The sequence below is a fragment of the Streptomyces sp. NPDC001920 genome, assembly GCF_053594495.1.
The window spans coordinates 1-57,423 of record NZ_JBSFEP010000035.1 but is presented as its reverse complement, the minus strand read 5'-3'; the positions used below and the strand labels follow the sequence as shown (position 1 = coordinate 57,423).

Below are 57,423 nucleotides of genomic sequence, written 5' to 3'. Positions count from 1 at the left end.
CTACGCCAACCCGTCCGCCTCACCACCGCCCTCACCACCCTCCACACCCACAACGTCACCACCTACCTCGAAATCGGACCCCACCCCACCCTCACCACCTTCGCCAACGCCCCCTGCCGGCCGACCCTGCACCGGGATCACCCCGAACCGGCCACCGTGCTCACCGCGCTCACCCACGCCCACACTCGAGGTCACACCGCCCGGCCCACCGGAGACCGCCCGCCCGCGCCCTGCGTCGACCTCCCCACCTATCCCTTCCAGCACCGCACCTACTGGCTCAACCCGCCTCAGCAGGAGGTACGGCAGGCTCCCGAGGCTGAGTTCTGGCAGGCGGTGGAGGACGGTGACCTGGACGCCCTGGCGGCGACGCTGCGGCTGTCGGCGGACCGGCGGGATGCGCTGGGTGCTGTCCTGCCCGCGCTGTCGACGTACAAGCGGGGGCAACGCTGGCACTACCGGCTGATGTGGGAGCCCGTCCCCGAGCCGACCGGTGCGGGTGCGCCCAGGACGTGGCTGATCGTCGGGCACGATCAGCAGCTCTCCACCCTGCTGACCGCGCGCGGCGACCGAGTCGTCGGCGGCGGGCCCGACGATGTGACGGCTGCCGTGGACGGAGTGTTGTGGCTACCCGGGCCGCAGGACACGCAGACGGCGGCGGCAGCCGCACTGGCGGGCCTGGACGCTGTGGCACCCGTGTGGGTCGTGACCCGCGCGGGAGCGGCCGTCGGAAGGGAGGACGCGCCGGCCGACCCGGGTGCGGCCGCGTTCTGGGGGCTCAGCCAGGCACTCGCGGACGGGTGTCCGGAGCGCCGGTTCGGGCTGATCGACCTGCCTCGGGAGGTCGACGGCGCGATCGCGGACCGTATGAGCCGGCTTCTCGGCGCGGGCGACGAACCGCGGGTGGCGCTGCGTACGACGGGCGCGTTCGCGCCCCGTCTGGTGCCCGTGGCGCCGGTCGCGGCGGCGGCGTCACGATGGGAACCGAAGGGCACGGTTGTCGTCACGGGTGCCGTGACGCCCCTGGGTGAGCGGCTGGTCCGGTGGGTGGCAGGGCATGCCGGGGCCCGCGTGCTGCTGCCGGTGGGCGTGGCGGACGGCGACCGCCCGGAGCTGTCACGGCTGGCGGCCGATCTCGGGGACCGGGTGACGGTCGTGCCCGGTGATCCGGCCGCCCAGGAAGATGTGGCCCGGCTGTGGGCGCGGGCACAGGAACCGATCACGGCGGTCCTCCATGTAGCCGTGGACGCCACCGAACGGCATGACCTGGAGGTGGCCGCACGCCTCGACGCCATGGCCCGCGAGTCGGGTGTGGAGACGTTCGTGCTCGTCACGTCGGCGGCGGCGGTGTTCACCGCTCCGGAGTCTCGGCAGGACACTGCCGCGTCGCTGCACGCGTCGCTCGACGCGCTTGCCGCCGGGCGCCGGGCCGCCGGGCATCCGGTGGTGGCCTTGGCCGTTGTTACGGAGTGGCCGGAGACCGAGCCGGGTGCCGCTGTTCCGCCCGGTGTGCGAGCGGTGCCGCCGGAGCATGTCGTGGCGCTCGTGGAGCAGGCGGTGCAGCTGGATGGCAAGTTCCTCGTCGTCGCCGACGTCGACTGGGACGAACTGCTCGGGCAGCCCCAAGGGCAGGTCCGACGGCGGCTCTTCCAAGGGGTGCCGCTGGCGCGCCGGGCGCTGCGGGCAGCCGGTGTGCCGGGCGACGGCGGCGCGGCCGGAACGTCGCCCACACGGCTCTCCGACGTTCCGGAAGGGGAGCGACTGGAGTTCTTGTTGGGGCTGATCCGCTCCGAGTCCGCAGCCGTGTTGGGCCACTCAGCGCCGGATGCCGTGGAGGTCGACGTCGACTTCCTGAGCCTCGGCTTCTCGTCGATCACCGCGCTGGAGCTGAGCAACCGGCTGGGAGCCGCCGGTCTGGACGTGGAGCTGGAACCGGCCGCCGTGTACGACCATCCGACGCCCGCTGCGCTGGCCCGGCATCTGCACGACCTGCTCGGTGGCCGTGCCGAGGTGGGGCCGGCCGCCACCCCTTCCGTCACGACCCCGTGACGACATCCGTTTCGAGCTGTTTCGAGCTGTTTCGAGGAGCGATTCATGAGCGATCCCGTTGTCATCGTCGGCGCCGGACCGGTCGGCCTGATGCTCGCCTGCGAGCTCGGTCTCGCCGGCGTGCAGACCGTCGTCCTGGAGCGGAAGGACGCGCCTGGCGAGCAGTCACGCGGTGGGGCCATCAACTCGGCCGTGGTGGAGCTGCTCACTCAGCGTGGCGTCATGGAGGCCCTGCAGAACGACGGCTTCCCCTTTCCTCAGGCGCACTTCGCGCACATCCCACTGGACTTTCCGCGGCTCGACGGCGGGCATCCGTTGTCGTTCGCGGTGCCGCACGCCCGGCTGGAGTTGCGGCTGGCGGAACGCGCTGTCGAGTTGGGCGTGCAGATCCGCTGGGGCGCCGAGGTCGTGGCCATCGCCCAGGACGCGTCCGGTGCGGAGGTGACGGTGCGGGAGTCGGCCGGCGGTGACACCGCGTCTCTGCGGGCGAGCCACGTCGTGGGATGCGACGGCGCGCACAGCACGGTGCGTGATCTCGCCGGGATCGATTTCCCGGGTGTGCGGCCCCGTTTCTACGGCATGCTGGGCGATCTGAAGGTGGAGCCGGGCGCGGCGCTCTTCGCGCGGATCGGCTCCAATCAGTACGAGCGCGGGCTGTGCACCGTCGTACCGACGGGCCCGGACACTCTGCGGGTGATCACCGGTGAGTTCGAGGCGGAACCGGCCGACCCTGAGGCGCCGGTGACGTTCGAGGAGTTCTCCGCGGCCGTGGTCCGGCTCGTGGGTGAAGAACCGGAGGGCGCGCCGGTGTGGTTGAGCCGTTGGGACGCGGACACGCGGCAGGCGGAGCGCTATCGGCTCGGGAGGATATTCCTGGCCGGGGACGCGGCGCACGTGCACTTCCCGCTGGGAGGGCAGGCGTTGAGTACGGGGATCGAGGACGCCGTCAACCTGGGGTGGAAACTGGCGGCCGAGGTGCGGGGCTGGGCTCCGGCGGAGCTGCTCGACACGTACCACGGGGAACGCCATCCGGTCGGCGCGCGGGCTTGTCTGACGACGCGTGCGCAGACGGCGCTGATGCACCGCATGGGCGAGGTGGGGCCGCTGCGGGAGATCATCGGCGAGCTGGTGGCGTTCGACGAGGTGAACGCGTACCTGGTGAAGATGGTGGGCGGCCTGGACGTCCGGTACCCGATGGAAGCGGACGGTGCAGCGGGGGCGCTGCTGGGTACGCGGCTCGCGGACGTCGCGCTGGCCACGCGGGACGGTGGCACATCGGTGGCGCGGCTGCTGGCGTCCGGCCGTGGGCTCGTCCTGGACTTCTCGGGTGCCGCCGAGGTCGGCGCTGAGCTGGCGGGCTGGGAGGACCGGGTCGACCTGGTCCGGGCCGAGCCGGTGGGTGCGATCGACGCCGCGGCGGTGCTGGTCCGCCCGGACGGCCGGGTGGCGTGGGCGGACGGTTCCGGTCCGCTGTCGGCGGCGCTGCGTACGTGGTTCGGAGCTCCTCGGGAGCATACGGCGGTGTCGTGACGCGGGGCGGTGCACGGCTCGGGGCCGGACCGTGTGGTCCGGCCCCGAGCGGCCTTCAGCACAGGACGAACGTCACACTGAAGTGAGGCGGCTTCTGGTGGGGGTCGCTCATCTCGAAGGCCATGTAGCCGGACTTGCCGAGGTAGACGCCTCCGGTGCCGACGACGCGGTGCAGCTGCGTCATCCGATGCATGAGAGCCGTGCAGTCGACGACTCCCGTGTGCTCGATGGTGCCGTCCTCGAATTCGGTGGTGCTCTTGTGGTACTGCCACATGTGCGGGGTCATGGCCAGGACGACGGCGTTTCCGGACATCGTGCCGACCCGTTCCCCGTCCTCGTCGAAAAAGGCGTCCACGTATTCAACGGTGGTGCCCACACCGGCGTTTTCGGGGTCATCGCTGACCGACAGTTTCTCCACCACTTCGGTGACGCTCCGGACGAGGCACTTGGCGAGTACGTCGTCCTCGTTGTCGCGGCCCGGGGCGTAGAGGCCGGCCGTCGCGGCCGCTGCCATGGCCAGGGCCTTGACGTCCAGCGGACCGGGGTCGACGATCTCCTCCGCGAGCGCTTCGGTGCCGACGTCGATCGCGCGCCGGTCTATCCCGTCGTCATCCGTCTTCTCATCGACATCCGTGGATTTGTTCCGGGCCACTGTCATTGTGAACTCCCAGCGGGACAGTTTCTTTACCGATACCGGGCCGCAGGCTAGGCCGTGATGCTAAAGACGCACTAACACCCGGACCGTCGCCGTGGAATCGGCCGGAGGACAAGGCTCGCTTTAGCCGGGTCTCCGACGATGACCACACGTGAAGGTGATCGGTGTCGGAGGAAGGTGCTCGTGAACGCGCGCAGAGATCGGCCCTCGAAGCCCAGCACGGTCAGGCAGGCCCCTGTTCCGCGCGAGCGGCGGCACACCTTGCTCTTCCTGGACGAGATGCGCGCCGTCAAGCCGGTGTTCCTCGACACGGACGTCGACATGACGCAGATCAGGGCGCATCAGTCGGCGGCCCGGGAACACGGCCGCCGGTATTCGACGGTGTCGTACGTGCTCCACGCTGCGGCCCGGGTCCTCAAGGCGCATCCGGCGGCCAACACCGCGCTGCGCGGGCATCTGCGGCCCAGGATGGCGTGGTACGACTCCGTCAACGGCAAGTTGACCCTGGACAAGACGCTGGGTGGGCAGCGGATCGTCGTCTCCACGGTGCTGCGCGATCTGCATCGGGCCGGTCTGGACGCGATCCAGCGGCAGGTGGACCACTTCAAGGACGGCGACCCGGCAACCATGCCCGAGTTCGGGCCGATGCGGACGCTGCAGCGCCTGCCGCAGCCGCTCGGCAGGCTCGCGTTCCGGCTGGGTGTACGGCCGCTGGCCGGCCGGGCAGAGAAGATGGGCACGTTCGCGGTCACCTCGCTGGGGCATCGGCCGGTCGACGGCTTCTACTCCGTCGGCGGGGCGACCGTCACCCTGGGCGTCGGCCGGACCGCCGATCGTCCTGTCGTGCGGGACGGGGCGGTGACCGTCGCACCGGTCATGCGGCTCAGCCTCACCTTCGACCACCGTGCCATCGACGGTGCGGAAGCGGCCGATGTGCTCGCTGATCTGAAGGACGGCCTTGAGGCCCGCCGGGAATCCGGGGAAGGAGAGCAGTGAACGACGTCGCCGAACTCAAGGGCTACATCGAGGCCCACGCACGGGGCCAGCGCATACGCGGATACCAGGACGTGCTCGTCCGCATCACCACCGACGACGGTGCCGAGCCGGGCTCATGGGTGGGCGAGTGGTCCCGGACCGGTCAGCAACTGGAGCGGGCGGGGCAGTACCTGGAGGCGTCCCGGCACTACGCCATGGCCCGCTTCCCCTACATCGACGGGCCCGCCCGGCAGGAGGCCCTGGACCGGTGCATCGCCGCGCTGGACCGCTGGCGGGCGTCGTACCCGCGGATCCAGCCGCTGGAGGTGAAGCTCGACGGGGGGCGGGTGCGCTGCTGGACGAGCGGGCTGTCCACGACCGACCGCAAGCCGCTGCTGATACTCATGGGCGGCAATGTGACCATCAAGGAACAGTGGGCGCCCATGCTGGTCCACGCGGAGCGGCTCGGGATGGCGGCCGTGGTCACCGAGATGCCGTCGACGGGCGAGAACACCCTGCCGTACGGCCCGGACGCATGGCGGATGCTGTCGGGATTGCTCGAAGACGTCGCCGACCGTGCCGACGTCCGCCACACCTACGCGACCGCGCTGAGTTTCAGCGGCCACATGGCGCTGCGCTGTGCCGTGGAGGACCCGAGGATCCGGGGTGTCGTCACCGTCGGGGCCCCGATCAGTGAGTTCTTCACGGACGCCGCGTGGCAGCGCAGGCTGCCGAGGATCACGTCCGACACCCTCGCTCACATGACGGGGCGGCCCGACGGTCTCGCCGGTGACGCCGGCTGGGCGTTGACGGCCGGTGAACTGGGGCGGCTGGCGGTCCCTGTCTCGTACGCCGCGAGCCTGCGCGACGAGATCATTCCGTACGGCGATGTGCGGCTGCTGAAGCGGCATGTGCGCCACCTCAGCCTCATCGAGCATGACGACGTGCACGCCTCCCCGAACCATGTGCTGGAGACGCAGCTGTGGACCACGAGGTCGCTGCTGCGGTCGCGGGGGCTGCGTACCCCGCAGACCGCCGTTCTGGGTCTCCTGCTGCGGCTGCTCCGCCTTCGGCGGCTGCTCCCCGAACGCCGCTGAAGCGGTGCGGGGCGGGTGGGGCGGGCCGTCGGCGAACGGCCCGCCCCGCGCGTCACAGGGTGGCGAAGACACGGAGCTGATCGTCCGAGGCCAGAATGGCCCGCTGCAGTTCCCTGAGCGCCTGGCCCGGTTCCAGTCCGAGCTCCTCGTTGAGGGTCCGGCGCGCGGCCTGGTACACCTTGAGCGCGTCGGCCTGGCGCTCGGAGCGGTACAGGGCGAGCATCAGCTGGCGGTAGAAGGCTTCGCACAGCGGGTTCTCGGCGACAAGGGCGTACAGCCGGCCGACGAGCTCGCGGTGGCGGCCGAGTTCGAGCTGTGCGTCGGCGAGCATCTCCAGGCATTCCAGCCGGGACTCCATCATGTGGGTGACGAAGCCGTCGACGATGGGCCCGCCGCGCAGATCGCCGAGGACGGTTCCGCGCCACAGCCCGAGAGCGGTGTCGAAACAGTCGGAGGCTTCCTCGTAGCACTCCTCCCTGAGCAGGGTGCGGCCCTGGTTGACCAGGCGCAGAAAGGCATGGAAGTCGATCTCATCGGTTCCCTTGCGCAGCAGGTAACCGGGTGGGCGGGTGACGATCTGGCTCTCCGAACGGCTGGGCCGGCGCAGGAACTTGCGGAGCTGGGAGATGTAGACGTGCAGGCCGGCGGTGGCCCTCAGGGGCAGCTTGTCGCCCCAGATCTCGCTCATCAGCTGGTCCGGGGTGACGATCTGGTCGGACCGGATCAGCAGGACAGAGAGTACGGTCTCGATCTTCCGGGCGCTGATGAAGGTGTAGCCCATGTCGTCCGCCACTCGGAGCGGACCCAGAATCTCGTATTTCACGGCGCGGGCTCCTCGGTCGCGGTGTGGGGTGCGGACGAGCCGATCGCGGTCGCGATCGTGTGGGCCACGGCGTCCCGGTGGCTGTCCAGGAAGAAGTGGCCGCCCGGGAAGACCTTCAGGTCGAAGGCGCCCGTGGTGTGGCCGGACCACGCCGCGGCGTCGGTCACGGTGGTCTGCGGGTCGTGGTCGCCCACGAACGCGGTGACCGGGCAGGCCAAGGGCGGCCCGCTCGTCCAGGTGTAGGTCTCCACGCATTTGAAGTCGTTGCGTGTCACCGGGAGGATGACCCGGCGAAGCTCCTCGTCGGCCAGGAAGGTCGGTTCAGTGCCGCCCACGGTGCGCAGCTCGGCCACCAGACCGGCGTCGTCGCGCAGGTGGACGGTACCCGGTCGGTGCAGCGACGGCGCTCTGCGCCCCGAGACGAACAGCCACTCGGGGCCGGTGCCCAGCTTGCTCCGGAACCGCTGTGCCACCTCGTAGGCGACGACGGCGCCCATACTGTGGCCGAAGAAGGCCGTGCGGTCATGGGGCTGAGCACTCAGTACGTCGAAGATCCGGTCGCTGAGTTCTGAAATGCTGTCAATAAGCGGCTCACGCCTGCGTTCCTGCCGACCGGGGTACTGAATGGCCACTACCTCCAACTCCCGGTTCAGTGCCCGGGAGAGTGGGAAGTAATAGCTCGCGGAGCCTCCCGCATGCGGGAAGCAGACCAGTCGGACGTCGCTCTGCGGATGAGTTGGAAACCGTCGTAGCCACTTTTCCTCATTGCGGTCGGGCAATGGCATGCTCGTTCCCCCGTCCCCCGACGATTACGGTCAAGCATTACTGGAGATTCGAACTGACGCTCTCGTTGCCGTGAGTCTAGGTAGCAGGGGTGATCTTCTGTACACCCCTGCTCTGCCCCTGGATCCACCCCCTACCACCCCCCTAGGCTCTGCCATCAGGTGGTACTGGACAGCGGTTCACGGTGGGTGGACAGGTGGCCTTCGGGGACGGTTTGCTTGTGGCATGAGCGATGGTGCCGGTATGTTCCGTCCCGACATCCAGCGGTCTCCAGGCCGTCCGCCTTTCTCGCACATCACCGTAACGAGCCGGAAAGGGGCGGGCTTGTGTCGATAGCCCGTGCACGCGGGGGCTCAACCGGGGGGATGATGAGCCGCACCGACCCCGTCCGTATCGGAGTCATGGGATGTGCCTCCATCGCGCGGCGCCGAATTCTCCCCGCCATCAACGAACTGCCCGGCATGGAAATCGTCGCCATCTCCAGCCGGGACATGGAGAAGGCCAGGCACTTCACTGAATCATTCGGCGGCAGGCCGGTCCGTGGCTACGCGAAACTCCTGGACATCGACGAGATAGAGGCCGTGTACATTCCGCTGCCGGCCGCGCTGCACGCCTCCTGGGTGGAGGCGGCGTTGCTGAGTGGCCGGCATGTGCTCGCGGAGAAGCCGCTCACCACGAACGCCCCCCGCACTCGCCACCTCATGGGCCTCGCGCACCGGCTCGGTCTGGTGCTGCGGGAGAACGTGATGTTCGTCCACCACCAACAGCACGAAGTGGTCCAGCGGTTGGTGCGGGAGGGTGCCATCGGCGCGATACGGACCGTGCACGCCACCTTCACCGTTCCGGAGCTGCCGGCCGACGACATCCGCTACCAGCCCGGCATGGGGGGCGGCGCGCTGCTGGACATCGGGGTGTACCCGGTCCGTACGGCCGTGCACTTCCTGGGCGGTGAGCTGAGCGTCGCCGAGGCAGTCCTGACCTCCAGCGCCCGGCACCCCGTCGAGACCGGCGGCACCGTACGGCTGCTCGGCCTGGACGGAGTCGACGCCGAGCTGGCCTTCGGCCTGGAGCACACCTACCGGTCCACGTACGAACTGGTCGGCAGTGAAGGGCGCATCGGCGTGGACCGGGCGTTCACTCCGCCCGCCGACCACGTACCGGTACTGCGTCTGGAACGCGGCGGTGATACCGAGGAGATCCGGCTGCCGTGTGACGACCAGGTGGCCAACGCCCTGGCCTCGTTCGCCACGGCAGTGCGCACCGGATCGGTGCCCGACGAGGACAGCCTGCGGCAGGCGCTGCTGCTCGACGCCATCCGCCGGCAGGCGTCGATCGTCTCTCCCCCGTCGTGTTTGGACCCGTCTTAGAAGGTCTTAAGAACCACGCGCGACGGTGACCGACGACACGAGTGCGGAAGCCACTCCAGCCAAGGGGAGAGCGCATGGAAGCTGACTTCGACGTCCTGGTCATCGGAGGCGGGCCGGCCGGCTCCACCGCTGCTTCCTATCTGGCCGCGGCGGGACTGTCCGTGGGGGTGTTCGAGAGCGAGACGTTCCCGCGGCCGCACATCGGCGAGTCGCTGGTCCCGGCCACCACGCCGGTCCTCACCGAGATCGGGGTGATGGACCAGATCGACGCCGCCGGCTTCCCCAAGAAGTACGGCGCCGCATGGACCTCCGCCGAATCACGCAACGTGCCCCACAACGGGTTCGCCGGCCTCGACCACGACTGGGCCGCCGAGGTCATGTTCGTCGAGCGCGACCAACAAGGCGTCGACCGTGATTACACGTACCACGTGGACCGCGGCAAGTTCGACCTGATCCTGCTGAAGCACGCCGAGAGCCTGGGCGCGCAGGTCTTCTCCGGCGCCCGGGTGCTGAAGGCCGACTTCGACTCCGATCCCGACCTGGTCACCGTGAGCTGCCGCTTCGGTCCGCGCGCCGTGGACTTCACCACCCGCATGGTCGTCGACGCCTCAGGGCGGCACACGCTGCTGGGCCGGCAGCTCAAGGTCAAGGTGCCGGACCCGGTCTTCAACCAGTACGCGATCCACAGCTGGTTCGAGGGACTCGACCGCGGCGCACTGGCCGTCGCCCCCGAGAAGACCGACTACATCTATGTGCACTTCCTGCCGATCGAGGACTCGTGGGTCTGGCAGATCCCGATCACCGACACCATCACCAGCGTCGGTGTGGTCACTCAGAAGGAGCGTTTCGCCGCGGCCAACGCCGACCGGGAGCAGTTCTTCTGGGACTCCGTGGCGAGCCGGCCCGAGCTCCACGACGCGCTCAAGCGGTGCACGCGGCTGCGCCCCTTCAAGCCGGAGGGCGACTACAGCTACTCGATGAAGCAGATATGCGGCGACCGGTTCGTCCTGGTCGGTGACGCGGCCCGCTTCGTCGACCCGATCTTCTCCAGCGGTGTCAGCGTGGCGCTGAACAGCGCCCGGCTGGCCGCCAAGGACATCATCGCCGCGCACAAGGAAGGCGACTTCTCCCGGCCCCGCTTCGCCACCTTCGAGTCGAAGCTGCGCCGCGCGGTGAAGCACTGGTACGAGTTCATCTCCATCTACTACCGGCTGAACATCTTGTTCACCGCGTTCGTACAGGACCCCCGCTACCGCATCGACGTGCTCAAGATGCTGCAGGGCGACTTCTACGACGACGAGGAGCCCAAGGCCCTGCACGCCATGCGGGAGATCGTGACCGCGGTCGAGAACGACCCCGATCACCTGTGGCACCCCTACCTGGGGAACATCCGGGCCGTGAACACGCCCACATTCTGACCCCGAGCCACGCACGCACACGGATCCGGACGGCCCGAGCACTCGCTTCGGGCCGTCGGTATGTACGGAGGACGCACGAGTGAAGACGCATGACTTCCACATCCGGGCGCTCGGTGTGAGCCTGCCGCCCGAGAGGGTGTCGCTTAAGCAGGCCATCGCCGAAGGGCTGTGCGACGAGGACGACTTCTTCGACAGCGACCTGGTGGGTGTTCCCGTGGCCGACTCGGTCGCCGCCACGGACCTGGCCGTCGACGCCGGCCGGCAGGCCCTGGACCGGGCGGGCCTCGACCCGGGCGCCCTGGACCTGCTGGTGCACGCCCCGATGGCACGGGACGTCCCCGAGGGATGGGCGTCGGCCGGTTATGTCCTGCGGGAACTGAAGTGCGGCAACACTCCGTCGCACACCATCGGGCAGGGCTGCAACGGCACCCTGTCCGGTCTGGAGGTGGCCATCGCCTGGCTGAACCTGGCCACGGACCGGTCCACCGCGTTGGTGACGTCGTCGCTGCGGGCGGTCGCCCCGTACTACGACCGTTGGCACAGCGCGGGGTTCGGCATGGCGCTGGGGGACGGCGGGTCGGCCGTGCTGGTCGGCAGGACGGAGGGCATCGCCCGGATCGAGGCCGTCAACTCCCGGACCATCCCGGAACTTGAGGGCCTGCACCGCGGTTCCCTGGACCTGGCCGACCACGAGGCCCTGGCGCGGGAGACGGTGGACGTGCCGGCGCGGGCCCGGGAGTACGCGCTGGGCTCCGACTTCGACTCGTTCGACCTGCACCGGCTGTTCTCCACGATGTACGCCGATGTCGCACGGCAGTCCCTCGACGAGGCCGGCCTCGGCCCGGAAGACCTGGCGAAGGTCGTGTTCACCAACGCCGGGGCGGCGCTGATCGAAGCGGACGTCATGCGACCGCTGGGGCTGCCGATGGAGCGCTCCACCTGGGACTTCGGCCGGACCATCGGGCACATCGGCGCGAGCGACCAGGTCTTCTCCCTGGACCACCTGCTGAGTGCCGGGGACGTGGCGCCCGGAGACCGGGTCCTCCTCCTCGGCGGCACCCAGGGCTACAACGTCGCGAGCGTGCTGCTGACCGTCACCGACACCTACCGAAAGTGACACACCGATGAAGGTTCTCTTCGTACCGTGGTCCCAGCCCACGCACTACATGCCGATGGTGCCGCTGGCCTGGGCCCTGCGCGCGGCCGGACACGAGGTGAGGGTCGCGGGCCAGCCGCATGTGGTGGACACCGTCAGGCAGTCCGGCCTGACGGTCTCCACGGTGGGGCGTGCATACGACTTCATGCCGGAATTCCAGAAGGTCACCAACGAGCTGGCCCAGCACAACCGCGACCACCCGGACGAGGGCACCGACCCGGGCGGTCCGCCCGACGTGCCGTTCGAGGTCCTGAAGCCGGCGCTGGAGGCGAAGTTCGCGCCGTTCACCAAGACCGCCGAGGCGATGGCCGCGGACCTCGTCCCGCTCGTCGAGGCGTGGCGACCCGATCTGGTGGTCGCGAACCCGTTCGCCATGGTCGCCCCGCTGGTCGCGGAGATCGCGGGAGTGCCGCTCGTCACCCACCTGACCGGGCCTGCCTTCGAACGGCAGATGGGGCTGTTCCCCGGAAACGGCGCGGAGCCCCGGATGTGGGCCGACGCGCTGGTGGCCCTGTACGAGCGGCACGGGGTGGAGGTGCGGGCGGAGTACGCGGCGGCCGTGGTCGACCCGTGTCCGCCACGGCTGCAGTTCGCAGGCATCCCGCACCACATGCCGGTGCGGTTCGTGCCCTACAACGGACCCGGTGAGGCGCCCGCCTGGCTGTGCGAGCCGACAGCGCGGCGGATCTGTGTGACGTGGGGTACCACGACGACGGAGCTGACCGGTTCGGAGGGGTTCCTGGTGCCGGACATCCTCAAGAGCCTTGCGGGGCTCGACGCCGAGGTGGTCACGACGGTCACGGGCCGCGACCGGGAGCTGCTGGGTGAGGTGCCGGAGAACGTACGGGTCGTGGAGCGGATGCCGTTGCACCTGTTGCTGCCGACATGCGACGCCGTGGTGCACCAGGGTGGCACCGGCACCATGCTGACGGCCGCGTCGTTCGGCCTGCCACAGGTACTGGTCGCGGGCATCCTGGACCAGTTGGACACGGCGTCCCACGTCGCCGGCTGCGGTGCGGGCATCGCGCTCAACGCCGCGAAGACCGACGCCGCGGAGATCGCCGGGGCGGTCGAGACGGCGATGTCCGACGAGGCGATGGGTGCGTCAGCGCGCGACCTGCAAGGGGAACTGCTCGCCCAGCCCTCGCCCGCCGAGGTCGCCGCGTCACTGGAACGGCTCACGGCGAGCTGATCCGCCATCCGAAACGGGCGCCGGGCCGGTGGAGGTGTCCACCGGCCCGGCGCCCGTTCGATGTCCGGCCGGTCAGTTCCGTACGGCGGGTCCCGCGACGGCGTGCCGGAGGGGCTCCCACCATTCACGGTTGTCGCGGTACCAGGCGACGCAGTCGGCGAGCCCCTCGTCGAGGGTGACCCGCGGGACGAAGTCCAGTTCCTCGCGGATCTTCGCGGTGTCGACCGAATAGCGCTCGTCGTGCGCCTTGCGGTCCGGCACCTGGCGCACTCGGTCCCAGTCGGCCCCGCACAACTCCAGCAGACGACCGGTCAGTTCCCGGTTGGTGAGCTCCTGGCCCGCGCCGATGTTGTAGATCTCGCCGGCCCGGCCCTTGAGAAGGACCTGGTGCAGAGCCCGGCAGTGGTCCGTCACATGGAGCCAGTCGCGTACCTGGTGGCCGTCGCCGTAGAGCGGGACGTCCCTGCCGTCGATGAGGTTGGTGATGAACAGCGGGATCACCTTCTCGACGAACTGGTACGGCCCGTAGTTGTTGGAGCAGCGAGTGATGGACAGGTCGAGGTCGTGGCTGCGCCAGTAGGCCCTGGCGATCAGGTCGCTCGACGCCTTGGACGCCGCGTACGGGGAGTTGGGCTCCAGCAGTGCGGTCTCCGGCGAGTGGCCCGTGGGCACCGACCCGTAGACCTCGTCCGTGGAGACGTGGACGACACGGCGGACGCCGCTGCGCCGACAGGCCTCCAGCAGCACCTGGGTGCCCAGCACATTCGTCGTGACGAACGGGGTGCCGCTCATCAGCGACCGGTCGACGTGCGACTCGGCCGCGAAGTGGACGACCGCGTCGTGCCCGGGGAGCAGCTCGCCCAGCAACTCGGCGTCGCACACATCACCGCGGACGAAGGTCAGACGGGCGTGGTCCAGTGGCAGATTGGCCAGGTTGCCGGCGTAGGTGACCTTGTCGAGGACCGTGACGTCGGCGTCGGCGACGTCCTCGGGGCAGTCCCCGTCCAGCAGTCCGCGTACATAGTGGGAGCCGATGAATCCGGCCGCGCCCGTGACGAAGACCCTCATGCTGACACCTCGATCCGGCTGTCGTCGCCCACCATCAGCCGGTGGCCGGCCGAGGGGGCCCGGCTCTGTCGGACGTCCCCTGCCCTCCCGATGATCGATCCCCGGATCGGACGTACACCCTGCACCGAGGCGCCGTCCAGCAGGATCGAATGGGCCACTCCCGCGTCTCGCAGCCGGCAGCCGCGGCCGAACGAAGTGAACGGTCCCACCTCGCTGTCGACGATGGTGCTGTCGGCGCCGATGATCGCGGGCCCGGTGATCGTGGAGCGTTCGACGGTCGCCCCCGCCTCGATGACGACGGGCCCGAAGATGCGGCTGGTGGAGTCGACCGTGCCGTCGTTGCGGGGGGTGATCTCCTCCAGCAGGACCTTGTTGCACTCCAGGAGGTCGACGAGGGTGCCGGTGTCGGCCCAGTAACCGGAGAATATCCGGGCCCGTACGGGTCTGCCCTGGAGGATCAGCCACTGGAGGGCATCGGTGATCTCCAGTTCGCCGCGGCGGCTGGGCCGGATGGCGCGTACGGCCTCATGGATCTCCGGGGTGAAGCAGTACAGGCCGGTGACAGCGAGGTCGCTGCGCGGGGCGGTGGGCTTCTCCTCCATGGCCGTGACGAGCCCGGTGGCGTCGAGTTCGACGACACCGTACTGCGAGGGGTTCTCCACCTTCGTCACGACCAGTTGGGCGGCGGCGCGCCCCTCCCGGAAGGCGTCCACCGCTCCGGTGACCCCGCCGGCGTAGACGGTGTCCCCCAGGTACATGACGAAGTCGTCTTCGGCGAGGAAGTCCCGGGCGACCATGACGCAGTGCGCGAGGCCCTTCGGCGCTTCCTGGGGGATGTAGGTGACGGACATGTCGAAGCGCGACCCGTCGCCGACGGCAGAGCTCACGGCCGTGCCTGGCGCGCCGACGATGATCCCGGTCTCGGTGATCCCGGCCTCCCTGAGCGCCTCCAGGGCGTGGAACAGGACGGGCTTCCCGGCGACCGGGACGAGTTGTTTGGGCATGCTGTGGCTGAACGGTCGCAGCCGGGTGCCACTTCCACCTGAGAGGACGAGTGCTTTCACCGTGGGCCCTCAGACCAGTTCTTCGAGGCGTTTGACCGCCTCGGACGGAGTCGGCTGAGCAAGGATTTCCTCCTGAAGGCGGTGTGCCGCCGCGAGGGTTTCGTCGTCGGACACGAGCCTCGACGCCGCGGCCGTGATGGCGCCGGTGTCGGCTTCGTCCGCCTTGAGACCGATGCCGACGCCGGCGAGGGACAGTTGGTCGCTGACGAGGCCCTCGTCGGCGACTTGGGGCAGGGTCAGCTGGGGTACGCCGTAGAGCGCCGCGGTCAGCGCGGTGCCGGAGCCCGACTGGTGGACGATGGCCCGGCAGGTCGGCAGGATCAGGTTCAGCGGCATGTCCTCGACGACACGGATGCCGGGGAGGGCCTGGGGCAGCCGGGCCCGGTCGGCCTTCTTGACGGCGACGACGACATCGGCGTCCAACCCGTCCAGGGCTTCCAGGATCCGGGGTACGAGGAAGGCCTCCTCCCCCATCAGGGCACCCCACGACGAGCTCCAGGTGACGCAGATCCTGGGTCGCGCGGCGGGGGTGAGCACCCAGGAGGGGGCCACCGCGGCACCGTTGTGGGCGGTGTAGCGCATGGGCACGCGGTGGGGCACCCCGGGGACCTGGAGGCTCTCCGGGCACGTGTCGAGGGTGAGGACCGCCATGTCCGGCGCGGGCCGCGCGCCGTGGCGGTGGTAGAGCTCGACCAGTTCCCGAGGCCATGCGGCCTTGGGGTCCTCGTCCACGCTGACGCCGCTGCCGGGCAGGCTGACGTGGCGGGACATGTCGGGGCCCCACAGGTGCCGCACGACGGGCGCGCCGACGGCGGCGGCCGCGAGTGGGGCGGCGTAGGCGAGCGGGTCGGCGACGATCAGGTGCGGACGCCAGGCACGGGCGAAGTCGACCAGGTCCTCGGCCATGTCCTCGGCGGTCCTGATGTGCGGCACCATGCGCAGCTCCAGCAGCTTGCGCCGTACGTCGGCGTGGAACTCGCCGGGGCCGACCATATTGGGCTGCTGGTCGACGCCCTTGCGGGTCTTGACGAGGTCGGCGATGCCGGACATGAGGTCGTAGCCGCCGCCGACCGACACGCCGATGGCGCCCGTGCTGGTCACCGCCTCCATCAGGGACGGCTGTGCGGCGACCCGCACTTCGTGCCCCGCCGCTCTGAGCGCCCAGACGAGGCCCACCATCTGGTAGAAGTGGGTCGGCCAGGCCATCGGCGTGAAAAGGACTCGCACGCGTTCCTCCTATCGGCAGCGCAGGGAGTGCACACAGGCGAGCAGGGTGCGCGCCTCGATGTTGAGGTAGTGACTGTGCTCAAGCAGCGAGCCGAGTTGGTGGGCCGTCATCCAGTGGAACCGTTCCGGCACCTGAAGCGGGAAGTCGTCACCGGCCTCGATGACCTGGTAGCGCGTCTGCGCGTGCTGGAAGCGTCCGCCCTCCTCGGAGAGCAGCGCGTCGAAGCGGATGCGGTCGGGGCCGGCCGCTGCGGCTTCGGCGGCGAACGGCACGGGCTGTGCGGCGGATCCGGCGCCCTGTACGGCGGGGAGCTGGACGGTGGGTGCCATCTCGACCATGCCGAGGAGCCCGGGTTCGGGCCGGGCCTGAACCAGTAGGTGCAGCACTCCGCCGATCCGCTTGGCGAGGAAGACCGAGCGGCCGTGCCGGAGGGGTTCCAGCAGCGGCTGCGACCAGCGGGTGACTTCGCGGTTCCCGGCTCCGACCTCCACGGCGATGATCCGGAAGTGGGCGTCGCCGTCACCGACGACCTCGTCGGCGGTGCGGGTCCAGCCGGTCGCCTCGTTCAACGGCACCAGCCGGGCGGTCCAGTCGTGCAGCGTCCGGCAGTCGACGAACCAGCTCAGAATCTCGGTCGTGCTGTGCAACGCCGGCGCACCCGGATCGTACGACTCCCACAGCGCACTCGTGAACGGGTCGCCGGGACCGAGGTGCGTGTCGTCGGGTCGAGCCAGGGGCATGCAGCCGAGCACCGTGCGGGCGTCCATGTTCACGAGGTTGTCGGTACGCAGCAGTTCATGGACCTGCTGGAGCGTCAACCAGTGGAAGTCCTCGTGTTCGGGTACGTCCTCGAAGACCTGGACCACCATGTTGCGGTTGTGCTTGCGCCAGAACCAGACGCCCTGCTCGGACTGGAGGGCGTCGACCAGCACCCGGCCGCGGCGAGGGCCGTGGAAGTACTCCAGGTAACGGGTTCTGCCGCCCTTGTGCACCCGGGTGTAGTTGCTGCGGGTGGCCTGCACCGTCGGGGAGAGCTGCAACGTGTTCACGTTGCCCGGCTCCATCTTCGCCTGCATCAGGCAGTGCAGGACGCCGTTGAACTCCTTGACCAGAATCCCGAGGATCCCGGTCTCCGGCTGATTGATGATCGGTTGCGACAGCTCCGGCGATGCGTCCGCGCGGTAGCGCAGCCCCTGCACCGAGAAGAAGCGGCCGCTGTCGTGGGCGAGGTTGCCGCTCTCGCGCTCGAAGTGCCAGCCGTCCAGTTCGGCGAAGGGGATGCGCCGCACGGAGAACTGCTCGACCTGGCAGCGGCGCTCCCACCAGCGGTGAAATTCCTCGAGGGAGGACAGCGCCCGGTCACCGGCGCTTGCCGACAGGGTGAATTGCGATACGACATCTGCGGGGCCGTTCCGCAGTGCCATCAGTGCCTCGGCCACGGGACCCTCCTGGGGTTCTCAGAGCCGCCAGCACAACAGCGCCTGCTGAAGCGTCAGCAACGTAAAAACAAAGCGGCTGCCTTGTTGCCCCAGGCACGGGACGTGGCCGGTTGCCGGGTGACACGGCCGCCGTGTGTCGCGTGCGAGGAAAGGCAGCGCCACCGAGTCGAGGCACAGCGTGATGTGCTGAACGCGAGGATCTGTGCGGCTGGTGCCCGAGTGGGCGCAGCGGGTACTTAACGCCGGCGAGTTCGCCTTCCGTAAGTGCTGTCCGCACTGTCGACCGGGCTCACGTCGACCAGCCCTGGACGGTGCCGAGCCAGTCGGTCAGCAGGCTGTTGACCTCGTCGGGGCGTTCCTGCTGGATCCAGTGGCCGCAGCCGTCCAGGAGGTGGGATGCGGACAGGGCGGGGAGGGTGGTGGGGTAGGCGTCGATGGCGTCGGACAGCCAGGTGGTGGAGGCGTCCAGTGCGCCGCCGATGAACAGGGACGGCTGCTTGATCGGGGCTCCGCGGTGGGGGGCGAGGTCTTCCCAGTCGCGGTCCATGTTGCGGTAGCGGTTGAGGGCGCCGGTCAGGCCGGTGCGCTCGAACTCCCCGGCGTAGACGTCGAGGTCCTCCTCGCTCAACCAGGCGGGGAGCGGGCCCGTGGGGAAACGGTCGCGCAGGTGACGGCCCGGGGCGACGAAGTGCGGGTCGGGTTCGCCCTCGGCAGGCATGGTGTCGGCGGACAGGGCCGCGTAGAAACCCGCGAGCCAGCCCCGGACATCGGGCTCGATCTCCGCCTCGGCGCGGCCGGGCTGCTGGAAGTAGGAGACGTAGAACTCCTGCTCGGGGCCGCCGATCCGGCCGAGGATCTCGGTGGGGCGGGGGCCGCCGGGCGGCGTGTACGGGACGCTCAGCAGGCCGACCGCGCGGAAGACTCCGGGGTGCAGCAGGGCGGAGGCGGCGGCGATGCCGGAGCCCCAGTCGTGGCCGACGACCACCGCGCTCTCCTCGCCGAGGGCGTGCACGACGGCGACGTTGTCCTCCACCAGGTCGAGCATGCGGTAGGCGTCGGTCGCGGCGGGCTTGGAGGAGCGGCCGTAGCCGCGTACGTCGATCGCCACTGCCCGGTATCCGGCCGCGGCGAGGGCCGGGAGTTGGCGACGCCAGGAGTACCAGGACTCGGGGAAGCCGTGCACCAGCAGGACCAGCGGGCCGGTGCCCTGCTCGACCAGGTGCAGGCGCCCGGCAGGGGCCTCGACGGTGCGGTGGCGGGGTACGGCGGTCGGCTCGGATCGCATGGGCGGCTTCTCCTCTGCTCGCGGGCGGCCGGCGGCACCCGTCGATCATGCGGCGCGGCGGCCACTCGACGCGATCAGCGTTGCCATTCTGGCAAGCTTGCAGGCCGGCGTGGTGAAGCGGCTCGACGGGGAGGAGCAGGGACGGTGGCAGGGGATGACGTGGCCCGGACCCTGGCGGCGACGGGGCCCCGGCTTCGGGCCGTGCGCGAGCGCCGTGGCCTCACGCTCGCCGGCGTCAGCCGCGCGACCGGCATCTCGCCCAGTACGCTCTCGCGGATCGAGACCGGCCGGCGCAAGCCCACCCTGGAGGTGGTGCTGCACCTGGCGAAGCAGTACGGAGTCTGTCTGGACGAGCTGGTCGGCACCGCACCCGCTGCTGCGGCCGAGCCCCGCGGCACGGCGCCCCGCAGCTTCGGCGACGGCAAGGCGGTGTTGCCGCTGACCCGCTACGTCGGCGGCCTGCACGCCCACAAGCATGTCCTGCCTGCCGTCGAGGAGCCGCCCGGGCGGCGGCCCCGGCAGACGTCCCACGAGGGATACGAGTGGCTGTGCGTCTTGTACGGGCGGCTGTGGCTCGCACTCGGTGACCAGGACCTCGTCCTGGCTGCCGGGGACGTCGCCGAGTTCGACACCCGCATCCCGCACGGAGTCGCGAACGCCGGATCCGACGGACCGGCCGAGTATCTGATCATGTTCGGGCCGCAGGGAGAACGTCTGCGGCCACGCACCCCTCCAGCCGCCGGTCGCGGCGCTGGTGGCCGAAGAGCTGCTGACTGAGTACGTGTGACGAGCCGTGTGCCTTGCTGGTGACGACAAGCCGGACGTCCGGGCGCACCATGTCCTGGCTCGGCGGCTGACGCCGCAGGCACCGCCGCTGTGGACGTGAGGCCGACCGCTTCCCGGCCTGCATCGCCATCACCCGCAGCCTCATCCGCTCCCGCAGCTCGCGGAGGCAAACGACGTCCAGGCACTTTGCGGGAGCGGCGCAGCAGCGGTCGTCCACGCGCCGCCCCGGCAAAGGACCTCACCGCTCATGAGGGGTCACCGCGGCGACGTGCGGACGCCGTGGTCACGGCGGGACTGCTTTCGGCCGCCTCCGTGACGGCCCCGGCCTCACCGCAGGCCGGCGGGGGTGGCCGCGGTCGTTGCCGTCGGGCCGGGCCACACGGCGGAGGCGTCGTCCCGGCGGGGGTCGGGCAGGCGGACCGGGCGGACCGGGACCGGGGCGGCACCCTTGCCGGTGACCGCCGTCCAGGGGACGGGCCGGCCTGAATAGCTCAGTGCCGTCAGCGCGAAGGTGTCGTCGGCGTAGACCTCGACGTACTCGCCGACCGTGAGGATGCGCAGCACGCCGGGGGGACTCGGCAGATCGGTCCGCGCCAGCACCTGTCCGCCTGGCCCGGTGACCCGTAGGTCCTTGCCGTCGATGGCCACGGCGAGGGCGGCGCGGTCGCCGCCCGGATCCTCGGTGCGCAGAACCACCTCGACGCGGCCGCTGACGCCGATGTCGCCGACGGCGTGCAGTTCGGGACCGCCGGTCGGCTCCTCCAGCCAGGTGTCCAGGCCCGGCCACCATTCCAGGCGGGGCGCCTCGCCCGGCCGCGCGACCAGCGTCTTCGGCTGGGCGAGCATGCCGCGGCAGCGGTCGCCGGTGTCGGTGAGGCCGACGCGGCGCGGGGTGGTGTGCAGGACGACGCGGGAGCCGTCGGGGGCGGCGACGATGCGCGGAGCGTACGCGCCTGTCGGCCCGAGCGGGCCGCGACGGGTCCACGGGCCCCGCAGGCGGGGGGCGGTCCACGCCTCGAAGCCCCGGGTGGCGCCTATGGAGCCGAGCAGCAGCCAGCTGCCGTCGTCGAGGCGTTCCAGGACCGGGCACTCCAGTTCGTCGACGTCGCCTGGGGAGATGAGCGGCGGGTGGACGGTCCAGTGCTCCAGGTCGTCGGAAGTAGCCCAGGCCACGCAGCCGCTGAGCTCGACGGGCAGGGCGGCGTCGGCGGCGCAGATCACCATGACCCAGCCGTCGGACTCGTCGTCGCGTACCACGAAGGGGTCGCGCCAGCCCATGCGTTCGCCCGTGCGGTACCAGCGCGGGTCGGCCTCGACCACCGGCCCCGCTCCGTGGCGGCGCCAACCGGTGCCGTCGGTGCGCTCGGAGTACGCCAGGCCGACCGACTGCAGGGGCCAGCCGCCGGGGGTGAGTCCCGAGACGGCGGTGTAGAGCATCGCCATGCCGGTGCCGTGCGGGAAGGCGTGCATGGTCCATACCGCCTGCTGGTCGAAGCGGCCCGGCAGGCCGTTGCCGAAGGCGGTGCCCTGCGGCTCCCAGTGGACCAGGTCGGCGGAGGTAGCCCGGCCGTAGGAGGTCTCCATGCGCAGGTGGTCGAACTCGGCCGTCCACGGGCCCTGCAGGTGCAGCACGGTGTAGGTGCCGTCCGCGTGGCGCAGGAGGTCGAAGTCGTTCACGCAGAGGCCGGGTGGCGCGTATCGCATGGACAGGTCCTGTCTGCCGACAGCAGCACTCAAACGTGTGCGCTGTGCTCTAGCTGGTGAGAGTTCCTCTGGGAGTCAGCCGAAGTAAATCTGAACGCAAACGCTTGCGCAACCGGGTGGGCGGGTTTACGGTCTCGTCACTCCCCCTCACGCCGACGTGCTGCCGGACCACGGCCACGAGGCGTGCACCCGATCAAGGAGCGTTCCGTGACGGTCAGCATCACCGATGTCGCCGAGGCCACCGGGGTCTCGGCGTCCACCGTGTCCCGCGCCCTGCGCGGCCGTCCCGGAGTGTCGGAGGAGATGCGCGCCCGGATCGTCGCGGCCGCCGCCGAGCTGGGCTACACCGCCTCGCGCTCGGCGTCCAGCCTGGCCAGCGGGCGCACCTACACCATCGGCGTCGTCGTGCCGTACGTCGGCCGCTGGTTCTTCGGCACCGTGCTGGACGCGGCCGAGAAGGTCTTCAGCGCCGCCGGTTACGACGTCCTGCTGTACAACCTCGGCTCACCGGAGGCACGCAAGCGTTTCTTCACCAAGCTGCCGATCCGCAAGCGGGTGGACGCCGTGCTGTCCCTGCTGATCCCGGACCCGGAGGAGGCCGCGGCCCTGCGCTCCCTGGACGTGCCGCTGGCGACCACAGTCGGCGGCGCCCGGCCCGGCTTCACCGCGGTCGGCATCGACGACCGGGGCGGGGCGCAGAGCGCCGTTCGGCACCTGGTGAACCTCGGCCACCGCCGGATCGGCATGATCTCCGGGGCCAGCGAGCCGCTGCACTGGACCACTCCCCTGGACCGCCGCCAGGGCTACCTGGACGTGCTGGCCGACGCCGGGATCGAGCCCGACTCCGCCCTGGAGGCGGACGGCGGCTACACCGTCGAGGGCGGCGAGCGGGCGATGACCGAGCTGCTGGCGCTGCGCCACCCGCCGACCGCCGTGTTCGCCCAGTCCGACGAGATGGCGATGGGCGCCCTGCGCGCCCTGCGCCGCCACCGTCTGAGAGTGCCGGACGACGTGTCCGTCGTCGGCTTCGACGATCACGAGCTGTCCGAGGTCGTCGGGCTGACCACCGTGGCCCAGCCGGTGGCGGCCCAGGGCCGGGAGGCGGCCCGGCTGCTGCTGGCGCAGCTGGACGACCCGGACGCCGGGCCGGCCCGCCCCGTCGAGATGCCCATCCGCTTCATCCTCCGCGAGACCACCGCCCCGCCGCACAGCCGTCGGCAGCGGTAGTCCACCCGCCTCGTCAACCACCCGCTCCCGGAGGGCCGTCGCGCCCCCGCCCCACCAGCCGCGCATCCACCGCACACCGCTCGGAGGCACCACCCATGACCCACGCACCCGGTAGAACCCGCCGTACGGGCCTGACGGCCCTCGCCCTGCTGCCCCTGGCCGCGCTGGCCGCCTGTGGCGGAGGAGGCGGCGGCGACACTTCCGCCGAAGGAGGCAGCGGCAAGGGCACCATCAGCGTCTGGGCCCACCAGGGCCAGGCGAGCGAGGCGACCGCGCTGCAGAACGCGGTGAAGTCCTTCAACTCCTCGCAGAAGGACGTCAAGGCCGAGCTGAAGCTCATCCCCGAGAAGGACTACACCAAGACCATCACCGCCACCGACGCCTCCGAGCTGCCGGACGTGATGGAGTTCGACGGCCCGACGATGGCGAACTTCGTCTACAACAGCAAGCTCGCCCCGGTCGACGGCCACGTCTCCGCCAAGACCCTCGCCAACGCCACCGACGCGATCAAGGCGCAGGGCGAGATCGACGGCAAGCACTACGGCCTGGGCATGTTCGACGCCGGACTCGGCATGTACGCCAACAAGAAGCTGCTGGACGCGGCCGGCGTGAAGTACCCGAAGAGCGTGGACGACGCCTGGACGGCCGAGGAGTTCGGCAAGGCCCTGGGGGCGCTGAAGGGCAAGGACTCCGACGGCAAGGTCCTCGACATATCGGAGCAGTACGGACTGGCCTCCGAGTGGGGCACCTTCGGCTTCTCCCCGATCGTCTGGTCGGCCGGCGGCGGCCTGGTGAAGGACGGCAAGGCGGAGGGCGTCCTCGACAGCCCGAAGGTCGTCTCCGCGATGAAGACCTTCCAGTCCTGGAAGTCGTATGTCGACCCCAACACCGACGGCAACGCCTTCGCCAAGGGCAAGGTGGCGCTGAGCTGGGTGGGCCACTGGATGTACCCCGCCTACAGCGAGGCCCTCGGTGACGACCTCGTCGTCCTGCCGCTGCCGGACTTCGGCGACGGCCCCAAGGCAGGCCAGGGCTCGTGGGCCTGGGGCATCGGCGCCGACAGCAAGAACGGCAAGGCGGCGGGCGCCTTCCTGGACTACCTGCTCAACGACACCAACGTCGGCGCGATGACGAAGGCCAACGGCGCGGTGCCCGCCACCAAGTCGGCACTCGCCAAGAGCGAGCTGTACAAGAAGGGCGGCCCGCTCCAGCTCTTCGCCGACCAGTTGGCCAAGCCGTGCGGCGACAGTGACATCAGCGCCTCGTGCGTCGCCGTCACCCGCCCGGTGACCGCCGGATACCCCACGGTCACCGCCAAGTTCAGCACGGCGCTGAACTCGATCTACGGCGGCGCCGACCCCGAGGAAGCCCTGCAGAAGGCCGCTCGCGCCATCGACCGGGACTTCACCGACAACGCCGGCTACGAGATCCCGTAACCCGCAGGACGCATCGGCCGGGGCGGGCCGTCGGTCACGTGGCTACGCAGCGACGTGCCGACCGCGCCCGCCCCGCCGGGAAGAGGACCTCCCCCGTGAAAACCGTGGAACCCGCACACGCCACGGCCGCCCCAGGCCCGGCACAGGCCGCCTCGGCCGCGCCCTCCGCCAAGCCCTCGCGTCACCGGCGCGGCAGCCGCGAGTGGCTGCACGGGCTGCTGATGTCCGCCCCGGCCGTCGGCGGGCTGATCGCCTTCGTGGGCATCCCGTTCGGCTACGCCGTCGTGCTCTCCTTCTACAACGTCCGCCTCGGTTCCCCGCTGGAACCCACCTTCTTCGGCGTGGAGCACTACCGGCGGCTGTTCACCGACCCCGACCTGTCCGGCCCGTTCCTGCGGGCGCTGCTGAACAACCTGACCTTCGCCGCGGTCGTCGTGCCGCTGCAGACAGGGCTGGCACTGGCGCTGGCGATCCTGCTCAACCGCAAGCTGAAGGCCATCGGTCTGTTCCGGTCCTTCTTCTTCATGCCGGTGGTCTTCCCGATGGCGCTGGTCGCCGTGATCTGGCGGCTGATCCTCGCCCGCAGCGAGCAGGGCATGCTCAACTCCGCGCTGGACGTCGTGACGTTCGGCAACTGGGGCGCCTTCGACTGGCTCGGCGACGGCCTCACCGCGATGGGCTCGATCATCGTGCTGTCGGTGTGGCAGGGCGTCGGCTTCCAGATGGTCATCCTGCTGGCCGGCCTCCAGCAGATCCCGGGCGAGCTCTACGAGGCGTCCCAGCTGGACCGGGCCTCACGCTGGCAGCAGTTCCGGCACGTCACCCTGCCCGGCATCCGCGGCACCCTCGTGTTCGTCGCGATGCTGACCTCGGTGCTGTCCTTCCGGGTCTTCGACCAGGTGTACATCCTCATCCGCGGTGGCGGCCTGGACGAGGACGCCACCCGCACGGTGATGTACCAGGCCGTCACCACGGCCTTCGACCAGAACAACATCGGCCAGGCCTCGGCCGTCACGGTGGTGTTCTTCCTGATCGTGGTCGCCCTGACGATCGTCCAGCGCCGCCTCGTCCGGCCCGACAACGAGGACTGACTGACCCATGGCCATGACCCGTACGCCCGTACGCCGCGTCCTCGACTACACCGTCCTGAGCGTCCTGGCGTTCGTCTTCGCCCTGCCCGCGCTCTACCTCTTCCTCGGCAGTCTCAAGCCGTCCGACGAGGTCCTGAACGGCCTGTCCGGCTTCCTTCCCACCCATCTCTCCTTCGACAACTACGCCGCCGTGCTGGACAGCCTGAACTCGGACAGCACCGGGTACTTCTGGCAGTTCATGGGCGTGTCGGTGCTGCTGTCGTTCGTGGTGGTCACGGGTGGGCTGATCGTCAACTCGATGGCGGCGTACGGGCTGACGCGGCTGAAGTGGCGAGGGCAGAACGCGGTGTTCACCCTGGTCCTGCTCCTGATGCTGATCCCGTTCGAGTCGGTGGCGGTGCCGCTGTTCTACATGTTCAACGGGCAGCGCAACACCCTTTTCATCCAGGCCCTGCCGTTCGTCGCCAACGCCTTCGCGATCTACCAGTTCCACACGTTCTTCAGGAAGATCCCGCCGAGCATCGAGGAGGCGGCCCGGCTGGACGGCGCGGGCCCCTGGCGGACCTTCTTCGCGATCATCGTGCCGATGTCCAGGCCGGTGTTCGCCTCGGTCGCCATCCTCACCTTCCTCATCCAGTGGGGTTCCTTCCTGTGGCCGGTGCTGATGGTGTCCGACCCGTCGGTGCGCCCCCTCCCTCTGGAGATGAGCGTCTTCCAGGGGCAGCAGCCCCCTGACTGGGGGCAGATCCTGGCCTTCGGTGTCCTGCTGGTCCTGCCGGTTCTCGTCGTCTTCGCCTTCTTCCAGCGCTGGTTCGTCCAAGGTGTCGCCAGCTCCGCCGTCAAGGGCTGAGGACAGCCGTGGGGGCGGCGAGGGGCTCACCCCTCTCCCCGCCGCCCCTGCACGCGGCACGCTTCCTGCCGGGGCCTTCCGTCAGTCCTTGCCGATGACGACCACCGCGTCCTGGACCGACCAGCGGCGCCGCTCGGCTTTGGGCGGGTTGATCCGCACCCCGTAGCCGGGACTCGTCGACGAGTCGCCGTGGCTGCGGTAACCGATGGCGCATTCGCCGCGATGACGTGCCGCGGCCACGACCGTGGCGAAGGAGGTCTCACACCCTGGCAGCACGTAGTCGGTTGCGGGCATCAGGCGAATGCCGGTGCCGTCGGCGGAGAACAGCTCCTCGAACACCGCTGCCAAGTGCCGGTTCTGGGAGATCTGCGCCATGAGCAGGCCGATGAGCTTGCCACTGATGATCACGTCGGCTCCGGGGCCGACGGGGGCCAGCGCCCGGTTGCGGTCGTCGGTCAGTTCGGTGACCACCGGCAGTTCACGCCCGGTGGCTTCCTCGAGTTGACGCAGAAGCAGCAGGGTGACGAGCGTGCGGTTGTCCGGGTCGTCCTGCGGCTGTCCGGGAGCGGGGTCCGGGCCGAGCACGATCACGCTGTCGTAGGAGTGCACGTCCAGACGCTTGAGGGTCTCGGGACGAGTGATGTCCCCCGGGTGCAGTGTCAGGGTCAGGTGGGTGCCGCTGTGCGTGTCGGCCTCGCTCACCTGACGGACTGTCGCATCACGGCCCTCCGCCACCACGTCGACGGCTGATCCGGGCCGGACGCGGCGGCGCAGTTGGTCGAGTATGAGCGGCGCTCGGCGATTCCAGCCCAGCAGGAGCACCCGTTCCGGCGCCGCGGGCGCCGAAGGGCCGGATGCCATCGCGGCCTTCTCGACCGACTCCGCGCAGTCGTCGAGCCAGGCCGTGTCGTCGTCACGGGAGATGACGATGAGCACGTCGTCGGGGGCCATGGGCGTCTGCGCCGGCGGGTTGAGCAAGGGGGTGCCGTCTCGCATCATCCCGACGACGCTCGACGTCGGGTAGGACAGCAGCGCGTCGCCGAACGGCCGGCCTGCCAGGGCCGGCTCGGCGATCAGGTAGAACTCGTCGCCGGCGAAGTCCAGCAGTTCCTGGTGGACGAGGGAGAGTCCGGGCCGGCGGGCGGCCTGGACGATCAGCCGGGCCGTGACGGTGTCGCTCTCCAGGACGATGCCGCCCGGTCCGGCGGCGAGACAGGCGGCCAGGCGGTAGCGGTCGTCCCGGACGGCGGCGACGACGGGCGGACGGGTCTCCTCCCCGGCCAGGGCTGCCCTGAGCGCCAGCAGCGTCTTGACCACCTCGGCGTCGGCGTCCGGCTCGTCCTGGGGCAGGACCAGCACGACACCGGCCGTGGCCGGGCTGGTCAGGGTGAGCACGGCCGGGTCGGTAGGGGGGCCGCTGCGGCAGATCAGCCGCGTACCGCCGACGGGACCGGCCTTCGTGCTCAGGGCCTCCTCCATGGCGGTCTTGTCCCGGTCGGCCAGGACGACCACCGCCGCGCGCCGCTGGTTGGCGTTGGCGGCCACCAGTTCGCTCACCACGGTGAAGACCTGCTCCGACCACCCCAGGACCACGGCGTGCCCCTGTTCGAGCACGGTGGAACGGCCCCGCCGCAACTCGCTGAGCCGCTCCGTGAGCGCCGTCGTGATCAGGCCGACGAGCGTCGAGACGTACAGCAGCGCGACCAGTGCGAGCAGCACCGACATCGTCACTCGCAACGGCGCCCCCGTGGCACCGCCCAGCCGCAGTGTCTCCCCGGTGAGGCGCCATACCTCCGCCAGCCGGTCCGCCAGGGCCGCCGGCGCGTCGGGGTCGGTCCACACCAGCACCGCACTGGCCGGGACGACGATGGCCAGGCACAGCAGCGCCATCCAGCCGACGAGAGCGGGAGCACCGCGGGCCAGGGTGCTGTCGAACCAGTAGCGGGCTCTGTCACCGAACGGAGTGCGCCGCTGCGCCACCCTTCCCCCCTCCACCTCGCCTTCCTGACGCGATCGCAGGCCCGCCCAAGAGCACGGATGCGCATACGCATGGGCAGTGTGGGCGACCGATCGTGGCGGCAGACGGAGATCGCTGCGCATTCATCCCTTCGGGGTTCCCGAGCCGTCCATGCCGGCGGACCTGCCTCGACGTCAGGGTTTGTCGCCGTCTTCGCTCCTTCGAGTCAACGCCGGGCGGAGGGCGGGCGCCTGGTCGCGGCCACCAGTACAAAGGCCGCCATGACTGAAGATCACGCGGCGGCGCACTCAGGCAGCGGCTTCTCCCGGCGTAGCTTCGCGGCGGTGGCCGGCACGGCCACGGTGGCGACGGCCCTGACCGGCGGTGTCTCCGCGGCCCTGCCCGCGCCGACCGCCCCGGGCGCCGGCCGGGGCGCCGACTTCGACCGGTGCCTGGCCGTCGCCCGCGCACTGCTCGTACTGGACTCCGACAACCGCCCCCTCGTCCCGCGCTATCAGCGCATCCTCGACCGAGGCCTGCCGGCTCAACGGCGGACACACCCGAAGAACGTTCTGGTCATCGGAGCCGGTCCGGCCGGGCTGGTGAGTGCCTGGCTGCTGAAGAAGGCAGGTCACCGTGTGACGGTGCTGGAGGCCAACGGCAACCGCGCGGGCGGACGCATCAAGACCTTCCGCAACGGCGGCCACGAACAGGCGAAGCAGCCCTTCACCGATCCGCGCCAGTACGCCGAAGCGGGCGCGATGCGCATCCCCGGCAGCCATCCCCTGGTGATGGATCTGATCGACCAGTTCGGCCTGAAGAAGCGGCGTTTCCACTATGTGGACGTCGACAGCGAGGGCCGTCCCGCCAGCCGCACCTGGATCCATGTGAACGGGATCCGCATGCGGCGCGCCGACTACGCCCGCGCGCCCCGGCGCATCAACCGGTCCTTCGGCGTTCCCCGGGCCCACTGGGACACCCCGGCCGCCACCATCCTGCGCTCCGTTCTGGACCCGGTGCGCGATGAGTTCAGTTACGTCGACGGCGACGGCAAGCGGGTCGACAAGCCGCTCCCCGAGCGGGTGCGGGGCTGGGCCCGCGTGGTGCAGCGGTTCGGTGACTGGTCGATGTTCCGCTTCCTGACCGAGCACGCCGGCCTCGACGAGCGGACCATCGATCTGATCGGCACCCTGGAGAACCTCACCTCGCGCCTCCCGCTGTCCTTCATCCACAGCTTCATCGGCTCCTCCCTCATCAGCCCCGGCACGCCCTTCTACGAGCTGGAGGGCGGCACGGCCGTACTGCCGGACGCCCTCCTGGAGCGCGTGCGCGAGGACGTGCGGTTCGACCGCCGTGTCACGCGCATCGAGTACCACCACCCCGACCGCCCTTCGCCGGACACCGAGCACGTCCGGAGCAAGGGCCCGCACGTATGGGTGGACACCGTGTCCGAGGGCCGCGACGGTCCCGTCGTTCGCGAGCAGTTCACCGCGGACGTCGCCGTGGTCACGGTGCCGTTCTCCGGACTGCGCCATGTACAGATCGCCCCGCCCATGTCGTACGGCAAGCGCCGCGCCGTCTGCGAACTGCACTACGACAGCGCGACCAAGGTGCTGCTGGAGTTCAGCCGCCGCTGGTGGGAGTTCGACGAGGCCGACTGGAAGCGCGAGCTGAACGCCGTCCGCCCCGGTCTGTACGACGCCTACCGCACCGGCCGCACCGCCACGGACGGCAGCCTGCTCGGCGCCCATCCCTCCGTGCCCACCGGACACATCACGGCGGGTCAGCGCACCCATTACGCCGCCAACCGAGCGAGCGGGCGCGACCAGCCGGAGGCGGTCGGCGTGGTGGGGGGCGGCTCGGTGTCGGACAACGCCAACCGGTTCATGTTCCACCCCTCCCATCCGGTCCCGGGCAGCGCGGGGGGTGTGGTCCTGGCCTCCTACAGCTGGGCGGACGACGCGCTGCGCTGGGACTCCTTGGACGAAGAGGCACGGTACCCGCACGCTCTGTGCGGCCTCCAGCAGGTGTACGGCCAGCGCATCGAGGTCTTCTACACGGGCGCCGGCCGCACGCAGAGCTGGTTGCGCGACCCCTACGCCTACGGGGAGGCGTCCGTGCTCCTGCCCGGGCAGCACACGGAGTTGCTGCCCGCCATCCCCATGCGCGAAGGGCCGTTGCACTTCGCCGGGGACCACACGTCCGTCAAGCCGGCGTGGATCGAGGGAGCCGTGGAGTCCGCCGTGCGTGCCGCCTTGGAGATCCACACCACGTGAGCCGCGCGGTCCGCTGAGCCACGACGCACCCGATGGCCCCGGCGCACCGGCGCCGGGGCCATCGGTTCCCGCAAGGCGGCTTCGCCGTCAACAAGAACTGCCGCAGGACGACGAACTGCCGCAGGACGAGGAGCTACCGCAGGACGAGGAGCTACCGCAGGACGAGGAACTGCTGCAGGACGACGAGCCGCCGCCGGAGCAGGAGGAGGAACCGCCGCAGGCGTCACCCTCGACGTACCAGGACGAACCGCTGGACGCCGTGCCCACGCCTCCCGCAGCTGACGCCGCCGCCGTACCGCTGCTCGTCGGCCACCCCCCGTATCCCTGTCCGCTCCCCCAGCCGTACCCGGACGCCTGCCGGCCCAGATCGTCCCAGGCACGGCGCCAGGCCCGACGCACGAGCCAGGCCATCAGCACAGCCGTGACCAGCACGGCAACAACCACCACGACCAGAGCAGTCACGATCATCTCCCCCCGTCCACCGGGCCAGGCGCACCGGTTGTCCGGACCATGCCCCCGGCCGTGGTGCCTTCAATCTCCCCTTGAGCAAGGCAAGAGGTTGTTTCATCAGATCCGGTACACGCGGCTCGCAACTTCATGGCGCACACCCGGCGTACGTCCCTCTTCGCCACCCGGCGAGTGGACGGCCCCCGGACGCGCCCCCGGTTCGGTGTCACTCCACGGCGGTGGGCCGGCGTGAGGCCGCCATCGCCGCGTCGACGTCCCTGAGGGGACGCAGCCGGTAGGTGTAGGAGTAGTCCCGGTTCGCGTGCAGCTTGTACTCGTCGTGGGTGTGGGCACCCCAGCTGTCGTCACCGCCCACGCCCATCTGCCGGTGGCTCACGCGGAGCACGACCTCCTCACGGGGGGTCAGCTGGTAGTCGTGGCGCACCCCGACCGACAGGTCCTCGGGCGTGAAGTGCGAGGCGTTGACCTCGACGAGCGGTTCGCCCGAGACGAGCAGTCCGGTGCCGTCGCGGCCGGTGAGGGCGATCCATCTGACGTCGGTCTTGTTGCCGCTCTCCTGGGGACGCAGGTAGGGGGTCCGCTGCCCGCTCACGGTGCCGGAGTACAACCCCACGTCGGTGGCGTTGTTGCGGTCCCAGTGGTTCTCCTCGGGGCCGCGGCCGTAGTAGTGCAGGTGCTCCAGACGCCCGGGCAGGTGCAGCAGAGTGCCCACCTCCGGGATGTACGGCAGTGAGGCGGCGCCCGGTCGCAGGGTGTTGTCGACCTTGATCTCGCCGTTGCCGAAGACCGTGTACGTCGTGGTGTACGTCGACTCGGCCGTCGTGGGCAGGGTGCCGCTGACCTTGATCTCGACGGCCCGGTCCCGCAGGGCGCGCACGGCGACACCGGTCACCTTGCGGCGGGTACCGGCGTCGCGCCAGGTCTGGTTGCGGGTGTGCTGGCCGTTGCCCCGGTCGTTGTCGGTGGGGGCCCGCCAGAAGTTCGGTACGGGTCCCGAGGTGATCAGCTGGGTGCCGCCGGCCTTGAACGAGGTGATGACGCCGCTGTGCTTGTCGACGGTGACGGAGAAGCCCTTGCCGGTGACGGTGACCGCGGTGTCGCCGTCGGTGTGGCTGAGCGCCGGGACGCCGGCCAGCGGCACCGGCCGCACGGCGGGGCTCGCGGCGTGGACGGGGAGCTGCTGCTTGGCCACCTCGAAGCCGGCCTCGGCCCACTTGGTGGCCTCGCGGGTGGTGAAGGACAGCTGGAGGAAGTACTCGGCGCCCGGTGCCGGGTCGTCCGGCACCTCGAAGGGCACGGTGACGTCCTTGCTCGACAGCGGGGCCAAGTCCAGCTGGGCCCGGCTCAGCCGGCCGCGCCGGACCACCTTGCCGTCGCACACCAGCTCCCAACGCCCGTCGAACTCCCGGAGGTTGGTGAAGAGGTACTCGTTGGTGAGGGTGACGGCGGCGCCGGGGGTGAGCGAGTCGCCGTTGGCGGGGGCGGCGTTGATCGCCTGGTAGATCTGCTTGACCTCGGCGGACTTGCCGGTGAGCCCGCGGTCGGCGGTGACGATGCCGTCCCCGGCGAAGGCCCCGTCGTTGGGGTTGTCGGCCCAGTCGCCGCCGTAGGCGTAGAAGGTCCTGTCGCGGGGCCGCTTCTCGGTGAGGTCCACGGTGGCGGCGTCGAACCAGAACCGCACGCCGTCGTCGCCGGGGCGGCGGCCGTCCGAGGCCAGTTCGGCGGCGGTCAGCGCGCGGGCGTACACGCGGGCGCGCCGGATGGTGCCGCTGAACTCGCGGGTGGGGTTGTCAACGTCGGTGGCCAGGGCCAGCGAGGCGGTGTTGTCGGAGGGGCGCCGGGTGGTGGTGCGGGTGGCCCGGACCACGCCGTCGACGTGGAGGGTGAGGGTGCCGGCCGCCGCGTCGAAGACGCCCGCGACATGGTGTTCGCGGCCCGTCCAGTCCGCGGGCAGCGCCCAGCTCGCGGTGACCCACTGGCCGCCGCCGTGAATGAAGAACTCCAGGCTCTTGCCGGTCTGCTTCAGGGCGTACTGGGTGTCGCCCTTGGCCAGGATCGGCTGGTGGCCGCCGGTCACCTGAGGGGTGACCCAGGCTTCGAGGGTGAGGGAGCCGGTGAGGTCGAGGCCCGGGTCGCGGGCGAAGACGGTGCCTCCGCTGATGCCCTCGTCACGGCTGAAGGTGCCGGCGGGGGCGAGGATCTCGCCGCGCAGCGCGGCAGGACCGGCCTCCGTGAAACGTTTGCGGTTCGGGGTGGGCCACTTGAGGGCCTGGTCGACGAAGTCCCAGATCCAGCCGCCCTGGAGCACGTCGTAGCGGCGGACGACGTCCCAGTACTTCTTGAAGTTGCCGTTGGAGTTCCCCATGCCGTGGGAGTACTCGATCATCACGTACGGCCGGGTGTCGCCCGTGTCCTCGGCGCGCGCCTCGACGCGGGAGGGGCTGTCGTACATCTCGGAGCGGATGTCGCTCATGCCGGGGCGGTCGTCGCCCTCGTACTGGATCACGCGGGTGGTGTCGTAGGAACGGATCCAGTCGTACATGGCGTTGAAGGTGCTGCCGCCGCCCGCCTCGTTGCCGAGCGACCAGATGACCACCGAGGCGTGGTTCTTGTCGCGGTGGACCATGTTCTGGGCGCGGGCCACGCACGCCTCGGTCCACTCGGCGTGGTTGCCGGGGTACTCGCCCCGGATGCCGTGGGTTTCGAGGTTGGTCTCGTCGACGAGGTAGAGGCCGTACTCGTCGGCGAGTTCGAGCCACTGCGGGTTGTTGGGGTAGTGCGAGGTGCGGACGCTGTTGATGTTCAGTCGCTTGATGATCTCGATGTCCTGGACCATCTCGGCGCGGGTGAGGGCCGAGCCGCGGACGGGGTGCATCTCGTGCCGGTTGGTGCCCCGGAAGGAGACCGGCTTGCCGTTGATGCGCATCAGGCCGTCCTTGAGCGTGAACTCGCGCAGGCCGACCCGGTGGGAGAGGGTCTCGATCACCCGGCCGGCCGGATCGCGCAGGCGGAGCACGGCCGTGTACAGGTGGGGGTGCTCGGCCGACCACAGGCGCGGCCGTGGCACGGCCTTCGCTGCCTGTACGGTCTGCTCCTGGCCGGAGTCGAGCGCGACGGTCTGCTGGAGCGGTCTGGGCCACACCGGGTGCCCGTCGGCGCCGTACAGCTGGGTCTCGACGGAGTACCGGCCGCCCCCCTTGCCGCCGTAGTCCCGCACATGTGCGGTGACCGACAGCTCGGCCGCCTTGCAGTCGTCGCTCAGCGGGGTGTCGAGCCGGAAGTCGCGCAGGTGCACGGCGGGCGTGGAGTAGAGGTAGACCGAGCGGAAGATGCCGCTCAGCCGGATCATGTCCTGGTCCTCCAGCCAGTCGCCGTCGGAGTAGCGGTAGACCTCCACGGCGATCTGGTTGGTGCCCGGCCGGAGGTGGTCGGTGATGTCGTACTCGGCGGGGTCGTAGGAGTCCTCGTGGTAGCCGACCAGTTCCCCGTTGATCCACACGTAGTGGGCGGACTTGACCCCCTCGAAGTGGAGGAAGGTGCGCCGTCCCTTCCAGTCGCGCGGGACGGTGAAGGTACGGCGGTACTGGCCGACCGGGTTGTAGCGGGTCGGGGCGGCCGGCGGCTGCGCCTCCTCGCCGAGGCCGTTGGGGCCCCACCAGGGGTAGGTGATGTTGATGTAGATGGGCCGGTCGTAGCCGTGCAGTTGCCAGGCGGAGGGCACCGGGATGGTGTCCCAGTCGCTGTCGTCGACGTCGGTGCGGTGGAAGTCGGCGTCGCGGTCGTCGGGGCGGTCGGCGTAGGCGAACTTCCACTTGCCGTCGAGGCTCAGCCGGTACGGCGAACGGGTGCGGTCGGCGGCGAGCGCCTGCCGGACGTCCGCGTAGGGCATCAGCGTGGTGTGGGGTGGCTCGGTGCCGAGACGGAAGAGGCTGATGTTGCCGTTCCACTCGGGCGTTGCGGCCGCCGGCTCGGCCCCGTCGGCCGCGCGTGCCACGGCGGACGGCCCGGAGAGGGCGAGCGCGCCGAGGACGGCGGCTCCGCCCTCCAGGAGACGGCGACGGCTGACCGGCGCACCCGGCCAACGGGGCGGACCGGCGGGAGACAGGGGGGAGTTCGGCATCGACGGGGGCCTTCCTCTGGACGACAGTGCGGCGCTGCACGGCTGCGAGGGAGCGTCATTTCCTGTGCGGTGCTGTTGGGAAACCGAACGCACACTAGGTCGTGAGTCAAAGGGAAGCAACGATCCTGTCGAGGTTTGTGTGTTCATGATGGGCGAGGTGTCGACCTTGGCCGAATCACGCCTCCCTCGACGACGGGATCACGCGGCCGTCTCGGCCTCCGCGAGCGTCCCGTCCCGCTGTTCGAACTGGGTCCGGTACAGCTCGGCGTAGCGCCCGCCGGCCGCCAACAGCGCGTCGTGGGTGCCGCGTTCGACGATCCGCCCGGCCTCGACCACCAGGATCTGGTCGGCCGCCCGTACGGTGGAGAGCCGGTGGGCGATCACCACCGCGGTCCTGCCCTCCAGCGCCTCGGTGAGCGCTTCCTGGACGGCGGCCTCGGAGGTGTTGTCGAGGTGTGCGGTGGCCTCGTCGAGGATGACGACCCGCTGACGGGCCAGTAGCAGCCGGGCGATGGTCATGCGCTGGCGTTCCCCGCCGGAGAGCCGGTAGCCGCGCTCGCCGACCACCGTGTCGAGGCCGTCGGGCAGGGACCGTACGAGCGCGTCGAGCCGGGAGCGGCGCAGGGCGTCCCAGAGTTCGGTTTCGGAGGCGGTGGGGCGGGCCAGCAGCAGGTTGGCGCGGACGGTGTCGTGGAAGAGGTGGCCGTCCTGGGTGACCATGCCGAGGGTGCCGCGCAGGGACGCGGCGCTCAGGTCGCGCACATCCACGCCGCCGATGCGCACGGCGCCCTCGTCGACGTCGTACAGCCGCGGGAGCAGCTGGGCGACGGTGGACTTGCCGGCGCCGGACGAGCCGACCAGGGCGATGGTCTGCCCGGGTTCGGCGCGGAAGGAGATGCCGTGCAGCACCTCGGCGCCGCCGCGCGTGTCGAGGGTCGCGACCTCCTCCAGGGAGGCGAGGGAGACCTTGTCGGCGGAGGGGTAGCCGAAGCGGACGTTGTCGAACTCCACCGAGACCGGGCCGTCGACGACCTGCTCGGCGTCCGGCTTCTCCTCGATCAGCGGCTTGAGATCGAGCACCTCGAAGACCCGCTCGAAGCTGACGAGGGCGCTCATGACCTCGACACGGGCTCCGGCGAGCGCCGTGAGCGGGGCGTACATCCGGGTCAGCAGCAGGGCGAGCGAGACGACGGCGCCGGGCTCCAGGGTGCCGCGCAGGGCGAACCAGCCGCCGAGGCCGTAGACCAGGGCGAGGGCCAGGGCGGAGACCAGGGTGAGGGCGGTGATGAACACCGACTGGGCGGTGGCGGTGCGTACTCCGATGTCCGCCACTCGGCGGGCCCGGGCCGCGAATTCCTCCGACTCCTCCTCGGGGCGTCCGAAGAGTTTGACCAGGGTCGCGCCGGGCGCGGAGAAGCGTTCGGTCATGCGGGTCCCCATCGCGGCGTTGAGGGCGGCGGCCTCTCGCTGCATCCGGGCCATGCGGGTGCCCATGCGCCGGGCCGGGACGACGAACACCGGGAGCAGGACTAGGGCGAGCAGCGTGATCTGCCAGGACAGGGTGAGCATGACGGCGAGGGTGAGCAGCAGCGTGACCAGGTTGCTGACCACGCCGGACAGGGTGTTGCTGAAGGCGCGCTGGGCGCCGATCACGTCGTTGTTGAGTCGGGAGACCAGCGCTCCCGTACGAGTGCGTGTGAAGAACGCGACCGGCATGCGCTGCACATGATCGAACACAGCCGTCCGCAGATCGAGGATGAGCCCCTCCCCGAGCGTCGCCGACAGCCGCCGCGCGAGGATCCCGAGTGCCGCCTCCGCCACCGCGATGACGGCGATCAGCAGGGCCAGGCGGACGACCGTGTCCTCGTCGCCGCGCGTCACGATCGCGTCGACGACGTGTCCGGCCAGGACGGGCGTCGCGACGGCGAGGAGCGCGGTCGCCACCCCGAGCACGACGAAGAGCGTGATCCTTCGGCGGTGCGGGCGGGCGAACGCGCCGATGCGGCGCAGTGTGGCGCGGGCGAACGGGCGCCGCTCCCGCTCGGCGTTCATGACGCTGTGCAGCTGGGTCCAGGCTGTGGTCTCCATACTCATGGAGAGGAACGTAGAACCTCAAGCTTCGTTGAGGTCAACAGCTCCGGTGTCGGCGGGCCGCCCGGGGTCGCCGGTGGGCCCGCCGGGACCGGGATCCGTCCGCAGCCGGTCCGTAAGACGCCGTCCGCGCTGCCGCAACCCGCCGTTGTCACGGCGCGGCGAACCTCTGCGGGTGTGACAGCCGTACGACTGCCCGCGGGACGCATGCTGCGGCGCGTCCCGCTCCGCCGGATCCTGTGCCTGCTTCCCCTCGCCCTGGTCGTCGTGGTGGCGGCAAGGCACCGCGCCGTGCTCGCCGAGGGCATCGGCCACCTGGCGACGGCCAAGTGGCCGTGGCTGCTCGCCGCCGCCTGCGCCACCTGCCTGACCTGGGTCGCGGCGGCGGTGACCCGGCAGGGGGCGGTGGTGGAGCGGCTGCCCGGACTGCGGCTGCTCATCACCCAGTTCGCGGCGGGCGCGGCCAACCACCTGCTGCCGACCGGGCTGGGCGCGAGCGCGGTCAACCTGCGCTTCATGACCGTGTGCGGGCTGCCGCCGGCCCGTTCCTCGGCCGCCCTGGCGCTGTATCTGCTCGCCGAGAGCGTGGCCCGGGTCGGGTTGCTGGCCGCGCTGCTCATCGCCTTCCCGGACGCCCTGCGTCTCGGACCGCTGCTTCCGGAGAGGGCTTCGGGCCCGTTGCTGGTCGGGGCCGGCGCGGTGGCGGTCGTGGTGGTGGCCCTCTTCTTCCTCGTACGCCGGCTGCGCACGGCCGTGCTCTCGTTCCTGCGCACCGCGCTGGGCGAGGCACGCTCGGTGCACTCGCGTCCGTCCCGGGTGCTGGCGTTGTGGGGCGGCTCGCTGGCCTTTCCGCTACTGCAGGCGTCGGGACTGGTCCTGGTGGGGCTCGCCCTGGGACTCCCGGTGCCGCCGGCGCACATCGCGCTCGCGTATCTGGCGGCGACCGTCGCCGTCGCCCTGGTGCCGACGCCCGGCGGGCTCGGCTCGGTGGAAGCGGCACTGGTGGTGGCGCTGGTGGCGGTGGGCGGCCCGGTCGCGGTGGTGACGGCCGTGGTACTGGCGTACCGGACCATCACGGTGTGGCTGCCGCTGCTGCCGGGGGCGTTGACGCTGGCGGCGCTGGTGCGGTGGAAGGTCATCTGACGGGTCCGTGAGGTGCGGGGTCCGCCCTCGGAAAGGGGCGTGCGCGGCGGCATGCGGCTCTCGTGGGGCGCGCGAGCGCCGAGCACGCCTCGGAGAGCGGCCGTTCGGCCCTGCGTGTCCACCCGGGGTCCAGGAGAGAATGCCCGAAAGCGACCGGTGAGACCGTCAGGTCGACGATCCTGAGACGAACGCCTGTACCCGATACGGCAGGATGAGCCCGCGCGCCGGTCTCGGGGGACGGGGTGGCCGGCGCGACGGCACATCGCGGAAATCGAGCAGGGGACAACGTGACGAGACTTCACATCCGGCCGTCGGCGCATCAATTCGCCGCAGCTCTTCCTGACGGGGGTGACCGGTGAAGCGCGCGCTCACTGTGGACGACCTGGTCATCGCCGGGATCGCGTTGGCGGCGGGCCTGCTTGCGGCCTTCCTGCTGCGCATTCTGCTGCGCTGGCTGGGCAAGCACGCCGACCGCACCCGCTGGAGCGGCGACGACCTCATCGTGGACGCACTGCGGACCGTGGTGCCGTGGGGCGCGTTCCTCGGCGGCGCGGCCTCCGCGGGCGCGGCCCTGCCGCTGACCGCGACCGTGCAGCACAACGTCAACAAGACCCTGACCGTGCTGTTCGTCTTCGTCGTGACACTTGCGGTGGCCCGTGGGGTCGCCGGGCTGATGCGGACGGTCACCCAGTCCCGCCCCGGCGTCGCGGGATCCGCCACGATCTTCGTCAACATCACCCGGATCCTGGTCCTGGCCATCGGCTTCCTGGTGGTGCTGCAGACCCTGGGCATCTCCATAGCGCCCCTGCTCACCGCACTGGGCGTCGGCGGTCTGGCGGTCGCCCTGGCGCTGCAGGACACGCTCGCCAACCTCTTCGCGGGCATTCACATCCTCGCCTCCAAGACCGTCCAGCCCGGCGACTACATCCGGCTGAGCAGTGGTGAGGAGGGTTACGTCGAGGACATCAACTGGCGCCAGACGACGGTGCGCAACCTGTCCAACAACCTGGTCGTGATCCCCAACGGGGAGCTCGCGAAGACGAACATGACCAACTTCATGCGTCCCGAGGAGCAGCTGACGATCCTGCTCCAGGTCGGCGTCGCCTACGACAGCGACCTGGACCACGTCGAGCGGGTGACGAACGAGGTCATCGGCGAGGTGATGACCGAGGTCGAGGGGGCGGTGCCGGACCACGAGCCGATCATCCGCTTCCACACCTTCGGCGATTCCAGGATCGGCTTCACCGTGATCCTGGGCGTCGGCGAGTTCAGCGACCAGTACCGGATCAAGCACGAGTTCATCAAGCGCCTGCACCGGCGCTACCGCCTGGAGGGCATCCGTATCCCGGCGCCCACCCGGACGGTCGCCATCCAGCAGGGGACGGTGGCGATACCGCAGCAGCGCGGCCCCGAGGAGGCGGACGAGTTCACCCCCGTCCGCCTCGACTGACGTACGCCACCGTCCCGCGGGACGACTACAGGGTGGCCGAGTTGTCGTGGTAGTGGCCACCCCGCCGGCTGTGCGGCGCGACGAGCGACGGGTTCACCTGGGTGACCGTCCAGTCCGGGTGCCCGGGCATCCGGGGCGTCTTGGTGCCGTACAGCCAGTCCTGGAGGAATCCGGACACATCCTGGCCCGAGACCTCCGAGGCGACGGCGATGTAGTCCGCCGTGGACGCCGAGGCGTTGCGGTACCGGGTGAGGAAGGCACGCTCCAGGGCGCTGAAGGCCGCCTCGCCCACGAGGTTGCGCAGCGCGTACAGGACCAGGACGCCGCCGAGGTACCGCTGGGGCTCGAACAGGTTCGCCGCGTTCGGCGCCGCGACCGGGCCCCAGTTGCGGCGCCACTGGTCGCCACGCGCGTAGGTGTCCTTCATCCGGGCTTCCATGGTGGTCATGCCCAGGGAGTCCGGCCAGCCGCGCTCGTAGCGGTAGAGCAGGCCGTAGAAGTCGGCGTGGCCCTCGTTCAGCCACAGATCGGCCCAGGTGGCCGGGCTGACGCTGTTGCCGAAGTAGGAGTGGACCAGCTCGTGCATCATGTGCGAGCCGATCTTCTTCTCCTCCTGCAGGAGGTAGTTCGGCTTGTAGATGGTGAGGGTCTGGGTCTCCAGGCCGGTGAAGTCGAAGGCGTCCGGGGCGTCGGAGTTGCAGGGCAGCAGTCCGTACGTCTCGAAGGGGTACGCACCGAGCCGCGCCTCGACCCACTCCACCAGCTTCGGCGTCAGCGCGAGCGCCGGTTCCAGCGCCGCGGCCCGCGCGGTCGGGACGACGTCGCGCAGCGGCAGCCCGTGCGGGCCCTGCCGGTCCTTCACCACGTAGTCGCCGACCGTGATCTGCACCAGCTCCGTGGCCATGGGCTCACGCGAGCGGTACGTGTAGGCGGTGCGGTCGCCGCTCAGGCTCTCGGTGCGCACGAGCAGGCCGGTGGCCACGCCGCGCAGATTGTTCGGGACGGTGAGGCGGAAGGAGAAGTCGGCCTTGTCGGAAGGGTGGTCGTTGCAGGGGAAGACGGTGTGCGCGGAGTTCGGCTGGCAGCACACCGCGAACCCGTCCGGCGTGTCGACCCAGCCGGTGTGGGGCAGATCACGTCGCGGGTCCGCCGTGTACTCCACGCGGAGGGTGGCCGAGCACTTGGCGGGCAGGCTCCGTGCGGGTGTGACGCGGAGCTTCTCGTCGACCTGCTCGTAGGTCGCCTTGCGGCCGCCGACCCGGACGGCGCGGACGTCCAGTCCGAGGGCGTCGAGGGAGAGGCGGGTCAGGGCCCGGGTGGTGCGGATCTTCAGGGTCGCGGTGGCGTCGACGAGCCGGGTCGCGGGGTCGTAGGAGAAGTCCAGGTGGTAGGCCTCGACGCGGTAGCCGTCGTTGCCGAGGGCCGGGAAGACCGGGTCGCCGAGGGTCTCGGGTCCCGGTTCGCCGGAGGTCCTGGCGGCCGACGTCCCCGTCTGCTGCGTCGTCGGTGTCGCGTGCGCGGTGGGCGCGGCGGTCAGGGCGGCGGCGGTGCCGATCAGGGCGGCCGCGGGGGCCGTCACTCGGGTGCGATATCTCATGGTCCGCTTTCGCTCGGGCGGCCGGGTGGTCGGGTCCGGCCGCCGGAATCGGTGATCCCCGGTTCGGTGATCTGCTTACATGACCACCGGACGGGCCCCTGAGGTTGCACGGACGCGCCGCTTCCTCTTAGCGCCGGGCGCGGCGGGCGGGGGCGGGCTGCCACCCGCCTGTGTGCGGACCCCTGTCGAGTACAGGTCGATCACGAGATATCTTGATGTCGAGCAATGTTGCAGACGTGGAGCGGAGCACCCGGTGACTGACTCGACCATCATCTATACGCACACTGACGAGGCCCCGGCCCTGGCGACGTATTCCTTCCTGCCGGTGGTCCAGGCGTACGCCTCGCAGGCGGGTGTCGCCGTGGAGACGCGCGACATCTCGCTGGCCGGCCGCATCATCGCGGTGTTCCCGGAGTACCTGACCGAGGACCAGCGCATCCCGGACGCGCTGGCGGAGCTCGGTGAGCTCGCCAAGACCCCCGCGGCCAACATCATCAAGCTGCCGAACATCTCGGCGTCCATCCCGCAGCTCAAGGCCGCCATCGCCGAACTGCAGGGCCAGGGCTACGCGCTACCGAACTACCCGGACGACCCGAAGACCGACGAGGAGCGGGAGATCCAGGCCCGCTACGACAAGATCAAGGGCTCCGCGGTGAACCCGGTCCTGCGCGAGGGCAACTCCGACCGCCGCGCCCCCGCCTCGGTCAAGAACTACGCCAAGAGCCACCCGCACCGCATGGGCGCCTGGACCGGCGAGTCCAAGACGAACGTGGCGACCATGGGCCGCAACGACTTCCGCTCCACCGAGAAGTCCGTCGTGATCTCCGAGGCCGGCGCGCTGAGGATCGAGCACGTCGCCGAGGACGGCGCCACCACCGTTCTGCGCGAGTCCGTACCGGTCCTCGCCGGTGAGGTCGTCGACGCCTCCGTGATGCGCGTCGCCGCGCTGCGCGAGTTCCTCACGGCGCAGGTCGCCCGCGCCAAGGAGGAGGGCGTCCTGTTCTCCGTGCACCTCAAGGCGACGATGATGAAGGTCTCCGACCCGATCGTCTTCGGCCACGTCGTGCGCGCCTTCTTCCCGAAGACCTTCGAGCGCTACGGCGCCGACCTCGCCGCCGCCGGTCTGACCCCGAACGACGGTCTGGGCGGCATCTTCAAGGGCCTTGACGCCCTGCCGAACGGCGCCGAGATCAAGGCGTCCTTCGACGCCGAGCTCGCCGAGGGCCCGGCCCTGGCGATGGTCGACTCCGACAAGGGCATCACCAACCTGCACGTGCCGTCCGACGTGATCGTGGACGCCTCGATGCCGGCGATGATCCGCACCTCCGGCCACATGTGGGGCCCCGACGGCCAGGAGGCCGACACCCTCGCGGTGCTGCCGGACTCCTCCTACGCCGGGGTCTACCAGGCCGTCATCGACGACTGCCGCGCCAACGGCGCCTACGACCCGTCGACCATGGGCTCGGTCCCGAACGTCGGCCTCATGGCGCAGAAGGCCGAGGAGTACGGCTCCCACGACAAGACCTTCGAGATCAAGGCCGCCGGTACGGTCCGCCTGGTCGACCAGGCCGGCAACGTGCTCATCGAGCAGCCGGTCGCCGAGGGCGACATCTTCCGCGCCTGCCAGACCAAGGACGCGCCGATCAGGGACTGGGTGAAGCTGGCCGTCACCCGCGCCCGCGCCACCGGCGACCCGGCCGTCTTCTGGCTGGACGAGACCCGCGCGCACGACGCCAACCTGATCGCCAAGGTCAACGCCTACCTGCCGGAGCACGACACCGAGGGCCTGGACATCCGCATCCTCGCCCCGGTCGAGGCCACCAAGCTGTCGGTGGAGCGCATCCGCCGCGGCGAGAACACCATCTCGGTGACCGGCAACGTGCTGCGCGACTACCTGACCGACCTGTTCCCCATCCTGGAGCTGGGCACCAGCGCCAAGATGCTGTCGGTCGTCCCGCTGATGGCGGGCGGCGGCCTGTTCGAGACGGGCGCCGGCGGCTCCGCGCCCAAGCACGTCCAGCAGCTGGTCAAGGAGGACTACCTGCGCTGGGACTCCCTCGGTGAGTTCTTCGCGCTGGTGCCGTCCCTGGAGCAGTACGCGACCGCCACCGGCAACACCCGCGCGAAGGTCCTCGCGGACACGCTGGACCGCGCCACGGCCACCTTCCTCAACGAGGACAAGTCGCCGACCCGTCGCGTCGGCGGCATCGACAACCGCGGCAGCCACTTCTACCTGTCCCTGTACTGGGCGCAGGAGCTGGCCCGGCAGACCGACGACGCGGAGCTGGCCAAGGCCTTCGCCCCGCTCGCCGAGACGCTCGGCGCGAACGAGCAGAAGATCGTCGACGAGCTGATCGCCGTCCAGGGCAAGCCGGCCGACATCGGCGGCTACTACCAGCCCGACCCGGCCAAGGCCGCCGCGGTCATGCGCCCGTCGGCCACCTGGAACGAGGCGCTCGCGTCCCTGAGCTGACGCGAGGGGTCCGACAGGCCCGCTCACGTGTTTCTGCCCCGATCGGCGCACCGCCGGCCGGGGCAGAGCCGTGTCGGCCGCCGGAATCCCGTCACCGAGGCACCGGAAGCTTGCGAATCAGGTCGGCTGAGACGAACGGTTCCGCTCAGCCGACCCCGCCCGAGCCGGCGTACGGTGATCTCCCGGCTGAACTGCGCACGTCCGTGCTGTGATGGTGCACCAGGCCACCGACAACGCCCGGGAGCAACCGCCATGCCCTCCGCCATGCCCTCCTTCGAGCTGCTCCCCGGAGCCGAAGGGTCGCCGGTGATCCTTCATGTGCCGCACTCGGCGCGGGAGACACCGCCCGATGTGCGCGTGGGGATCCTGCTGGACGACCGGGCACTGGAGCGGGAGCTGGATCACATCGTCGACGCGCACACCGCGGAACTCGCCCAGGAGGCCGCGCGGAGCGCCAAGTTCACCCCGTGGCGGTTCGTGAACAGGCTCTCCCGGCTGGTCGTCGATCCCGAGCGGTTCCCCGACGAGCGGGAGGAGATGCTGTCCGCGGGCATGGGTGCCGTGTACACGCGGACCACGCACGGGGCGCCGCTGCGGCCCGCGGACACCGACCCGGAGCCCCTCCTGGAGCGATACTTCCGGCCGTACGCGAAGGCCATGACGCAGGCCGTGGCCGACCGGCTCGCCGCCACCGGCCGAGCCGTGGTCATCGACGTCCACTCCTATCCGAGCGCCCCGCTCCCCTACGAACTGCACGGCGAGGGCCCGCGACCGCCGGTCTGCCTGGGCACGGACTCCTTCCACACGCCGCCCGAGCTGCTGGCGGCGGCCCGGGAGGCGTTCGCACCGTGCGGGGGGACAGGGCTGGACAGCCCGTTCAGCGGCACCTACGTCCCGCTGGCGTACTACGGCGCCGAGGCCCGTGTCGACGCGCTGATGATCGAGATCCGCCGGGACGTCTACATGACGGAGCCGGGCGGTCCGGCCGGTCCCGGACTCACCCGGCTCGCACGGGCGTTGGCGGCGCTGGTGGACGCCGCAGCACGCTGATCCGACGGCTCAGGCCCGCAGCCACTCCGTGACCACGACCTCGCCGCCGGTCCGCAGCCGCAGGGCGAAGGGGCCGCTCGGCGGGGCGTCGCTGGTGAAACGGCCCATGGCGTCGGCGTCGACCGGCACGGCCGTCTGCGGCCCGGCGAGCACCTCGATCCGCGCCTGCTGCGGCGGCAGCACCTGCCCCATCAGGCCCTGTGCGGTCACCTCCACGTCCACGGTGACCTCGCCCGCGCGGAACGTCAGCATCCGCGGTGTGTCCGTCGCTCCCCTGACCGCAATGGCGTCCACGACCGAGTCGAAGGTCAACTCGGCGATACGGGCGTCCAGGTCGTGCAGCGCGAAGGCCTCGACGGCGATCTGCTGCAGGTCGGCCGGCACGGGGTCCAGGATCGCGGCGGCCTGACGGAGCTCCTCCTCCAGCAGCCCGACGTCGAACCCGCCGTCGCCGGGGGGCTCCTCGTCCCTCAGGTCGTCGTGCATGTCGTCGTTCACAGCGCTCCCCGTGCGTCGAGTCGGGCCCGAAGGCGGCGCAGGCAGCGCTGGCGCAGTGGCCCGATGCTGCCCACGGCGATGCCGAGTGCGGCGGACACCTCCTGGTAACTGGGCGGCGGTGAGGCCATCAGCACCCGCAGCAACTGACGGCAGCGGTCACCGAGTTCCTCGAACTCCTGCCACATCCAGCGGATCCGTTCGCCCTCGGCGGCCGCCTCCTCGGAGTCCAGCACGGACTGTTCGGGCGTACGGTCCTCGCTGACCCGGTCGAGCAGCTGGGGGTCGTTCGTCACGGTCAGCCGCCGCAGACTCTTGAGCACCTTCAGGCACTCGTGCCGAGCGGTGCTGGCGAGCCAGGACCCGGCCTTCTCGGGTTCCCGGATCCGCCCGAGGTTCTGGGCGAAGCGGAACCAGACGGTCTGGTACACCTCGTGGGCGTCCGCGTCGCTGAGCCGGTGCGCGCGTACCACGGACCACACCAGTGGGCTCAGCCCTTCCACGAGCGCCTTCCAGGCCGCCGCGTCGCCGTCGACGGCGGACTGGACCAACGCACCGACATCTGCACGGTCCACAGCCCCACCCCTCGTGTACGGCAAGCAATCGTACGCCGCGGAGGGGACGGTTCCGACCCTCATGACCGAGGTGCCGGGAGCACGACCGGGACGGGGCGCCAGGTCGGGGGGCGAAGGGCCGGTACGTGCGCCCCTCGCACCTCGGCGTAGCCGGAGTTCGCCGCGAGCATCTTGTAGCGGGCCACCCGCGGGTCGCTCTCCTGCTGCCCGCTCATGTGCGCCGCGATCATGCCGGCCACGAGGGGTGTGGCGAACGAGGTGCCGCTCCAGCACGCGAACCCCTCGAACATCACCTGGTCGGGCTTGGTGGTGCCGCCCTCCTCGCTCAACACGCCGTTGTGGCGCGGGGACTGGCAGGTGCAGGAGTAGCCGAAGCCGTAGCGGCAGGCGTCGTAGGTGGAGTGCTGGTAGACGTACGGCACGGGCCTGTCGAAGCCGGTGAGGAGGCTGGTGAGGCGCTCGCCGGGGGCGTAGGCCTTCACCCAGGCGCCGTGGTTGCTGAAGCAGGCGCCGAACTCGCCGTCGCTGCGCAGCGCTCCGACCGACAGCACGACGTCCTGGTACTCGGGCAGGTCGGCGTAGGCGGCGGGCCAGAAGGGGGTGGCGCTGCCGTTGTTGCCGGCGGCCGCGACGAGCAGGGTGCGCTGCCGGCGCAGTTCCTGCATGAATGCCTCGACGCCGAGCAGGCCGTCGGTGCGCCCGTTGGAGGTGCCGGCGGAGAGGCTGAGGATGTCGGGCCAGCCGCCCGCGTCGACGGCCTCGAAGAGCTTCTCGCCGAACTCGGACTCCAGGATGGCGCCGGCGTCGTTGAGGGAGTTGCGGACCGTGATGTCGGTGTTGGGGGCGACGGCGGCGACGAGACCGGCGATGAACGTGCCGTGTCCGACGTACTCCTGGAGGACCCCGTCGCCGTCGCACTCCTGGATCTGCGCGTCGCCCTCGGTGTGGGCCAGCAGCGGGTGGGACCGGTAGTCGTGCATGAGACCGGTGTCGACGACGAGGACACCGATCGCGGTGTCCGCCTCGTACGTGCCCTCGGCCGGGGTGGGGTTGAGTCCCCCGGCGAGCGGGGCGGGCGCCGGTTCGTCGCCGGGGCAGGAGTTGACACCGGGTGCGATCGCCACGAGGTGGTTGCGGCTGACCAGGCGCCGTCCGGCCCGGCCCTCCGTCTCCCGCAGGGCGCGCAGGGCGTGCGCGACGGTGCGGTCGCCGCGCGGGTCGCCCTCGCCGGGGTCGCCGACCTGGATGCGGGTGATGCCCGAGCGGTTGGCCTGCGGGGTGACACGGCGCACGCGGTCCTGCACGAGGTCGGGTTCGGCGGTGAAGTGCGCCCGCACGGTGTCCTCGACGAGGCGGGCGTCCTCACCGTCGCGGACCAGCACGTAGCCCTTCTCGTAGATGAACTCCGCGGAGTCGTCCGGTCCCATCGCGAGGGGGACGTCGGGCATGGAGCGCTGGATCTGCGCGAACTGCTCGTGGAATCGCTGTGGTGCCATGGCGTGTCCTCCTGCTGAGGCGACGGTCGTCAGTCAGAGCCGTGCGGTCGCTGATTGATACAGCGCCAAACCGGTGTGGCACGGTTCCGGGGCAACTACCATCCGTGGAGTGACAGCGGGAAGCGACTCGGTTCTCGAACTGCTGCCGATGGTGTTCGCCGCACCCAACGACGCGCTGGCGAGGGCGGAAGGGGTGCTCGACGCCGATCCGTCGCCGTGGCACGCCTCCGTCGCCCACCAGGTGATCGGTATCTGGCAGCGGGACTGGGGCGACATGCGCATCGCCCTCCACCATCTGCGGCGTGCCCGGGACCTCGCGGCCCGCGCGGAGTCGGCCGACCGGGAGGCGGACGCCCTGGCGGCGCTCGGGGTCGCGTTGGTGCACGCGGGGCGCACGCAGCAGGGCCTGGCCGCGCTGGAGCGTGGGATCGAGCGCGGCAGCGGTCACACCCGGGCCCGGGTGCTGTTCCGCCGGGCCTACGCCCGTTGGGTGCTCGGCCGTCACCGGGAGGCACTGGAGGACGTGCGCCGGGCCATACCCGTGCTGCGGCAGGTGGAGGACGTCATCTGGACGGCCCGGGCCCTGACCCTGCGGGCGACGGTCCATCTGGCGCTCGGGGCGGTGGAGCGCGCCGATGCCGACTTCACCGCGGCCGAGGCGCTGTGGGACACCACCGGCCAGGAGCACGACAAGGCCGATGCGGTGGAGAGCCGGGGGCTCGCGGCGTTCCGGGCGGGTGACATCCCGGCGGCGCTGCGGCTGCTCGACGAGGCCGAGGAGCGGTACGCCAAGCTCGGCACACCGACGTTCATGCTCAACATCCGCCGCTGCGAGGTGCTCATGGCGGCGGGGCTGGCCCGGGAGGCGCTCGCCGAGGCCGACGCGGCGATCGCCGTGCTCGACGGCATCGGCGGCCAGTCCACCCGCAAGGCCGAGCTGCTGCTGGCCGCCGCGCGCGCCGCCCTGCCGGCGGGTGACGCGCACACCGCGATCGCGCGCGCCGACATGGCCGTACGGCTCTTCGCGGGGCAGCGGCGCGGCTGGTGGGAGGCGCATGCCCGGCTGGTGCTGATCGAGGCGCGGGTGGCCGCCGGACGCACTTCGGGCCGGCTGGTCGCCGACACGGCGGCGGTGGCCGAGCGGCTGGCCTCTTTCGGCGCGCCGGCGGCCCCCGAGGCCTCGCTGCTCGCGGGCCGGATCGCGCTGTCGCTCGGGTGGCGGGCGGACGCCGAGCGGCATCTGGCCGTGGCCGCGCGCAGCAGGCGCAGCGGTCCGCCGCTGGCGCGGATGACGGGCTGGGCGGCGCAGGCGCTGCGGGCGCGGGCTGCCGATTCCAGCAGGGGTGTGCTGGAGGCGTGTCGGCGCGGCCTGGACGTGCTCGACGACCACCGCATGACGCTGGGCGCCTCCGAGCTCAGGGCCCGTGCCACCGCGCAGGGCGCGGAACTCGCCGCCCTGGCCCAGCAGGCGAGCCTCGATACGGGCAGTCCGCGCAGGTTGCTGGTGTGGAGCGAGCGCTGGCGGGCCACCGCGCTGTCCGCCCCGCCGACCCGGCCGCCGGCCGACCCGGAGCTGCAGCGCCATCTGACCGCGTTCCGCGAGATCGCGGCCCGCGCGGAGGCCGCCCGTATGGAGGCACGGCCCGTTCCGGCGCTGGAGCGTGAACAGCGGCGCCTGGAACGGGAGATACGCTCCCGGACCCTGCACATGCGCGCTGACGCGCCCGGCGACGGCTACCGCTTCGACACGGGCCGGCTGCTGGAACGGCTCGGTGACGACGTACGCCTGGCCGAACTCGCCGTCCTGGACGGGCGGGTCCAGGTGCTGCTGTGCGGTCAGGGGCGGGTACGCCGGTTCGAGGCCGGGCTGCTCGCCGAGGCCGAGACCGAGGCCGAGCACGTCCAGGCCGGTCTGCGGCGGCTCGCGCATCCGGGCGCGGAGGGGCGGCTGCCGATCGTGGAGGCCGCGGGCAGGCGCCTTCAGGAGTTGCTGCTCGGCCCGGCCGCCGCTCATCTGGGCGAGGGGCCCGTCGTGGTCGTGCCGCCCGCCCGGCTGCACCGGGTGCCATGGGCGCTGCTGCCGACGCTGCGCGAGCGGGTGCTCAGCGTGTCGCCCTCGGCGAGCAGCTGGCTGCGCGCCCGGGAGACCGAGCCGCCGACCGGCGGCCGGCATGTGCTGGTCCGCGGACCGGGGCTGGCGACCGGTGGCGCGGAGGTGCCGCATCTGGCCCACCGGTACCGCGGATCCGTCGTCCTGGAACAGGCGGATGCGCGGGTGCCGCGGGTGCTGGAGGAACTCGACGGGGCGGCACTGGCCCATATCGCGGCACACGGCACCTTCCGCGCCGACAGCCCGCTCTTCTCGGACCTGCGGATGGCCGACGGGCCGCTCATCGTGCACGACTTCGAGCGCCTGGAGCGCAGCCCGTACCGGATCATCCTGTCCTGTTGCGACACCGCCCGTTTCGCCTCCGTCGGCGCCGACGAGCTGCTGGGACTCGTCACCGCCCTGCTGCCGCTCGGCACGGCGGGGGTGGTGGCGAGCAGCGCGCCCGTCAACGACGCGGCGGTCGTGCCCCTGATGCTCACGCTGCACAAGGGGCTGAGCGAGGGGCTCTCCCTGGCGGAGGCCCTGCGGGACGCGCGCGCCGCGCTGCCGGGCGACGCGCTGCACCAGGCGACCGGATGGGCGTTCTCGGCGTTCGGGGCGGCTTGATCGCTCACGGCGCCGCTGTCCGAACCGTTCCGCTACGCCGGCTGCGCCTGGGGCGGCTCCATCAGCCAGGGCAGCGCGCCGCGGTCGCCGGCGCCGAGGCGGGCGTAGGCGCCGTAGAGGTGGTTGCCGACCGTGCGGACGGACAGGGTGAGTTTCTCGGCGATCTGCCGGTTGCTCAGCCCCGTGGCGGCCAGGGTGACGATCTGCCGTTGCCGTGCCGTCAGTTCGCCCAGGACGAGTCCGGACAGGGCCGGGGTACGGGCGCCCTGGCAGCGGCGGGCCAGAGCGACGGCACGCGTGCGTGCGGTGCGGGCGGCCCTCGGGTCCCGGTGGGCCCGTACGGCCTGGGCGTGCGCCTCGGCGGCGAACAGCAGGAAGCCGCGCTCCTCCAGCTCCGCGGCGACCCGGTCGAGCGCCGGACCGTCGCCGCGGCCCAGCGCGTCGGCGTGTGCGGCGAAGACGCCCGTCAGGCGGCCCGCGGCCCGCTCGGGGAAACCGAGGCGGACGGCGTCGTACGCGTCGCCGGTGAGCGTCTCGCCCACTTCCTCGGCGTCACCGCGGGCCGCTGCGGGCCGGGTGGCCGCCCCACCCCCGTCGGGGCGGCCACCCAGGATCTCGTGCGCTGTGGTCGGATTCCCCGACTGCGCTGCGGCGAGGACGAGTTCGCGTCGGCAGGACGGGTCGTCGCCGCCTCGCAGCCCCTCGCGCGCCCACGCCGCCGCCTCGCGCAGCTCCCCGCGCAGCCGAGCGAACCGGGCGCGTACGGCGGCGTATCCGGCCGGCACCGCGGCGCCCTCCGCGACCAGCCACTCCCCCACGGGCGCCGGTACGGCCCGTACGTCCGCCCGCTCGATACGGCGGGTCAGCGCGGCGCCCTCCGCGTCGAGGGCGAGGGCGCACCGGTCGGGCGTGCCGGACAGCCGCCTCGCCCGCAGCCTGCCGGCCGCGGCCCGCAGCACCGGGCCGTGCAGGGGGTGGGCGAGGCGGACGGCGCCGCGGTCGTCGACTCGGACGAGGCCGTCGGCCTCCAGGTGCTCCAGCGCGTCCGGTTCGGCTCCGTCCGGGTCGAGTTCGTCCGGGCCGAGGGGCAACGGCTCGGCGAGGGCGAGGCGTTCGAGGACGGTGCGTTCGGCGGGGTGGCGGCGGTCGAGGACATGGGCGGTGTGCTCCCGTACGGCCTCCGTGATCGGCAGCGGCCCACGCCACGCCCATCGCGCCGAGTCCGGGTCCGGGTCCCAGGGCGACGCGGGGACGCGGGTGAGCAGTCCGCGCTCGCGCACGGCGGCGACCAGGTCGCGCAGCAGCCGCAGGTCTCCCTGGCACAGGAGGTGCAGCCGGTTCACGGTGAGGGGTTCGAGGCCGGCGCCGGCTCCGCCCGTCAGCAGCCGGGCCGTCTCCTCGCGGGGCAGCGGTTTCAGGGCGAGGCGGGGCAGGAGCTCGCCGGTCCACAGGCGGGAGACGGCGGCCGGGACGGGGCCGCCGTCGGTGCTGACGACCAGCAGACGGGTACGGCCGTGCACCGCCAGCTGGTGGACCAGGGCGGCAGAGGCGTCGTCGAGCAGATGCGCGTCGTCCACGACCAGCAGGCGCACCCCGGACAGCTGCTGGAGCGCCTCGTGCAGGGAGGCGGTCCCGGGTACGAGGTGCGCGAACGCGGCGAAGCGGATGTGACGTGCCTCGGGGGTGCCGGCCGCCTTGGCGCAGTCGGTGCTGCGGACGGCCTCGGTGACGAGCCGGGTCTTGCCACGGCCCGCCGGTCCGGTGACCACGATGCCGTGCCGGCCGGCCGCGAAGGACGCCCGGAGCAGTCGCAGTTCGTCCTCGCGGCCGGTGAACGGCCAGGAGGTGTCGAGGGTCTTCGCGTCCCGTTCGAAAGTCGTCACGGTAGGGGGAGCGCGATGACTCACTCCTGATACAGGGCGACTTGAGCAGCCCTCGACTCAGGCGCCCGCCGCGGGCCGACGGCACCCTGTTCGCATGACCGCACGGTTCTGCTCCCTCGCGCAGCAGCCGGCACCCGCCTTCGCGCCGGGGCTGGCCGCCGAGCGGCTCGGCGCGCTCGTCGGCGGGCGGCGGATGTGGGTCAACGGCACCGTTCTGCACTACTGCTTCTTCGACCGGGAGTCCGACGGGTCCGTGATCGCCGACCCGGAGACCGGGCGGACCCGGCATGTGTCGTGGGTCGGCGGCAAGAAGCAGCGGGACGTCGTGCGCGAGTGCTTCCAGGAGTGGCAGAACCTGGGCATCGGGTTGTCGTTCGTGGAGGTGGGCGACCGGTCGGAGGCGGAGTTGCGCATCGGGTTCCAGCTCGGTGACGGCTCCTGGTCGACGGTCGGCAAGGACGCGCTCCGGGTCGGCCTGAACGAGCGCACCATGAATTTCGGCTGGGACCTGACCGAGCCCGGGGAGCGCGGCACGGCCCTGCACGAGATCGGGCATGCGCTGGGCATGCTGCACGAGCACCAGAGCCCGTTCGCCGGGATCCACTGGGACGAGGAGGCCGTGTACGCGGATCTGGCGGGCCCGCCGAACTTCTGGAGCCGGGACAGGACGTTCTTCAACATCCTGCGCAAGCTCGACCCGCGGGAGGTCAACGGCTCCGTCTGGGACCCGCAGTCGATCATGGAGTACTCCTTCTCGGCCGGGCTGATCCTGGAGCCGGAGCAGTTCCGCGCGGGGCTCAACCCGCCGGGCGTGCTCTCCGAGGCCGACAAGGAGTTCGTCCGCCGCTGGTATCCGCCGACCGCGGCACAAGGCCCGGCCGAGCTGGTGCCGTTCCGCTCGGTGCCGCTGCGGCTCGGCCGGGCCGGGCAGGCCGACTTCGTCGTCGAGCCGCCGGAGACCCGCGCGTACACGGTGGGCACCTTCGGGGACGGTGACGCCATAGTCGTGGTCTTCGAGGAACGGGACGGTGAACCGCGCTACCTGACCGCCCAGGACGACGGCGGCACCCCGCACAACGCCACCGTCCGGGTCCGTCTCGTCAAAGGCCGCCGCTATGTCGTCCGGGTGCGCCAGTACTCCAGCTGGGGTTCCGGGGAGACCGCGGTGATGTGCTGGTGACGGCACGGGTCCGCTGACGGGACCGTCCACAGTCCGGCGCCGGGGGAAGCGGCCGGGCACGCCGCCTTCGGGGGACAGTGTCGATCAGGCGCTGTCGTTCGGGTGGTGCGTCCGGCCCATGGGCCGGGTCCGCCGTACGGGGGTAACGGCGGACCCGGCAACGCCATGCGGGCGGGGCTGCTCAGCCGGGGAGGCTCTCATCCCGGAGATCCAGCACATCCCCGAGGCGGCCGCGCAGCCTCTCGACGAGGAGGATGGGGCCGGCGGTCGAGGTCACCCTCGCCCGGCCGCCTCTCAGCGGGCACGGGCCGACAGGGCGTGGTGGAGGACGAGGCGGGGTCCCCCTTCGCCTCGACGGTCCGAAGCCGGCGGGTGCCACCACCCCGGACGGCCCTCCCGCTCGGAAAATCGGGTGCCCCGGCGCCCTGGCCGGCAGTACGGTCCCGGTGTGATCGATGACGACGATGACCTCGACGACGGTTACTTCGGGGAGGACATCGCGGCCGACTACGACGAGTCGGCGGCGGACATGTTCCGGCCCGAGGCGGTGGACCCGGCGGTGGACCTGTTGGCGGAGCTGGCCGGCGACGGCCCGGCTCTCGAACTCGGCGTCGGCACGGGCCGGATCGCCCTGCCGCTGGCCGCCCGGGGTGTGCCGGTGCACGGGATCGACATGTCCCGCGCCATGGTGGACCGGCTGCGCGCCAAGCCCGGCGGCGAGGCGGTCGACGTGACGATCGGGGACTTCGCGACGACGCGGGTGGCGGGCGAATTCGCCCTCGTCTACCTGGTGTTCAACACCATCAACAATCTGACCACGCAGGACGCCCAGGTCGACTGCTTCCGCACCGCGGCCGCCCACCTGCGGCCCGGCGGCCGCTTCGTCGTCGAGGTGGGCGTACCCGAACTGCGCAAACTCCCGGCCGGGCAGACGGCCGTGCCGTTCCACATCAGCGACACGCGCTGGGCGTTCGACACCTACGACGTCGCCACGCAGGCGATGAGTTCGAACTACGTCACCATCGTCGACGGCCGGGCCGAGCACTGGTCCGTCCCGTTCCGCTACGTCTGGCCGGCCGAGCTGGACCTGATGGCCCGGCTCGCCGGGCTGCGCCTGCGCGACCGGTGGCAGGACTGGACGCGCGAGCCCTTCACGAGCGAGAGCGGCAAGCACGTGTCGGTGTGGGAGAAGCCGGCCGGCTGAGGTTCCGGCCGCTCACCGACGGCGGGGGCGTCAAGGATTGGTCCACGCCTCGGGGTCGTCCGCGAGGCCCAGGACATCGTCGGGGAGCTTGGCCGCCGCCACGTGGGCCAGGGTGACCTCGCCGAGGATCTTGCGCACGTTGGCGCGTACGGCGATCCACAGCGGGAGCAGGGACTCCGCGGGGCCGGTGTAGGAGAGGTCGGGTGGGCGTACGCCGCGCACCGACACCAGGGGGCCGTCCGCCACCCGGATCACGTCGGCGATGGCGATGGAGTCCGCCGGGCGAGCGAGCCGGTAGCCGCCCTTGCCGCCTCGCTGGCTGGTCACGAGGCCGCCCCTGCGCAGGTCGCCCAGGATGCCTTCGAGGAACTTGTGCGGGATGCCCTGCGCCTCGGCGATCGCTTCGGCCTTCAGCGAGGTGTCTTCTCCCGCCGCGGCCAGCTCCAACGCCGCCCGCACCGCATAGTCCGCCCTGGCCGAGATCCGCATGCCGTGATTATCCATCACGACCGCGCCGCCGCCCTCACCACCGGCCGCGGGCGCCGCATCCGACCGCGGATCAACCGGGCAGGCTGAACACCGGATGCGCGCCGTTGAGGAAGTAGTCCCCGACCTCACGCAGCCGGTGGGCGACCGGCTCGCGCAGGGTGTGGGTCCGCGTGTCGCGCCAGAAGCGGTCCAGGCCGTGTCGCGCCAGGGCGGCGGGCGCGCCGACGGCGTCCAGCGCACGCGTCGTGATCTCCTGCGCGGCCCGAAAGGCGGCTGCCTGCGCCGCGCTGGCGAGGACGGCGATCTCCGCGCCCTCCTCGTCGTCGAGTTCCTCGCCCCGCGCGAGCCCGTCTGCCAGTGCGGCCACGGCCTGGTCGGCGAGGGCGGACGCGGCACGCGCGGTGACGGCGAGTTCCCCGTACGCGGTCAGCACGGACGGGTCCTGCGGCGGGCCGCCCGGCCAGAGCCGGGCGGCCAGCGGCTGCAGCAGGGGTGACACCGCCCTCTTGTGCTCGCGGACTTCACCGAGCAGCCCCTCGGTGATGCCCAGACAGACCTGGGCGGAGATCAGCCGGGCGGTGGGGGCTGCGAGACCGGCGAAGGGTGACAGGGCCCCCTCGTCGGAGGAGAGCGAGCCGAGCACGCCGTCCCCGGCCACCGGTACGGAGTCGAACAGGACGGCACCACCGGCCGCCAGCCGCTGCCCGAAGGTGTCGTCGCCGCTGCCGCCCACCAGGCCCGGGTGGGCGGGATCGGTGAGGACGGCGAGGGGCTCGCCGGTGCCGGGCACGGCGGCGCGGACCACCAGCCGGTCGGCGACGCCCACCCCCGAGCCGTAGCTCTGATGGCCGTCCAGGAGGTAACCCTCGGCCGTGGGGGTGAGCGTGAGCGGCGGTTCGTACGAGGCGACGCCGCCGCCCCAGTACCACCGGCCGGTCGTGAACGCCCGCTCCACGCGGGCGACTTGCTCAGGGTCAGCGAAGAACCGGGGGCTGTGCGACAGGAAGTAGTGGCTGCCCAGGAGGTGCCCGACGGCGCCGTCGGCGGCTGCGAGGATCCGCACGACCGCGTAGGCGGTGGGCCAGTCGGCGCCTCCTCCCCCGTGCGCGGTGGGTACCAGCAGGGTCAACAGGCCCGCCTCGCGCAGCCGTTCGACCTCGTCGAGTGGCGGCCGGCCGGCCTGCTCGCGCTCGACCGCGTCCGTGGCGAGGTCGTCCGCCAACTCGCGGGCGATGTGCGGCCAGTCGGCCGGCGCGGCCGCGGGCTCGGTCACCTCGTCGGCCGGTGGTGCGCTTGTCATGGCACTTCCTTCACGGCAGAGGAGAACGCTGTCCCGGGCTTTCGGCCGACCCGGTCCGCGTCATCCTCACCCGCTTCACCGAGGAGGGTCAACACTTCCCTAGTAATTCGATCGGAAATATAGGGAATGCGCATCACCCTCTGAGTCGCCCTGCGCCGAGAGACAGGAGTGACCCCGCCTGACCTCACTGTTCCCGAATGGAGAGACGCAAGCGTCCATAATATGAACACCCTCTTGGGGGCCGCGCCCCTTTCTGCCACCATCCCCACCAGCCAGGTAGGAAAACTAGGGAACCGCGGGGTGGGGTGGGGTGGCCATGCGTACGCGCAACCGCACAGACCTGCCGCCGCACCTTCTGACCTCGCGTCGTCACATCGACTTCGGGCGTACGCGCAGCGCCCTCTGTCGGCCCGTCTGAGACCGCCGCGGCTCCTGCCCGCGCCGCACCGCGACAGCGCTCCGTGCCGACCCGCACTCCCCGCCCTCCGCCCGACGCCGGGCGACCGGCGTACCGGTGCGCTCCCCGGGGCCTGCGCCTCCATCGCCGTACCTTCCTGATCGCACGTTCCTGAGAGGACACCTCCGTGTCTGCCGCAAGACCGCTCACCACCCTCCGCACCTTCGCCGCCCTGGCGGCGCTCCCCCTGCTGCTGACCGCATGCGGCTACGGCGCCGAGTCCACCGACACCGGAAAGCAGGCCGAGGTCGCGGCGGGCGCCGAGAAGCTCTCCGCCGACGAGGTGAAGATCGGCTACTTCCCCAACCTCACGCATGCCACCGCCCTGGTCGGCATCCAGGAGGGCCTGTTCCAGAAGGAGCTCGGCGGCACCACGATCAAGCCCTCGACGTTCAACGCCGGCCCGTCGGAGATCGAGGCGCTGAACTCCAGCTCCATCGACATCGGCTGGATCGGCCCGTCCCCGGCGATCAACGGCTACACCAAGGCGGCCGGCAAGAACCTGCGCATCATCTCCGGTTCGGCCTCCGGTGGTGTGAAGCTGGTCGTCGACCCGGAGAAGATCAAGTCCCTCAAGGACGTCAAGGGCAAGAGGATCGCCACCCCCCAGCACGGCAACACCCAGGACGTCGCCCTGCTCAACTGGATCTCCGAACAGGGCTGGAAGGTCGACGCGGAGAGCGGCAAGGGCGACGTCTCCGTGGTCCGCACCGACAACAAGATCACGCCCGACGCCTACAAGTCCGGCTCGATCGACGGTGCCTGGGTTCCCGAGCCGACCGC

42 protein-coding genes are annotated in these 57,423 nt (G+C 71.1%); 22 read left to right on the top strand and 20 right to left on the bottom strand.

Annotated features, from left to right (window positions below):
- Together ACWCPI_RS37880 and ACWCPI_RS37875 are read left to right on the top strand one after the other, a co-directional pair.
- A partial coding sequence (locus ACWCPI_RS37880) for a KR domain-containing protein (protein ID WP_451042504.1) occupies positions 1 to 2,046 on the top strand: 2,046 nt, incomplete at its 5' end.
- A gap of 45 nt (positions 2,047 to 2,091) precedes the next feature.
- A complete protein-coding gene (locus ACWCPI_RS37875; RefSeq protein ID WP_451042503.1) occupies positions 2,092 to 3,576 on the top strand; it encodes an FAD-dependent oxidoreductase in 1,485 nt (494 codons plus the stop codon).
- Between the two features lie 55 nt (positions 3,577 to 3,631).
- On the opposite strand, the gene ACWCPI_RS37870 is transcribed toward ACWCPI_RS37875, so the two are convergent.
- Entirely contained in the window at positions 3,632 to 4,234 is a 603-nt protein-coding gene (locus ACWCPI_RS37870) for an allene oxide cyclase barrel-like domain-containing protein (protein ID WP_451042502.1), read from the bottom strand.
- 276 nt (positions 4,235 to 4,510) lie between these two features.
- Between ACWCPI_RS37870 and ACWCPI_RS37865 the strand changes: the two genes are divergently transcribed.
- The gene (locus tag ACWCPI_RS37865) at positions 4,511 to 5,227 is read left to right on the top strand and encodes a 2-oxo acid dehydrogenase subunit E2 (RefSeq protein ID WP_451042508.1); all 717 of its coding nucleotides are present in this window, start codon (positions 4,511 to 4,513) and stop codon (positions 5,225 to 5,227) included.
- On the top strand, positions 5,224 to 6,303 hold the full coding sequence (locus ACWCPI_RS37860; RefSeq protein WP_451042501.1) for an alpha/beta hydrolase: 1,080 nt from the start codon (positions 5,224 to 5,226) through the stop codon (positions 6,301 to 6,303). Before ACWCPI_RS37865 ends, ACWCPI_RS37860 begins: the two co-directional genes overlap by 4 nt.
- A 52-nt stretch (positions 6,304 to 6,355) precedes the next feature.
- Here ACWCPI_RS37860 and ACWCPI_RS37855 read toward each other — a convergent pair whose 3' ends face one another.
- The gene (locus ACWCPI_RS37855; RefSeq protein WP_451042500.1) at positions 6,356 to 7,126 is read right to left on the bottom strand and encodes an AfsR/SARP family transcriptional regulator; all 771 of its coding nucleotides are present in this window, start codon (positions 7,124 to 7,126) and stop codon (positions 6,356 to 6,358) included.
- The gene (locus tag ACWCPI_RS37850) at positions 7,123 to 7,911 is read right to left on the bottom strand and encodes a thioesterase II family protein (protein WP_451042499.1); all 789 of its coding nucleotides are present in this window, start codon (positions 7,909 to 7,911) and stop codon (positions 7,123 to 7,125) included. The genes ACWCPI_RS37855 and ACWCPI_RS37850 overlap by 4 nt, the downstream gene beginning before the upstream one ends.
- 366 nt (positions 7,912 to 8,277) lie before the next feature.
- On the opposite strand from ACWCPI_RS37850, the gene ACWCPI_RS37845 reads away from it, so the two are divergent.
- The 4 genes from ACWCPI_RS37845 to ACWCPI_RS37830 all read left to right on the top strand — a co-directional run bounded on the left by ACWCPI_RS37845 (position 8,278) and on the right by ACWCPI_RS37830 (position 13,042).
- Positions 8,278 to 9,276, top strand: a complete 999-nt coding sequence (locus tag ACWCPI_RS37845) for a Gfo/Idh/MocA family protein (protein ID WP_451042498.1) — start codon at positions 8,278 to 8,280, stop codon at positions 9,274 to 9,276.
- 74 nt (positions 9,277 to 9,350) lie between these two features.
- Positions 9,351 to 10,694: an NAD(P)/FAD-dependent oxidoreductase gene (locus ACWCPI_RS37840; protein WP_451042497.1), complete on the top strand. Its 1,344-nt coding sequence runs from the start codon at positions 9,351 to 9,353 to the stop codon at positions 10,692 to 10,694.
- 79 nt (positions 10,695 to 10,773) lie between these two features.
- The gene (locus ACWCPI_RS37835; RefSeq protein WP_451042496.1) at positions 10,774 to 11,811 is read left to right on the top strand and encodes a ketoacyl-ACP synthase III family protein; all 1,038 of its coding nucleotides are present in this window, start codon (positions 10,774 to 10,776) and stop codon (positions 11,809 to 11,811) included.
- 7 nt (positions 11,812 to 11,818) lie between these two features.
- Positions 11,819 to 13,042, top strand: a complete 1,224-nt coding sequence (locus ACWCPI_RS37830) for a nucleotide disphospho-sugar-binding domain-containing protein (RefSeq protein WP_451042495.1) — start codon at positions 11,819 to 11,821, stop codon at positions 13,040 to 13,042.
- 72 nt (positions 13,043 to 13,114) lie between these two features.
- On the opposite strand, the gene rfbB is transcribed toward ACWCPI_RS37830, so the two are convergent.
- The 5 genes from rfbB to ACWCPI_RS37805 all read right to left on the bottom strand — a co-directional run bounded on the left by rfbB (position 13,115) and on the right by ACWCPI_RS37805 (position 19,126).
- Positions 13,115 to 14,110, bottom strand: a complete 996-nt coding sequence (gene rfbB / locus ACWCPI_RS37825; protein WP_451042494.1) for a dTDP-glucose 4,6-dehydratase — start codon at positions 14,108 to 14,110, stop codon at positions 13,115 to 13,117.
- Positions 14,107 to 15,174 carry a glucose-1-phosphate thymidylyltransferase gene (locus ACWCPI_RS37820; RefSeq protein ID WP_451042493.1) on the bottom strand — a complete coding sequence of 356 codons (1,068 nt, stop codon included), beginning with the start codon at positions 15,172 to 15,174 and terminating at the stop codon, positions 14,107 to 14,109. Before ACWCPI_RS37820 ends, rfbB begins: the two co-directional genes overlap by 4 nt.
- A 9-nt stretch (positions 15,175 to 15,183) precedes the next feature.
- Positions 15,184 to 16,401, bottom strand: a complete 1,218-nt coding sequence (locus ACWCPI_RS37815) for a nucleotide disphospho-sugar-binding domain-containing protein (RefSeq protein WP_451042492.1) — start codon at positions 16,399 to 16,401, stop codon at positions 15,184 to 15,186.
- 9 nt (positions 16,402 to 16,410) lie between these two features.
- Positions 16,411 to 17,841 carry an NDP-hexose 2,3-dehydratase family protein gene (locus ACWCPI_RS37810; protein WP_451042491.1) on the bottom strand — a complete coding sequence of 477 codons (1,431 nt, stop codon included), beginning with the start codon at positions 17,839 to 17,841 and terminating at the stop codon, positions 16,411 to 16,413.
- Between the two features lie 289 nt (positions 17,842 to 18,130).
- A complete protein-coding gene (locus ACWCPI_RS37805; RefSeq protein ID WP_451042490.1) occupies positions 18,131 to 19,126 on the bottom strand; it encodes an alpha/beta fold hydrolase in 996 nt (331 codons plus the stop codon).
- Positions 19,127 to 19,270: 144 nt separating this feature from the next.
- On the opposite strand from ACWCPI_RS37805, the gene ACWCPI_RS37800 reads away from it, so the two are divergent.
- Positions 19,271 to 19,903 (top strand): helix-turn-helix domain-containing protein, encoded by a 633-nt coding sequence (locus ACWCPI_RS37800; protein WP_451042489.1) that lies wholly within the window; start codon positions 19,271 to 19,273, stop codon positions 19,901 to 19,903.
- A gap of 336 nt (positions 19,904 to 20,239) precedes the next feature.
- Here the strand turns inward: ACWCPI_RS37800 and ACWCPI_RS37795 are convergent, their stop codons facing one another.
- Complete coding sequence (locus tag ACWCPI_RS37795) at positions 20,240 to 21,616, bottom strand: mucin-1 (protein WP_451042488.1); 1,377 nt, start codon at positions 21,614 to 21,616, stop codon at positions 20,240 to 20,242.
- Positions 21,617 to 21,823: 207 nt separating this feature from the next.
- Between ACWCPI_RS37795 and ACWCPI_RS37790 the strand changes: the two genes are divergently transcribed.
- The 4 genes from ACWCPI_RS37790 to ACWCPI_RS37775 all read left to right on the top strand — a co-directional run bounded on the left by ACWCPI_RS37790 (position 21,824) and on the right by ACWCPI_RS37775 (position 26,220).
- Complete coding sequence (locus tag ACWCPI_RS37790; protein ID WP_451042487.1) at positions 21,824 to 22,843, top strand: LacI family DNA-binding transcriptional regulator; 1,020 nt, start codon at positions 21,824 to 21,826, stop codon at positions 22,841 to 22,843.
- Positions 22,844 to 22,938: 95 nt separating this feature from the next.
- On the top strand, positions 22,939 to 24,279 hold the full coding sequence (locus ACWCPI_RS37785) for an ABC transporter substrate-binding protein (protein WP_451042486.1): 1,341 nt from the start codon (positions 22,939 to 22,941) through the stop codon (positions 24,277 to 24,279).
- 95 nt (positions 24,280 to 24,374) lie between these two features.
- Positions 24,375 to 25,370, top strand: a complete 996-nt coding sequence (locus ACWCPI_RS37780; RefSeq protein WP_451042485.1) for a carbohydrate ABC transporter permease — start codon at positions 24,375 to 24,377, stop codon at positions 25,368 to 25,370.
- Positions 25,371 to 25,377: 7 nt separating this feature from the next.
- On the top strand, positions 25,378 to 26,220 hold the full coding sequence (locus ACWCPI_RS37775) for a carbohydrate ABC transporter permease (RefSeq protein WP_451042484.1): 843 nt from the start codon (positions 25,378 to 25,380) through the stop codon (positions 26,218 to 26,220).
- 81 nt (positions 26,221 to 26,301) lie between these two features.
- Here the strand turns inward: ACWCPI_RS37775 and ACWCPI_RS37770 are convergent, their stop codons facing one another.
- Positions 26,302 to 28,200, bottom strand: coding sequence for a CASTOR/POLLUX-related putative ion channel (locus ACWCPI_RS37770; RefSeq protein ID WP_451042483.1), 1,899 nt, complete (start codon positions 28,198 to 28,200; stop codon positions 26,302 to 26,304).
- Positions 28,201 to 28,458: 258 nt separating this feature from the next.
- Here ACWCPI_RS37770 and ACWCPI_RS37765 point away from each other — a divergent pair, with 258 nt between their 5' ends.
- Positions 28,459 to 30,453, top strand: coding sequence for a flavin monoamine oxidase family protein (locus ACWCPI_RS37765; protein WP_451042482.1), 1,995 nt, complete (start codon positions 28,459 to 28,461; stop codon positions 30,451 to 30,453).
- A gap of 87 nt (positions 30,454 to 30,540) precedes the next feature.
- Here ACWCPI_RS37765 and ACWCPI_RS37760 read toward each other — a convergent pair whose 3' ends face one another.
- The 3 genes from ACWCPI_RS37760 to ACWCPI_RS37750 all read right to left on the bottom strand — a co-directional run bounded on the left by ACWCPI_RS37760 (position 30,541) and on the right by ACWCPI_RS37750 (position 37,129).
- Positions 30,541 to 30,915: a hypothetical protein gene (locus ACWCPI_RS37760; protein WP_451042481.1), complete on the bottom strand. Its 375-nt coding sequence runs from the start codon at positions 30,913 to 30,915 to the stop codon at positions 30,541 to 30,543.
- A 211-nt stretch (positions 30,916 to 31,126) separates the two neighbouring features.
- Positions 31,127 to 35,041: a glycoside hydrolase family 2 TIM barrel-domain containing protein gene (locus ACWCPI_RS37755; protein WP_451042480.1), complete on the bottom strand. Its 3,915-nt coding sequence runs from the start codon at positions 35,039 to 35,041 to the stop codon at positions 31,127 to 31,129.
- 198 nt (positions 35,042 to 35,239) lie between these two features.
- Positions 35,240 to 37,129, bottom strand: coding sequence for an ABC transporter ATP-binding protein (locus tag ACWCPI_RS37750; RefSeq protein WP_451042507.1), 1,890 nt, complete (start codon positions 37,127 to 37,129; stop codon positions 35,240 to 35,242).
- Positions 37,130 to 37,309: 180 nt separating this feature from the next.
- Between ACWCPI_RS37750 and ACWCPI_RS37745 the strand changes: the two genes are divergently transcribed.
- On the top strand, positions 37,310 to 38,275 hold the full coding sequence (locus tag ACWCPI_RS37745) for a lysylphosphatidylglycerol synthase transmembrane domain-containing protein (RefSeq protein ID WP_451042479.1): 966 nt from the start codon (positions 37,310 to 37,312) through the stop codon (positions 38,273 to 38,275).
- A 355-nt stretch (positions 38,276 to 38,630) separates the two neighbouring features.
- Entirely contained in the window at positions 38,631 to 39,725 is a 1,095-nt protein-coding gene (locus tag ACWCPI_RS37740; protein ID WP_451042478.1) for a mechanosensitive ion channel family protein, read from the top strand.
- Between the two features lie 25 nt (positions 39,726 to 39,750).
- On the opposite strand, the gene ACWCPI_RS37735 is transcribed toward ACWCPI_RS37740, so the two are convergent.
- Positions 39,751 to 41,322: a M1 family metallopeptidase gene (locus tag ACWCPI_RS37735; RefSeq protein ID WP_451042477.1), complete on the bottom strand. Its 1,572-nt coding sequence runs from the start codon at positions 41,320 to 41,322 to the stop codon at positions 39,751 to 39,753.
- Between the two features lie 253 nt (positions 41,323 to 41,575).
- On the opposite strand from ACWCPI_RS37735, the gene ACWCPI_RS37730 reads away from it, so the two are divergent.
- Both ACWCPI_RS37730 and ACWCPI_RS37725 read left to right on the top strand, forming a co-directional pair.
- Entirely contained in the window at positions 41,576 to 43,795 is a 2,220-nt protein-coding gene (locus ACWCPI_RS37730; protein ID WP_451042476.1) for an NADP-dependent isocitrate dehydrogenase, read from the top strand.
- A gap of 252 nt (positions 43,796 to 44,047) precedes the next feature.
- A complete protein-coding gene (locus ACWCPI_RS37725) occupies positions 44,048 to 44,845 on the top strand; it encodes an N-formylglutamate amidohydrolase (RefSeq protein ID WP_451042475.1) in 798 nt (265 codons plus the stop codon).
- 9 nt (positions 44,846 to 44,854) lie between these two features.
- On the opposite strand, the gene ACWCPI_RS37720 is transcribed toward ACWCPI_RS37725, so the two are convergent.
- The 3 genes from ACWCPI_RS37720 to ACWCPI_RS37710 are packed head-to-tail and all read right to left on the bottom strand — an operon-like array spanning position 44,855 to position 47,411.
- The gene (locus ACWCPI_RS37720) at positions 44,855 to 45,331 is read right to left on the bottom strand and encodes a hypothetical protein (RefSeq protein ID WP_451042506.1); all 477 of its coding nucleotides are present in this window, start codon (positions 45,329 to 45,331) and stop codon (positions 44,855 to 44,857) included.
- Positions 45,332 to 45,339: 8 nt separating this feature from the next.
- Positions 45,340 to 45,915, bottom strand: coding sequence for an RNA polymerase sigma factor (locus ACWCPI_RS37715; RefSeq protein WP_388806044.1), 576 nt, complete (start codon positions 45,913 to 45,915; stop codon positions 45,340 to 45,342).
- 59 nt (positions 45,916 to 45,974) lie between these two features.
- The gene (locus ACWCPI_RS37710; protein WP_451042474.1) at positions 45,975 to 47,411 is read right to left on the bottom strand and encodes a S8/S53 family peptidase; all 1,437 of its coding nucleotides are present in this window, start codon (positions 47,409 to 47,411) and stop codon (positions 45,975 to 45,977) included.
- A gap of 148 nt (positions 47,412 to 47,559) precedes the next feature.
- Between ACWCPI_RS37710 and ACWCPI_RS37705 the strand changes: the two genes are divergently transcribed.
- Positions 47,560 to 50,127 (top strand): CHAT domain-containing protein, encoded by a 2,568-nt coding sequence (locus tag ACWCPI_RS37705; RefSeq protein WP_451042505.1) that lies wholly within the window; start codon positions 47,560 to 47,562, stop codon positions 50,125 to 50,127.
- A 32-nt stretch (positions 50,128 to 50,159) separates the two neighbouring features.
- Here ACWCPI_RS37705 and ACWCPI_RS37700 read toward each other — a convergent pair whose 3' ends face one another.
- A complete protein-coding gene (locus ACWCPI_RS37700; RefSeq protein ID WP_451042473.1) occupies positions 50,160 to 52,010 on the bottom strand; it encodes a LuxR family transcriptional regulator AbsR2 in 1,851 nt (616 codons plus the stop codon).
- A 94-nt stretch (positions 52,011 to 52,104) separates the two neighbouring features.
- On the opposite strand from ACWCPI_RS37700, the gene absR1 reads away from it, so the two are divergent.
- Together absR1 and ACWCPI_RS37690 are read left to right on the top strand one after the other, a co-directional pair.
- The gene (gene absR1 / locus ACWCPI_RS37695; protein ID WP_451042472.1) at positions 52,105 to 53,190 is read left to right on the top strand and encodes a beta-glucuronidase AbsR1; all 1,086 of its coding nucleotides are present in this window, start codon (positions 52,105 to 52,107) and stop codon (positions 53,188 to 53,190) included.
- 448 nt (positions 53,191 to 53,638) lie between these two features.
- Complete coding sequence (locus ACWCPI_RS37690; RefSeq protein WP_451042471.1) at positions 53,639 to 54,394, top strand: class I SAM-dependent DNA methyltransferase; 756 nt, start codon at positions 53,639 to 53,641, stop codon at positions 54,392 to 54,394.
- A 30-nt stretch (positions 54,395 to 54,424) separates the two neighbouring features.
- Here the strand turns inward: ACWCPI_RS37690 and ACWCPI_RS37685 are convergent, their stop codons facing one another.
- Complete coding sequence (locus ACWCPI_RS37685; protein ID WP_388806056.1) at positions 54,425 to 54,883, bottom strand: RrF2 family transcriptional regulator; 459 nt, start codon at positions 54,881 to 54,883, stop codon at positions 54,425 to 54,427.
- A gap of 70 nt (positions 54,884 to 54,953) precedes the next feature.
- The gene (locus tag ACWCPI_RS37680; RefSeq protein WP_451042470.1) at positions 54,954 to 56,183 is read right to left on the bottom strand and encodes an acyl-CoA dehydrogenase family protein; all 1,230 of its coding nucleotides are present in this window, start codon (positions 56,181 to 56,183) and stop codon (positions 54,954 to 54,956) included.
- Between the two features lie 584 nt (positions 56,184 to 56,767).
- Here ACWCPI_RS37680 and ACWCPI_RS37675 point away from each other — a divergent pair.
- On the top strand, positions 56,768 to 57,423 hold a 656-nt coding region (locus ACWCPI_RS37675), incomplete at its 3' end, for an ABC transporter substrate-binding protein (protein ID WP_451042469.1).

Excerpts from the sequence above, each read along its gene's own strand:
- ACWCPI_RS37875 (WP_451042503.1), top strand. The coding sequence starts at position 2,092 with ATGAGCGATCCCGTTGTCATCGTCGGCGCCGGACCGGTCGGCCTGATG.
- ACWCPI_RS37870 (WP_451042502.1), bottom strand. The coding sequence starts at position 4,234 with ATGACAGTGGCCCGGAACAAATCCACGGATGTCGATGAGAAGACGGAT.
- ACWCPI_RS37865 (WP_451042508.1), top strand. The coding sequence starts at position 4,511 with ATGCGCGCCGTCAAGCCGGTGTTCCTCGACACGGACGTCGACATGACG.
- ACWCPI_RS37850 (WP_451042499.1), bottom strand. The coding sequence starts at position 7,911 with ATGCCATTGCCCGACCGCAATGAGGAAAAGTGGCTACGACGGTTTCCA.
- ACWCPI_RS37845 (WP_451042498.1), top strand. The coding sequence starts at position 8,278 with ATGAGCCGCACCGACCCCGTCCGTATCGGAGTCATGGGATGTGCCTCC.
- ACWCPI_RS37840 (WP_451042497.1), top strand. The coding sequence starts at position 9,351 with ATGGAAGCTGACTTCGACGTCCTGGTCATCGGAGGCGGGCCGGCCGGC.
- ACWCPI_RS37830 (WP_451042495.1), top strand. The coding sequence starts at position 11,819 with ATGAAGGTTCTCTTCGTACCGTGGTCCCAGCCCACGCACTACATGCCG.
- rfbB (WP_451042494.1), bottom strand. The coding sequence starts at position 14,110 with ATGAGGGTCTTCGTCACGGGCGCGGCCGGATTCATCGGCTCCCACTAT.
- ACWCPI_RS37805 (WP_451042490.1), bottom strand. The coding sequence starts at position 19,126 with ATGCGATCCGAGCCGACCGCCGTACCCCGCCACCGCACCGTCGAGGCC.
- ACWCPI_RS37795 (WP_451042488.1), bottom strand. The coding sequence starts at position 21,616 with ATGCGATACGCGCCACCCGGCCTCTGCGTGAACGACTTCGACCTCCTG.
- ACWCPI_RS37785 (WP_451042486.1), top strand. The coding sequence starts at position 22,939 with ATGACCCACGCACCCGGTAGAACCCGCCGTACGGGCCTGACGGCCCTC.
- ACWCPI_RS37775 (WP_451042484.1), top strand. The coding sequence starts at position 25,378 with ATGGCCATGACCCGTACGCCCGTACGCCGCGTCCTCGACTACACCGTC.
- ACWCPI_RS37765 (WP_451042482.1), top strand. The coding sequence starts at position 28,459 with ATGACTGAAGATCACGCGGCGGCGCACTCAGGCAGCGGCTTCTCCCGG.
- ACWCPI_RS37755 (WP_451042480.1), bottom strand. The coding sequence starts at position 35,041 with ATGCCGAACTCCCCCCTGTCTCCCGCCGGTCCGCCCCGTTGGCCGGGT.
- ACWCPI_RS37750 (WP_451042507.1), bottom strand. The coding sequence starts at position 37,129 with ATGGAGACCACAGCCTGGACCCAGCTGCACAGCGTCATGAACGCCGAG.
- ACWCPI_RS37735 (WP_451042477.1), bottom strand. The coding sequence starts at position 41,322 with ATGAGATATCGCACCCGAGTGACGGCCCCCGCGGCCGCCCTGATCGGC.
- ACWCPI_RS37725 (WP_451042475.1), top strand. The coding sequence starts at position 44,048 with ATGCCCTCCGCCATGCCCTCCTTCGAGCTGCTCCCCGGAGCCGAAGGG.
- ACWCPI_RS37720 (WP_451042506.1), bottom strand. The coding sequence starts at position 45,331 with ATGCACGACGACCTGAGGGACGAGGAGCCCCCCGGCGACGGCGGGTTC.
- ACWCPI_RS37710 (WP_451042474.1), bottom strand. The coding sequence starts at position 47,411 with ATGGCACCACAGCGATTCCACGAGCAGTTCGCGCAGATCCAGCGCTCC.
- ACWCPI_RS37705 (WP_451042505.1), top strand. The coding sequence starts at position 47,560 with ATGGTGTTCGCCGCACCCAACGACGCGCTGGCGAGGGCGGAAGGGGTG.
- absR1 (WP_451042472.1), top strand. The coding sequence starts at position 52,105 with ATGACCGCACGGTTCTGCTCCCTCGCGCAGCAGCCGGCACCCGCCTTC.
- ACWCPI_RS37685 (WP_388806056.1), bottom strand. The coding sequence starts at position 54,883 with ATGCGGATCTCGGCCAGGGCGGACTATGCGGTGCGGGCGGCGTTGGAG.
- ACWCPI_RS37680 (WP_451042470.1), bottom strand. The coding sequence starts at position 56,183 with ATGACAAGCGCACCACCGGCCGACGAGGTGACCGAGCCCGCGGCCGCG.